Origin of the sequence: Hyphomonas sp. CY54-11-8, from assembly GCF_000682735.1 — a bacterium.
GTDB lineage: Bacteria > Pseudomonadota > Alphaproteobacteria > Caulobacterales > Hyphomonadaceae > Hyphomonas.
Genome location: NZ_AWFD01000005.1, coordinates 1 through 55,634, shown reverse-complemented (window position 1 = coordinate 55,634; position 55,634 = coordinate 1). Strand labels below are relative to the sequence as shown.

55 protein-coding genes and 2 tRNA genes (1 of these 57 running past the window's edge) are annotated in these 55,634 nt (G+C 61.8%); 34 read left to right on the top strand and 23 right to left on the bottom strand.

Annotated elements, in window-relative coordinates; all coding sequences use genetic code 11:
* Both alr and HY17_RS06050 read right to left on the bottom strand, forming a co-directional pair.
* On the bottom strand, positions 1 to 480 hold the 5' end (the start) of the coding sequence (gene alr / locus HY17_RS06055) for an alanine racemase (RefSeq protein WP_034764276.1). The gene continues 576 nt to the left of window position 1, outside the view; 480 of the gene's 1,056 nt are visible here — the first part of the coding sequence; it begins with the start codon at positions 478 to 480; its stop codon lies beyond the left edge, outside the window.
* A 57-nt stretch (positions 481 to 537) separates the two neighbouring features.
* Positions 538 to 1,989, bottom strand: coding sequence for an MFS transporter (locus tag HY17_RS06050; protein ID WP_034764273.1), 1,452 nt, complete (start codon positions 1,987 to 1,989; stop codon positions 538 to 540).
* Between the two features lie 146 nt (positions 1,990 to 2,135).
* Between HY17_RS06050 and HY17_RS06045 the strand changes: the two genes are divergently transcribed.
* From HY17_RS06045 to HY17_RS05980, 14 genes are all read left to right on the top strand, one after another.
* The gene (locus HY17_RS06045) at positions 2,136 to 2,594 is read left to right on the top strand and encodes a hypothetical protein (protein WP_034764271.1); all 459 of its coding nucleotides are present in this window, start codon (positions 2,136 to 2,138) and stop codon (positions 2,592 to 2,594) included.
* Positions 2,595 to 2,669: 75 nt separating this feature from the next.
* A complete protein-coding gene (locus tag HY17_RS06040; protein WP_034764269.1) occupies positions 2,670 to 3,872 on the top strand; it encodes a DUF2336 domain-containing protein in 1,203 nt (400 codons plus the stop codon).
* 98 nt (positions 3,873 to 3,970) lie between these two features.
* Positions 3,971 to 4,459, top strand: a complete 489-nt coding sequence (locus tag HY17_RS06035; protein WP_034764452.1) for a Na+/H+ antiporter subunit E — start codon at positions 3,971 to 3,973, stop codon at positions 4,457 to 4,459.
* A complete protein-coding gene (locus HY17_RS06030) occupies positions 4,456 to 4,752 on the top strand; it encodes a monovalent cation/H+ antiporter complex subunit F (protein ID WP_034764268.1) in 297 nt (98 codons plus the stop codon). The genes HY17_RS06035 and HY17_RS06030 overlap by 4 nt, the downstream gene beginning before the upstream one ends.
* Positions 4,745 to 5,116: a monovalent cation/H(+) antiporter subunit G gene (gene mnhG, locus HY17_RS06025; protein WP_051599750.1), complete on the top strand. Its 372-nt coding sequence runs from the start codon at positions 4,745 to 4,747 to the stop codon at positions 5,114 to 5,116. Before HY17_RS06030 ends, mnhG begins: the two co-directional genes overlap by 8 nt.
* Positions 5,116 to 5,757 (top strand): DUF4040 domain-containing protein, encoded by a 642-nt coding sequence (locus tag HY17_RS06020; protein ID WP_065382749.1) that lies wholly within the window; start codon positions 5,116 to 5,118, stop codon positions 5,755 to 5,757. Before mnhG ends, HY17_RS06020 begins: the two co-directional genes overlap by 1 nt.
* Positions 5,754 to 6,206 carry a Na(+)/H(+) antiporter subunit B gene (locus HY17_RS06015; protein ID WP_034764266.1) on the top strand — a complete coding sequence of 151 codons (453 nt, stop codon included), beginning with the start codon at positions 5,754 to 5,756 and terminating at the stop codon, positions 6,204 to 6,206. Before HY17_RS06020 ends, HY17_RS06015 begins: the two co-directional genes overlap by 4 nt.
* A gap of 3 nt (positions 6,207 to 6,209) precedes the next feature.
* Entirely contained in the window at positions 6,210 to 6,734 is a 525-nt protein-coding gene (locus HY17_RS06010) for a cation:proton antiporter subunit C (protein WP_034764260.1), read from the top strand.
* Positions 6,731 to 8,263: a monovalent cation/H+ antiporter subunit D family protein gene (locus HY17_RS06005; RefSeq protein ID WP_034764255.1), complete on the top strand. Its 1,533-nt coding sequence runs from the start codon at positions 6,731 to 6,733 to the stop codon at positions 8,261 to 8,263. Before HY17_RS06010 ends, HY17_RS06005 begins: the two co-directional genes overlap by 4 nt.
* Positions 8,260 to 9,768, top strand: coding sequence for a proton-conducting transporter membrane subunit (locus HY17_RS06000; protein WP_034764250.1), 1,509 nt, complete (start codon positions 8,260 to 8,262; stop codon positions 9,766 to 9,768). Before HY17_RS06005 ends, HY17_RS06000 begins: the two co-directional genes overlap by 4 nt.
* Entirely contained in the window at positions 9,765 to 10,208 is a 444-nt protein-coding gene (locus tag HY17_RS05995; protein ID WP_051599749.1) for a hypothetical protein, read from the top strand. The genes HY17_RS06000 and HY17_RS05995 overlap by 4 nt, the downstream gene beginning before the upstream one ends.
* The gene (locus HY17_RS05990; RefSeq protein ID WP_034764246.1) at positions 10,208 to 11,968 is read left to right on the top strand and encodes a Na(+)/H(+) antiporter subunit D; all 1,761 of its coding nucleotides are present in this window, start codon (positions 10,208 to 10,210) and stop codon (positions 11,966 to 11,968) included. Before HY17_RS05995 ends, HY17_RS05990 begins: the two co-directional genes overlap by 1 nt.
* Before the next feature lie 135 nt (positions 11,969 to 12,103).
* Positions 12,104 to 12,517, top strand: a complete 414-nt coding sequence (locus HY17_RS05985) for a MucR family transcriptional regulator (protein ID WP_233348667.1) — start codon at positions 12,104 to 12,106, stop codon at positions 12,515 to 12,517.
* Positions 12,518 to 12,666: 149 nt separating this feature from the next.
* Positions 12,667 to 13,164, top strand: coding sequence for a PAS domain-containing protein (locus HY17_RS05980; RefSeq protein WP_034764242.1), 498 nt, complete (start codon positions 12,667 to 12,669; stop codon positions 13,162 to 13,164).
* Positions 13,165 to 13,244: 80 nt separating this feature from the next.
* Here HY17_RS05980 and HY17_RS05975 read toward each other — a convergent pair whose 3' ends face one another.
* Both HY17_RS05975 and HY17_RS05970 read right to left on the bottom strand, forming a co-directional pair.
* Positions 13,245 to 13,676 (bottom strand): SufE family protein, encoded by a 432-nt coding sequence (locus HY17_RS05975; protein WP_233348665.1) that lies wholly within the window; start codon positions 13,674 to 13,676, stop codon positions 13,245 to 13,247.
* A 74-nt stretch (positions 13,677 to 13,750) separates the two neighbouring features.
* Positions 13,751 to 14,749, bottom strand: coding sequence for a hypothetical protein (locus HY17_RS05970; protein WP_139068771.1), 999 nt, complete (start codon positions 14,747 to 14,749; stop codon positions 13,751 to 13,753).
* Positions 14,750 to 14,899: 150 nt separating this feature from the next.
* Here HY17_RS05970 and HY17_RS19250 point away from each other — a divergent pair, with 150 nt between their 5' ends.
* Positions 14,900 to 16,516: a sensor histidine kinase KdpD gene (locus HY17_RS19250; RefSeq protein WP_155843538.1), complete on the top strand. Its 1,617-nt coding sequence runs from the start codon at positions 14,900 to 14,902 to the stop codon at positions 16,514 to 16,516.
* 15 nt (positions 16,517 to 16,531) lie between these two features.
* Here HY17_RS19250 and HY17_RS05960 read toward each other — a convergent pair whose 3' ends face one another.
* Complete coding sequence (locus tag HY17_RS05960) at positions 16,532 to 16,732, bottom strand: hypothetical protein (protein ID WP_034764234.1); 201 nt, start codon at positions 16,730 to 16,732, stop codon at positions 16,532 to 16,534.
* An 87-nt stretch (positions 16,733 to 16,819) separates the two neighbouring features.
* Here HY17_RS05960 and HY17_RS05955 point away from each other — a divergent pair, with 87 nt between their 5' ends.
* The 3 genes from HY17_RS05955 (at position 16,820) to HY17_RS05945 (ending at position 19,362) form a co-directional block, all read left to right on the top strand.
* Positions 16,820 to 17,167 carry a DUF1491 family protein gene (locus HY17_RS05955; protein ID WP_233348663.1) on the top strand — a complete coding sequence of 116 codons (348 nt, stop codon included), beginning with the start codon at positions 16,820 to 16,822 and terminating at the stop codon, positions 17,165 to 17,167.
* Between the two features lie 128 nt (positions 17,168 to 17,295).
* A complete protein-coding gene (locus tag HY17_RS05950) occupies positions 17,296 to 17,670 on the top strand; it encodes a hypothetical protein (RefSeq protein WP_034764229.1) in 375 nt (124 codons plus the stop codon).
* A gap of 93 nt (positions 17,671 to 17,763) precedes the next feature.
* Positions 17,764 to 19,362 (top strand): peptide chain release factor 3, encoded by a 1,599-nt coding sequence (locus tag HY17_RS05945; protein ID WP_034764225.1) that lies wholly within the window; start codon positions 17,764 to 17,766, stop codon positions 19,360 to 19,362.
* 5 nt (positions 19,363 to 19,367) lie between these two features.
* On the opposite strand, the gene HY17_RS05940 is transcribed toward HY17_RS05945, so the two are convergent.
* The gene (locus HY17_RS05940; protein ID WP_034764222.1) at positions 19,368 to 19,754 is read right to left on the bottom strand and encodes a PAN domain-containing protein; all 387 of its coding nucleotides are present in this window, start codon (positions 19,752 to 19,754) and stop codon (positions 19,368 to 19,370) included.
* A gap of 84 nt (positions 19,755 to 19,838) precedes the next feature.
* Positions 19,839 to 21,668, bottom strand: a complete 1,830-nt coding sequence (locus HY17_RS05935; protein WP_369802178.1) for an ABC-F family ATP-binding cassette domain-containing protein — start codon at positions 21,666 to 21,668, stop codon at positions 19,839 to 19,841.
* A 124-nt stretch (positions 21,669 to 21,792) separates the two neighbouring features.
* Between HY17_RS05935 and HY17_RS05930 the strand changes: the two genes are divergently transcribed.
* Entirely contained in the window at positions 21,793 to 23,268 is a 1,476-nt protein-coding gene (locus tag HY17_RS05930; protein ID WP_034764216.1) for a lipopolysaccharide biosynthesis protein, read from the top strand.
* Here HY17_RS05930 and HY17_RS05925 read toward each other — a convergent pair.
* Positions 23,174 to 24,151, bottom strand: a complete 978-nt coding sequence (locus HY17_RS05925) for a hypothetical protein (protein WP_139068929.1) — start codon at positions 24,149 to 24,151, stop codon at positions 23,174 to 23,176. The genes HY17_RS05930 and HY17_RS05925 overlap by 95 nt on opposite strands.
* Positions 24,152 to 24,429: 278 nt before the next feature.
* Between HY17_RS05925 and HY17_RS05920 the strand changes: the two genes are divergently transcribed.
* Positions 24,430 to 25,284 carry a TauD/TfdA family dioxygenase gene (locus HY17_RS05920; protein WP_034764210.1) on the top strand — a complete coding sequence of 285 codons (855 nt, stop codon included), beginning with the start codon at positions 24,430 to 24,432 and terminating at the stop codon, positions 25,282 to 25,284.
* On the opposite strand, the gene HY17_RS05915 is transcribed toward HY17_RS05920, so the two are convergent.
* The 3 genes from HY17_RS05915 to HY17_RS05905 are packed head-to-tail and all read right to left on the bottom strand — an operon-like array spanning position 25,281 to position 29,055.
* The gene (locus HY17_RS05915; RefSeq protein WP_034764207.1) at positions 25,281 to 25,952 is read right to left on the bottom strand and encodes a pseudouridine synthase; all 672 of its coding nucleotides are present in this window, start codon (positions 25,950 to 25,952) and stop codon (positions 25,281 to 25,283) included. The genes HY17_RS05920 and HY17_RS05915 overlap by 4 nt on opposite strands.
* Before the next feature lie 10 nt (positions 25,953 to 25,962).
* Positions 25,963 to 27,000, bottom strand: coding sequence for a class I SAM-dependent methyltransferase (locus HY17_RS05910; protein WP_034764203.1), 1,038 nt, complete (start codon positions 26,998 to 27,000; stop codon positions 25,963 to 25,965).
* A 51-nt stretch (positions 27,001 to 27,051) separates the two neighbouring features.
* Positions 27,052 to 29,055 (bottom strand): transglycosylase domain-containing protein, encoded by a 2,004-nt coding sequence (locus HY17_RS05905; protein ID WP_051599747.1) that lies wholly within the window; start codon positions 29,053 to 29,055, stop codon positions 27,052 to 27,054.
* A 274-nt stretch (positions 29,056 to 29,329) separates the two neighbouring features.
* On the opposite strand from HY17_RS05905, the gene HY17_RS05900 reads away from it, so the two are divergent.
* The 4 genes from HY17_RS05900 to HY17_RS05885 all read left to right on the top strand — a co-directional run bounded on the left by HY17_RS05900 (position 29,330) and on the right by HY17_RS05885 (position 33,841).
* Complete coding sequence (locus tag HY17_RS05900; RefSeq protein ID WP_034764199.1) at positions 29,330 to 30,868, top strand: NAD(P)/FAD-dependent oxidoreductase; 1,539 nt, start codon at positions 29,330 to 29,332, stop codon at positions 30,866 to 30,868.
* 217 nt (positions 30,869 to 31,085) lie between these two features.
* Positions 31,086 to 31,715 carry a TetR/AcrR family transcriptional regulator gene (locus HY17_RS05895; RefSeq protein WP_175354475.1) on the top strand — a complete coding sequence of 210 codons (630 nt, stop codon included), beginning with the start codon at positions 31,086 to 31,088 and terminating at the stop codon, positions 31,713 to 31,715.
* Positions 31,716 to 31,885: 170 nt separating this feature from the next.
* On the top strand, positions 31,886 to 32,545 hold the full coding sequence (locus tag HY17_RS05890) for a TetR/AcrR family transcriptional regulator (protein ID WP_034764192.1): 660 nt from the start codon (positions 31,886 to 31,888) through the stop codon (positions 32,543 to 32,545).
* A gap of 69 nt (positions 32,546 to 32,614) precedes the next feature.
* Entirely contained in the window at positions 32,615 to 33,841 is a 1,227-nt protein-coding gene (locus HY17_RS05885) for a hypothetical protein (protein WP_034764189.1), read from the top strand.
* On the opposite strand, the gene HY17_RS05880 is transcribed toward HY17_RS05885, so the two are convergent.
* From HY17_RS05880 to HY17_RS05870, 3 genes are all read right to left on the bottom strand, one after another.
* Complete coding sequence (locus HY17_RS05880; protein ID WP_081813003.1) at positions 33,825 to 34,973, bottom strand: acyl-CoA dehydrogenase family protein; 1,149 nt, start codon at positions 34,971 to 34,973, stop codon at positions 33,825 to 33,827. The two genes, HY17_RS05885 and HY17_RS05880, sit on opposite strands and share 17 nt — an antisense overlap.
* A 141-nt stretch (positions 34,974 to 35,114) precedes the next feature.
* Entirely contained in the window at positions 35,115 to 36,188 is a 1,074-nt protein-coding gene (locus HY17_RS05875) for a GGDEF domain-containing protein (protein WP_034764186.1), read from the bottom strand.
* Between the two features lie 218 nt (positions 36,189 to 36,406).
* The gene (locus HY17_RS05870; RefSeq protein WP_233348662.1) at positions 36,407 to 36,661 is read right to left on the bottom strand and encodes a YraN family protein; all 255 of its coding nucleotides are present in this window, start codon (positions 36,659 to 36,661) and stop codon (positions 36,407 to 36,409) included.
* A 214-nt stretch (positions 36,662 to 36,875) separates the two neighbouring features.
* Between HY17_RS05870 and HY17_RS05865 the strand changes: the two genes are divergently transcribed.
* Positions 36,876 to 37,370, top strand: coding sequence for a GNAT family N-acetyltransferase (locus tag HY17_RS05865; RefSeq protein ID WP_034764183.1), 495 nt, complete (start codon positions 36,876 to 36,878; stop codon positions 37,368 to 37,370).
* Positions 37,371 to 37,376: 6 nt separating this feature from the next.
* On the opposite strand, the gene rsmI is transcribed toward HY17_RS05865, so the two are convergent.
* The gene (rsmI, locus tag HY17_RS05860) at positions 37,377 to 38,312 is read right to left on the bottom strand and encodes a 16S rRNA (cytidine(1402)-2'-O)-methyltransferase (protein WP_197020234.1); all 936 of its coding nucleotides are present in this window, start codon (positions 38,310 to 38,312) and stop codon (positions 37,377 to 37,379) included.
* Here rsmI and HY17_RS05855 point away from each other — a divergent pair.
* From HY17_RS05855 to HY17_RS05845, 3 genes are all read left to right on the top strand, one after another.
* Positions 38,306 to 39,616, top strand: coding sequence for a penicillin-binding protein activator (locus tag HY17_RS05855; RefSeq protein ID WP_158531537.1), 1,311 nt, complete (start codon positions 38,306 to 38,308; stop codon positions 39,614 to 39,616). The genes rsmI and HY17_RS05855 overlap by 7 nt on opposite strands.
* A 136-nt stretch (positions 39,617 to 39,752) precedes the next feature.
* Positions 39,753 to 40,910, top strand: coding sequence for a molecular chaperone DnaJ (gene dnaJ, locus HY17_RS05850; protein ID WP_034764180.1), 1,158 nt, complete (start codon positions 39,753 to 39,755; stop codon positions 40,908 to 40,910).
* A 72-nt stretch (positions 40,911 to 40,982) separates the two neighbouring features.
* Positions 40,983 to 41,345: an STAS/SEC14 domain-containing protein gene (locus HY17_RS05845; protein WP_051599744.1), complete on the top strand. Its 363-nt coding sequence runs from the start codon at positions 40,983 to 40,985 to the stop codon at positions 41,343 to 41,345.
* On the opposite strand, the gene HY17_RS05840 is transcribed toward HY17_RS05845, so the two are convergent.
* From HY17_RS05840 to HY17_RS05825, 4 genes are all read right to left on the bottom strand, one after another.
* Positions 41,342 to 42,238, bottom strand: coding sequence for a S9 family peptidase (locus HY17_RS05840; RefSeq protein WP_081813002.1), 897 nt, complete (start codon positions 42,236 to 42,238; stop codon positions 41,342 to 41,344). The genes HY17_RS05845 and HY17_RS05840 overlap by 4 nt on opposite strands.
* Before the next feature lie 396 nt (positions 42,239 to 42,634).
* Positions 42,635 to 43,321 (bottom strand): Fe2+-dependent dioxygenase, encoded by a 687-nt coding sequence (locus HY17_RS05835; RefSeq protein ID WP_034764178.1) that lies wholly within the window; start codon positions 43,319 to 43,321, stop codon positions 42,635 to 42,637.
* Between the two features lie 62 nt (positions 43,322 to 43,383).
* Positions 43,384 to 45,603, bottom strand: a complete 2,220-nt coding sequence (locus HY17_RS05830) for a TonB-dependent siderophore receptor (RefSeq protein WP_081813001.1) — start codon at positions 45,601 to 45,603, stop codon at positions 43,384 to 43,386.
* A 191-nt stretch (positions 45,604 to 45,794) separates the two neighbouring features.
* Positions 45,795 to 47,045 carry an acetyl-CoA C-acetyltransferase gene (locus HY17_RS05825; protein ID WP_034764175.1) on the bottom strand — a complete coding sequence of 417 codons (1,251 nt, stop codon included), beginning with the start codon at positions 47,043 to 47,045 and terminating at the stop codon, positions 45,795 to 45,797.
* A gap of 143 nt (positions 47,046 to 47,188) precedes the next feature.
* On the opposite strand from HY17_RS05825, the gene HY17_RS05820 reads away from it, so the two are divergent.
* Positions 47,189 to 48,178 (top strand): aspartyl protease family protein, encoded by a 990-nt coding sequence (locus HY17_RS05820; RefSeq protein ID WP_158531504.1) that lies wholly within the window; start codon positions 47,189 to 47,191, stop codon positions 48,176 to 48,178.
* 8 nt (positions 48,179 to 48,186) lie between these two features.
* On the opposite strand, the gene HY17_RS05815 is transcribed toward HY17_RS05820, so the two are convergent.
* From HY17_RS05815 to HY17_RS05805, 3 genes are all read right to left on the bottom strand, one after another.
* Positions 48,187 to 51,021, bottom strand: coding sequence for a phosphoenolpyruvate carboxylase (locus tag HY17_RS05815; protein ID WP_034764158.1), 2,835 nt, complete (start codon positions 51,019 to 51,021; stop codon positions 48,187 to 48,189).
* Positions 51,022 to 51,128: 107 nt separating this feature from the next.
* Complete coding sequence (locus tag HY17_RS05810; protein ID WP_034764155.1) at positions 51,129 to 52,013, bottom strand: hypothetical protein; 885 nt, start codon at positions 52,011 to 52,013, stop codon at positions 51,129 to 51,131.
* A gap of 50 nt (positions 52,014 to 52,063) precedes the next feature.
* Positions 52,064 to 52,900, bottom strand: coding sequence for an RNA methyltransferase (locus tag HY17_RS05805; RefSeq protein WP_034764152.1), 837 nt, complete (start codon positions 52,898 to 52,900; stop codon positions 52,064 to 52,066).
* Between the two features lie 108 nt (positions 52,901 to 53,008).
* Between HY17_RS05805 and HY17_RS05800 the strand changes: the two genes are divergently transcribed.
* Together HY17_RS05800 and HY17_RS05795 are read left to right on the top strand one after the other, a co-directional pair.
* Positions 53,009 to 53,092: transfer RNA gene (locus HY17_RS05800), tRNA-Tyr, on the top strand.
* A gap of 25 nt (positions 53,093 to 53,117) precedes the next feature.
* Positions 53,118 to 53,191: transfer RNA gene (locus tag HY17_RS05795), tRNA-Gly, on the top strand.
* A gap of 193 nt (positions 53,192 to 53,384) precedes the next feature.
* Here the strand turns inward: HY17_RS05795 and HY17_RS19870 are convergent.
* A complete protein-coding gene (locus HY17_RS19870) occupies positions 53,385 to 53,558 on the bottom strand; it encodes a DUF1328 domain-containing protein (RefSeq protein WP_034764149.1) in 174 nt (57 codons plus the stop codon).
* A 145-nt stretch (positions 53,559 to 53,703) separates the two neighbouring features.
* Between HY17_RS19870 and HY17_RS05785 the strand changes: the two genes are divergently transcribed.
* The 3 genes from HY17_RS05785 to HY17_RS05775 form a co-directional block, all read left to right on the top strand.
* Positions 53,704 to 53,865 (top strand): entericidin A/B family lipoprotein, encoded by a 162-nt coding sequence (locus tag HY17_RS05785; protein WP_081813015.1) that lies wholly within the window; start codon positions 53,704 to 53,706, stop codon positions 53,863 to 53,865.
* A gap of 408 nt (positions 53,866 to 54,273) precedes the next feature.
* Entirely contained in the window at positions 54,274 to 55,140 is an 867-nt protein-coding gene (locus HY17_RS19245; RefSeq protein ID WP_051599742.1) for a diacylglycerol kinase family protein, read from the top strand.
* Between the two features lie 5 nt (positions 55,141 to 55,145).
* The coding region (locus tag HY17_RS05775) for a metallophosphoesterase (RefSeq protein WP_233348673.1) at positions 55,146 to 55,634 on the top strand (489 nt) is incomplete at its 3' end.

The following is a 55,634-nucleotide window of genomic DNA, read 5'->3' as shown; positions in this document are numbered from 1 at the left end:
ATCGGCGCAGGCGAGGTGACTCATTACCAGGACCGGCTGCAGGGCGCGCAGCGCGTCCCCATTGGATTCCAGCACACTCACCGGCAGGCCCAGCCGGTTCATGCCGGTGTCGAAGTGAAGCGCGCAGGGCAGGCCCGCCATATCGGCCCAGAGACTGACTTGCGCTTCGCTGTTCAGGACTGCGGTGAGAGCGTGTGCATGGAACAGGTGCATCGTGGCGCGAGCAGGCCCGCTCAGAATGAATATGGCAGGGGCTGGCCCGACGGTCTTCCGAACGGCCGCGCCTTCTTCCGGATAGGCGACAAAGAAGGTGTTGCACCCGGCGGCTGCCAGTGCGCGGGCCACAGGTTCCGCACCAAGGCCGTAGGCATTGGCCTTAACGACTGCGGCGGTTGTCGACTTCGGCTGCAGGCCTGCCATCGTGCGCCAATTGGCGACGATATGGTCCAGGTGGATGGTGGCGCGTGGCAGGGACGACATGTCTGCACGGGTTAATTGGCTTCTGGCCAATTGTCAGCCCGGCAATGGCGGCACTTTTCAGGCCTTTTCGCGATGGGCAAGCCAAGCGGAGCCTTTCATGTTCCAGACCGGTGTGAAGAAAACCATCCAGAGGATCAGGATGATCATGCCGCCTGCCGGCACGATGGCGATCTTCGCCGGACCGAACAGGTCGACCAGGGCCCCCATCAGGAACGCGCCGAACGGCGCGCCTGCCATGAAGCCGAGCTGGTAGATGGACAGTACGCGGGCCAGTTTTTCCTTCGGCGCGGCGTCCTGAACGATGGAACGGCTCATGGCGATGGAAATACCGGCGGCGAGCCCCCAGACGAACACGATGGTGAGGAAGCCCCAATGCGGGATCGGCCACATCATCAGGAGGATGCTGAGCGAGGCCAGGAATTGTGCGATGAGCAAAAGGCGGCCCTGCCGTTTGATGCGCTTGAAGACCGACAGTACCACGGACGAGACGAACGCGCCCATCCAGAAAGTCACGAACATGTCCCGGATGCCATCGGGGCCGAAGCCATAGACATCCCGGTTCACGATGGGCAGCACGACGAGGAAGGCGCCGATCACGAAAATGCCGACGCCGAACATCAGGGCCGTCATCGCCCAGAGCTTGCCGTCAGAGCGTACGGCGTGGAAACCATCGGCGATATCGGCCAGCGCGCCCTTTACACCCCGGCCGCTGCTGAGCAACTGGCGGCCCTTGCCCAGCCAGAGCGCGAAGATGGCGCCCAGTGCCAGGACGGTGCCTTGAATGAAAAGGAGTTGCTGTGCCGGGATCGGACCGATCCCGAAGCCGCCCATCCAGTCAGGCATCTTGGTCAGCTTGTCGGCATAGCCGCCAATGATCAGTCCGCCGATCTGGGCGACAAACTGTGCCATCGTGGCCAGCGTCACGCCGAGTTGCAGCGTTACGCCCGATCCGACCCGGGCGCGGCGTTCAACGACTTCGTTCACGATCGAGTCCCGGGCGGGCATCATGAAGGCACCGACGGTGCCGATGGTGAGGCCATAGGCGATCATGGCGGGATAGGTGAGGGTGCCTTTCCAGACGAACGCTGCCAGCGCGAGCGCCGGCGCGGCTGCCAGAAGGTGCAGCAGGATCAGCAGGCGTTTGCCGTCTGCGCGTTCGGCCACCACACCGCCCAGCAGCAGGAAAATCACGGAGGGACCGGACAAGGCCATGTTGGCGAGGCCGAGTGCGAGGCCGTCCCGGTGCAGGTGATTGGCGTCCGTAATCAGGTAGGGGAACAGAACCATCTGGAGGCCGAACGCCATGAACCAGCTGCACTGGACAAGAAGGTAGGCCGGCAGCTCGATCTTCACGACCCGGCGGATGCGCCGGGCACGCCAATGGCTGGCGGTCGACAGAAGCGAGGCGCCTGCTGTCAGCGCTTCGCTGACACCGCTGACCGGAGAAGTGACGTCGCCCGCCGCTTCTTCCGTAATCTCGTCGGCAATGGATTCGACCTGTTCGTCCATTCGACCTCCCGCTCGAGGCGGGACATTAGGTAGCCCGGGCAGGGATGGAAAGCCCGCTTCGCCACAGAAACGCCGGGTTTCAACCAGTTGCGCTGCTGCGCTGCGACCGGTAGCCTTAACAAACCTGCCGGTATCCAGGGTGGACCATGCGTATATTCAGACATCTTATCAGTTGGGCGCTGGCACTGTTCCTGATCGCCATGTTCATCCAGTCCGCAATTGCGCCTTTGCCGGACCCGTCCGAAGGCTCTGTGAAACTGTTTGATGCGCCAGGTCAGAATATCGTGTTCCAGACCATTGCCGAGCGCTCAGGCGTTTCCCTGTTCGAGCCGGCTGGACGGTTCGTGATAGCGATCATTGAACTGTTCGCAGCTTTCTTTCTGCTTCTGCCATTCTCGCGGCGCTTCGGCGCTGCGATTGCCGCACTGGTCTGCGGCGCCGCAATTGCGTTTCACCTGTCGCCGTGGCTTGGCCGGAATGTCCCGCTTTCGCTGGACCCTGCGAGCACCGCGACGGACGGGGGACAGCTGTTCATGCTTTCCATCCTGATGCTGGTCGCCAGCTTGCTGGTCATGGTGGTGCATCCGGGCCGTATCCGCGGTTAGCAGACCGCCAGACATTCCACCCCTCGTTAACTGTTTCCTGCGACCCTTTCCCGGTTCAACGGATACGAATTCGACATGGAATCGATCGAACAGGCCGAAAAGCCACGCATTGGCCGCGCGCGGAACACGCTGTTCCGCCGGTTGGTGGATATTGTTTCGATGCCGTCCGGCGGGCGCCTGACCCAGCAGGACCGCCATATGGCAGCGGATATCCTGCTCGACATGTTGTTCCACGCCGACAATGAAGATCGCGCCATGTGCGCCCGGCGACTGGCGCAAAGCAAAGAGGCGCCGCGCCGGCTGTTGCGGTACCTGGCGCAGTGCCCGTATGCGATCGCTGCGCCGCTTCTTGAAGAAAATGAAGCCTTTGATGCGTGTGACCTGCTGGACATTGCGATGACCGGGACAGCTGAACACCGTCTTGCGATCGCCAAGCGGAAATTCGTTCCGGGACCGGTCAGCAACCATCTCGCAGAAACCGGCGAGGATCATGTGCTGAAGGAACTGGTGCTCAACAAAGGTGCCGAATTGCCGGAGCAGGCGGTGGACAAGCTGGTCCGCCGTTCGCGTGACCTGCCGGTCCTGTGTTCACTGATCGCGGATCGTCTGGAAACGATCCCGTCTCACGCCCTGACGCTGTTCTGGTGGGCGGATGGCCCGACCCGGAAACGGATCCTTTTGCGCTACGCGTCCGACCGGCTTGAAATCATCGACTCCTGCAAGGACGTCTTTGAAATGATCGCGGAGGAGAACTGGGCAGACCCTGTCGCGCGCAAGGCCATCCAGCTGATCGAGCGCCGCCAGCGCAACCGCGCAGCCCTTGAGCGCAGTCCCTTCGACAGCCTCGAAAGCGCCATCAACGCCGCGGCCCTCAACGGCATGGATGCGCAGACCGAACAGGAAATCGGATACCTGTCTGGTGTGAAACCTGTAACCGCTGCCAAGATTTTGGGCGATGAGGGCGGTGAGGCGCTGGCTGTACTTTGCAAGGCGACTGGCGTGAAACGGGATTTCCTGCCGGTTCTCTGGGTCGCGCTCAAAAAGCCGCTCGAACTGGAGGAGGGGGTCATTCACCCTCAGTTCCAGCATGTCTCTGAAGTTTATGAAGTTTTGAGCGTCGCCAAGGCGCAGACGATCCTGCGTTACTGGAACTGGGCTTTGTCGTCTGCCTATTCGCCAGGAGCGGTGCAAAGCGGGCCGGCCATGCCCGTTCCAGCGAACGAGGAAGAAGAGTTCTCCACGGCACAGCGCACAGCACGTCTGGTTTTTGGCAGATAACCGCTCAAAACTGTAAAAGCGTCGGGAACGGGCTTTTCAAAACCACTTAACACCTTTAGTCCCAATCCCGGTTAAGGGCGATCGGAAGAGGGTTGCGCGTGGCGTATTTTCTGGGGCTGGTACTGGCTTTGGCGGCGTTCTGGCTCGGAATGTCCGGCCACAATACCCCGTTGATTCTTTCATTGGGCGGCATCTCGCTCATCGTGACGTGCATTCTGGCCTACAGGCTGGACATCATTGACCGTGAAGGCTCGCCCTATGTGCGCCTTGTCGGTTTCCTCCTTTACTTTCCCTGGCTGGCCAAGGAGATCGTCAAGGCGAATATCAGCGTCATCCGCGCCTGCGTGAAGGCGGACCTTGATATCGCGCCGGCGCTGGTGAAGGTGAAGACGATCTGCAAATCGGACCTCGCCAAGGTGACATTCGCCAACTCGATCACGCTGACGCCGGGCACCGTGACGGTGGAGATCGAAGGCGACAAGCTGCTGGTGCACGGACTGTACGAACAGGATTCCCAGCCGGAAGCTTTTGTTGAAATGGACCAGCGCTCTGCCCGCGCGATTGACGGAAAGGGAGCTGCTGCATGACCGCCGCCGCGCTGATCGCGATCCTGTTTGGAATGGCGCTGCTCCTGCTGCGCGCCTTTATCGGGCCGACGCTTTATGACCGCATCCTGGCGGTGAACTCCTTCGGCACGAAAACCGTGCTGGCGCTCGGCCTTCTGGGCTTTGTGATGGACCGTCCGGAATTCCTCGACATTGCCATTACCTATGCGCTGATCAACTTCGTTTCGACGATCGCGATCCTGAAGTTCTTCCGTTACCGGTCGTTCCAGGTGCCGCTGGTGCGCCGCGGGCAGGGAGGCAACGCCGATGGCTGAGTTCCTTGCTGACCTTCACGGATACTGGGAAATGATCCGCTTCCCGCTGGGCGCACTTCTGTGCCTCGGCGGATCCATCCTTTGTGTCATCGGCACAGTTGGGGTGTTGCGTTTCCCGGACATCTATACCCGCCTGCATGCCGCCTCGATCACAGACACATCGGGCGCCGCATTGGTGCTGTTCGGCATGATGCTGCTGTCGCCGGGCTGGCTGGTCATCTCCAAACTGTTCGCGATCTGCGTCTTCATCTTCCTGACCAGCCCGACCGCGTCGCATGCGCTGGCCAATGCGGCCCACACCGCCGGTGTCCAGCCGATCATCGGCCGGGTCGGAACGTCTGAAGCGGAAGGGGAGGACGCCTGATGCACAGCATGTTCAACGGCGATTTCGGTATCGTCCTCGTCAACATTTTCCTGCTCGCCATCCTGTTTGCGACCGGTGTGGCGATTGCCCGGATGCGCAGCCTGTTCGCGATCGTGATGCTGTCTGGCATTTACTCGCTCGTGTCCGCCGCCTGGTATGTCGCTGTCGACGCGGTCGACGTCGCCTTTACGGAGGCTGCCGTCGGCGCCGGCATGTCGACGGTCGTCCTGCTGGGTGCCATGCTGCTTACCTCACGCACGGCGAAACCGGAAAAGCTCTTCTTCCGCCTTGGCCCGCTGCTTGTCTGCCTCGCGACCGGCGCCGCCCTGATCTACGCAACTGTGGACCTTCCGGCCCTTGGCGATGCGTCCTCGCCGGCCAATGCGGGCGTGGGGCTCACTTATCTTCAGGTGGCCTGGTTCGAAACGGGCATCCCGAACGTCGTAACCCCGGTCCTCGGCAGCTATCGTGGCTTCGATACGCTGGGCGAAACGTGCGTTGTATTTACCGCCGGCCTTGCCGTCGCGCTGCTGCTCGGTTTTGGCGAGCGCTCGCTGGCTGAGCGTATCCGCAATGAAGGCCGTTCGGGTGATCACAGTACACGCAAGGCTTCGGCCGCAAGTGATGAGGATCCCTCATGAACACCGATCACCACGTCATCCTGCGCGTCATCGCTAAGATGCTGATCCCCGTGATCACCATGTTTGCCTTCTATGTTCAGTTCCACGGTGACTTCGGCCCCGGTGGCGGCTTCCAGGCGGGTGTCATCATTGCCGTCGCCGTCATCCTTTATGCACTCGTCTTCGGGGTGCCGGCAGCCATGCGCGCCGTGCCGCCGGTCTTCACCCGCTCACTCGCTGCAGTCGGCGTGATGATCTATGCCGGCGTCGGCTTCTGGGCGATGCTGCAAGGCGGCCACTATCTGGAATACCAGGCCCTGTTCCATGAGCCGCCCGGCGAGCACCACGGCCAGCACATCGGCATTCTCGGGATCGAACTCGGCGTGCTTTGCGGCGTGTCTGGTGCGATGCTGACGATCTTCTATGCCTTTGCCGGCCGCGTGGCCGAAATCCGCGACGAGGACTGGTAAGCCATGCTGGAATTCCTGCTCGAACGCGCGAACTACTGGGTCGTCATCGTCCTGATGATGATCGGCCTCTACATCACTTTTGCGTCCCAGAACCTGATCAAGCGGATGGTTGGCCTCGGCCTGTTCCAGACGACGATCTGTCTGTTCTATGTGACCCTCGGCAAAGTCTCCGGCGGCACCGCGCCCATCCTGTTCGGTGATGATGCCATTGAACATCATGGCGCTGGTCACGGCGCGGAGACAGAAGGCGGCCATGCGGCGCTCGATGCCGTGCTGGCCGCAGGCGGGGAACATGCCGAACGCGTGGCGCACCTGACCAATACCTATTCCAACCCGCTGCCGCACGTCCTGATGCTGACGGCCATCGTCGTCGGTGTGGCGACCTTGTCGGTCGGCCTCGCCCTCGTCGTGCGCATCCGGGAAGCCTATGGCTCGATCGAGAATGACGAAGTGAATGAAATCGATCTTGAAACCGCACTGGCCCAGCACGCCGAGGCGGAAAAAGCCGTGAGCGAGGCGACCGCATGATCGACGCTATTCTGAATGCTGCGCCAGCCTGGGCGCTGTCGCATGCCGCGCCGCTGCTCGTCATGGTGCCGCTGTTCCTGGCGCCATTGCTGGCACTTGTACCGACAGGCCGCATTGCGTGGCTGATCTCTATTGCGGCGACGGGCATCAGCTTCCTGTTCGCGCTCATCCTGCTCGGCCTGGTGCAGACGTCGCCGATCGGTGTTGTTTCGTACGAGGTCGGCCGCTGGCCTGTGCCGCTGGGCATCGAGCTGCGCGTCGATGCGCTGAACGCCATGATCCTGCTGATCGTCACGACGATTGGCCTGCTGGCCTCGGTCTTCTCCTGGCCGACCGTTGTTGCGGAAATCCCCAAGCGGAAGCGGGCACTGTTCTATTCCGCTTTCCTCGTCTGTTTCGCGGGCCTCAACGGTGTGGCGATCACGGGCGACGCGTTCAACCTCTTCGTCTTCCTCGAGATTTCCTCGATCTCGACCTATGTGCTCGTTGCGCTTGGATCGGGACGTGACCGCCGGGCCCTGCCGGCCGCCTTCAACTACCTCATCATGGGTACGCTTGGCGCCAGCTTCTACATCATCGGTATCGGCTTCCTTTATGCCGCGACCGGTACGCTGAACATGTACCAGATTTCCACGCTGCTTCCGGAACTGGCCGGGCATCGCAGCGTGCAGGCGGGCTTTGCCTTCATCCTTGTTGGCCTCGGCCTCAAAGCCGCGATGTGGCCGCTGCACCAGTGGTTGCCGAATGCCTATTCCTACAGCCCGACCTTCGTGACGATGTTCCTGTCGGCGACGGCGACCAAGGTTGCACTCTATGCGTTGATCCGGTTCCTGTTCACCGTCTTCCGTCCGGACTATGGCTTCGAGATTTCCGCCTTCAGCGCGATCCTCATGCCGCTTGGCATTGCGGCCATGGTGGTCTGCAGCTTCCAGGCGGTGTTCCAGACCGATGTGCGCAGGATCCTCGCATATTCCTCAGTGGCGCAGGTCGGTTACATGATCCTCGGCGTCTCGATCGGCACGACGGCGGGCCTCTCAGCTGGCCTGTTCCACCTGGTCAACCATGCCATGATGAAAGGCGCGCTGTTCATGGCGGTCGCCGGCGTGGTCCTGACCTACCAGGGCACGACGATACGGGACTTTGCCGGACTTGGCCGGTCAGCACCGTGGACCATGACGGCATTTGCCATTGCTGCGCTGTCGCTGATCGGCGTGCCGCTGACGGCGGGCTTCCAGTCGAAGCTCCAGCTCGGCTTCGCCCTGTTCGACCAGGGCCTCTGGTGGGCCGTCGGCCTTGTCGTGTTCTCGTCCTTCCTGGCGGTGATCTATATGGGCCGCGTTCTGGAGGCGGTGTTCTTCCAGCCTCCGGTTAATCCGCGAAAGACACGCAAGGAGGCACCGGTCCTCCTGCTTGTTCCGCTCTGGATCCTGGCGCTGGCCAATCTGTATTTCGGCATCGCGGCGGACTTCCCGCTCGGCCTCGCGCGTGACGCGGCCGCTGCAGCCTTCGGTGTGGAGGCGTTCCGATGAGCCCTGAGACCCTGATCCTCGCCGCGCTTGTCCTGCCGCTGCTGATTGCGGCCGGCATTGCCGTGATGGGTTGGTCACCGAACCTGCGGGAAGGGGTGACCTTCACCGGCGCAGGCATCCTGTTTGTCGTGATCATCCTGCTGACCATGCACGTGGCAGGCGGGGAGCGCCCGGAACTGAACCTTGGTCAGGCGGCGCCGGGCCTCAGCCTCGCCTTCAAGCTGGAACCGCTGGGCATGTTGTTCGCTCTTGTGGCCAGCGGCCTGTGGATCGTGAACTCGTTCTATTCGGTCGGTTACATGCGCGGGAACCGAGAGCGGAACCAGACGCGTTTCTACATCTGCTTCGCCATCGCCATTTTCGGCGCCCTGGGCGTCGCCATGTCGGCCAACCTGTTCACGCTGTTTGTTTTTTACGAAGTGCTGACGCTGTCGACCTTCCCGCTGGTGACCCATAAGGGCGATGCCGCGGCCAAGCGCGGCGGACGCATCTACCTGCTGACCCTGATGGGCACCTCGATCGGCTTGCTTCTGCCAGCTGTGATGTGGACCTGGGTCCTTGCCGGGCAGAACCTCGATTTCGTGCCGGGCGGTCTCCTCGCCGGTGTGGACATCAGCCCGGCGGTCGCCAGCGCGCTGCTGATCCTGTTTGCCTTCGGTGTCGGCAAGGCGGCGCTGATGCCGGTCCATTTCTGGCTGCCCAATGCCATGGTTGCGCCGACGCCGGTCTCGGCCCTGCTGCACGCCGTGGCCGTCGTGAAGGCCGGTGTGTTCACGATCATGAAGATCGCCATCTTCATCTTCGGGACCGACCTGCTGGAGGCGACGCCCGCGCGCGAGTTCGTGCTCTGGGTGGCCTGTTTCACCATGGTGGTCGGCTCGCTGGTCGCCATGACAAAGGACAATCTGAAGGCGCGGCTTGCTTATTCGACGATTGCGCAGCTCTCCTATGTCGTCGCTGGTGCGATGCTGGCGGATCCAGCCGGTTGGCTCGGCGGCAGCCTTCAGATCGCTGCCCACGCCGCCGGCAAGATGACGCTGTTCATGTGCGCGGGCGCCATCTACGTCGCCACGGGCCTGACCAATATTTCCGACATGCGCGGCCTCGGCCGGAAGATGCCGCTGGTCTTCATTGCCTTCATGATCGGCTCCATGTCTATCATCGGCCTGCCGCCGTTCGCCGGTGCCTGGCCGAAGTATGAGCTGATGCAGGGCGCCATCGACCACGGCAATGTCTACCTGTCTCTGGTCCTGATCGCCTCGTCGCTGCTGAACATCGCCTACCTGCTGCCGATCCCGCTGCTGGCGCTGTTGCCGCCGCCCGGCACGAAGGAACCGAAGCCGTTCAAACGTCCGGACGGCGCCCCGATGCCCACTGTTGTCGCGCCGCTGATCACGGCCACGCTGTGTATCATCCTGTTCTTCGCGGTCGGCCCGATTTCGAAATTCCTGTCCCCGACCGTTGGGGATCGCGTCGAATACATCGCGGATGGAGGCCAGCCATGAGCGACCCGACCGAAAATGGCCGCGACAATTCCGGCCGCTTCGTGAAGCGTGCGGCAGAGTCCGTGCACAATCTGAACACACCGTCGGAAGACGGCATTCATCCGCTGTCGAAGATCCTGTTCGGCTGGACGCACCGCAAGGGCATCGGCAACATCATCTTCTATGTGTTGATGGTTCTGGCGCTGGCCGTCATTTCTGTCGACTTCTTCCATGCGCGGCATGAGTACCTGAACTTTGCCAATTATGCCGGTTTCTATGGCGTCTGGGGCTTTGTCTGTTTCGCGTTCGCCGTGATCATGGGCTGGCCGCTGGGCCACCTGCTGCGCCGGGACGAAAACTATTACGGCGATGCAGGTGGACCGCCTGAAGGCATCGATCCGGATGCGCCGATGGCAGATGACCTGCCGGCGCCGCACCACACTTCCGAGGGAGACGCGTGATGCCGTCCATGCTGGCAGGTCTCAATCCCGGATGGGTGCTGATCATCGCAGGCGTCGCGAGCCTGTTCATCACCATGCGCCAGGCGCGCCAGGTGGTGACCATTGCTGCGCCGCTTCTGGCGCTGTTGCTGCTGGTCTTCGCCCCGCAGAACATGGATCTCGTGACGACGCAGGTGCTCGGCCTGAAAATGGTGCTCTACCGCGTTGATGCGCTGAACTTCATCTTCAGCCTGGCGTTCCTGATCGCTGCCGTGCTGAATGGCATCTACGCCCTGCATTCCGATGACCGGATCCAGGATGGGGCCGCGCTGTTCTACGCCGGCGCTGCCGTCGCCGCGACGCTGGCCGGCGACCTGATGACCCTGTTCGTGTTCTGGGAACTGACGGCGATCAGCTCGGTCTTCCTGATCCTGCGGGCGCAGACGCGGGCAGCCTATTTCGCCGCTATGCGGTATCTGGGCGTGCAGGTCCTGTCCGGCGTCCTGCTGCTGAATGGTCTCGCTTACGTCCTGAAGTCCCGCGGCGACCTTTCGCTGGAAGCCTTCACCGATCTTTCCGATCCGGGCGTGCTGTTCATCTTCATCGCCTTCGGCATCAAGGCGGCGTTCCCGCTGCTGCACAACTGGCTGCAGGATGCGTATCCGAAGGCGACCGTGGTCGGCTCGGTCGTCCTGTCGGTCTACACGACCAAACTGGCCGTTTATGCGCTGGCCCGCATGTTCCCGGGGCAGGAGCACCTGGTCTGGATCGGCGCCATCATGACCGTGTTCCCGGTCTTCTTTGCCGTGATCGAAAACGATCTGCGCCGCGTGCTGTCCTATTCGATCAACAACCAGGTCGGCTTCATGGTCTGCGGTGTCGGCATCGGTACGCCGTTGGCGATCAATGGCGTCGCAGCCCACGCCTTTGCGGATATCTTCTTTAAAGGCCTGCTGATGATGTCGATGGGCGCCGTGCTTTATCGTACCGGTACCGTGAAGGCGAGCCAGCTGGGCGGTCTGCACCGGTCCATGCCGTGGACGACCCTGTTCTGCATCATCGGTGCAATGGCGATTTCTGCCTTCCCGCTGTTCTCCGCCTTTGTGACCAAGTCGATGATCATCTCGGAAGTGGCCACCGCCGGCTATGCGGTGATCTTCCTGATGCTCATGTTCGCCTCGGCTGGTGTGCTTGAGCATTCGGGCATCAAGATCCCGTATTACGCCTTTTTCGGCCATGACAGTGGCCTGCGCGTGAAGGAAGCACCGTTCAACATGCTGCTGGCGATGGGCATCGCGGCGTTCCTGTGCATCTTCCTCGGCCTGCCGGCGCTGTTCCCGGGCTTCGGCCATGAATGGCTTTACGGCCTGCTGCCTTACAGAGAGGAGGCGATGGGCTATTCCCATCACCACCTGTTCTCGTTCGATCACATCATCACGCAGTTCCAGCTGCTGATCTTCGCCATCTTTGCCTTCGTCCTGCTGAAGCGTTTCCACGTTTACCCGCCGGAGAAACGTGGCGTGATCCTCGACAGCGACTGGTCCTACCGCAAAGTGGGCTACAGTCTGGTCACCTGGGCCGGAACGGTGTGGGGCAAGGCAGGTCCGGCGATGACGGCGGCCTTCTTCCGGATCACAAGCCGTGCCTACAACTGGATCGAAGCGGCGTTCAGTCCGCGCGGTGAACTGGCCCGCGGCGGAGTGCTGAACGGTGCGATGACGATCTGGACGGCGGCCCTGCTTGGCATTGTCCTGCTCCTGTCCTTCATGGCTGTTGGTTAGACAAGCCTGCCTGAAACCAAGGCACTGACGCGGCCCCTGCTGGTATGGCAGGGGCCGCGTCTGCTTTTTGGGGATTTACGTTTGTCGGGCCGTGACTAGTTGCTGATGGTTAGCTGGGTTGCAGGGGGCAAGCAGGTGTCAGACGCAAAAACGGGTGAACGGGGCGAACAGGCCCTGGTCGAATATGCTTCAAAGATCGTGGCGGCGTATGTCGGCAACAACACGGTCGCTTCAGAAGACCTGCCGGACCTGATCCGTCTGGTTCACAAGTCGCTGTCTTCCGTTGCGGGCAATGAAGCCCAGCCCCAGCAGCCCAAACCTGCTGTACCTGTTGCGAAATCCGTGTCCGACAATTTCCTGATCTGCCTGGAGGACGGGAAGAAGTTCAAATCCCTGAAGCGCCATCTACGCACCTCGTACGACATGTCGCCGGAAGAATACCGCGCCAAATGGGGCTTGCCGGCAGACTATCCGATGGTCGCGCCGGGCTATTCCCGCCAACGCTCAAAGCTTGCCAAGAAGATGGGGCTTGGCCGCGCAGACAAGTGAAAGAACTCGGCCACGAATACTTGTTGTTCCGGAAGCGAAACAAAATATTTGGGTAATCTTGGTTAACAAAACATCACAAAGACTCTTGATTCGGACCTGCAACTCGCGCGATAGGTGATTCTATCGAATCACCACGGGGGTGGCTGAAGATGACCAAACAGAATGTTTTCAGAGGCGTAACTGCTGTCCAGCGCAGCCTTGTCGACTATTGGTGCCGCTTGGGCGAATCGGACGGTGTCCCGCGCCGCGAATCGATTGACCCGGGACACCTGCGGTCCGTGCTGGCCAGCATTTCCATCGTAGAGTTCGACGAATCGGGGGCAGGGCGCTTCCGAATCGCCGGGTCCCGCCTGCGCGACCTGCTGGGATTTGAAGCCCGCGGCCGCCGGATCGAGGATGTCGCTGGTACCGCAGCCGAAACCTACGCGCTCGGCCTGTCCGCTGCGATTGACCGGGGGGTGCCGGTTGGCGGTGTGATCGAAGCCGGGGAACGGCTGCACGCCTGGCTCCGCCTGCCGCTGGCCGGGGCGGATGGCCGGATCAACCAGGTGCTGTGCCATGATGAAGAGCTGGCCAGCCGCCGTCTGCTGCTCACGCCGCCCGGTGGCGCAGCTATCCACCAGAAAACCAACTTGTACGCCGCCTGAATCCCCTGCGGAGCCGGGCACGGCGAGGCGAGGGATCTGAAGATGCGGCTTGCCGGCGCTGATGGCCTGCTGCGATCGGATCAGGACGCAGGCATGGCTTTCGCGTCGTCCTGAATGCGCGCCAGCATGGAGGCAAGGCCGTTCGAACGCTGGGCCGTCAATGCGCCGCTGACACCGATCTCATCCAGAAAAGCCTTCGCGTCGAAGGACAGGATCTCGTCGCGAGTGGCGCCATTGTACAGCGCCACGAGCAGGGCGATCAGGCCTGAAACGATCATCGCGTCAGACTCGGCCCGCAGCACCAGCTTGCCATCTTCCCAGCCCGTGACGAGCCAGACCTGGCTGGCACAGCCGCGCACCCGGGTATCTTCCGTCCGCTCATGCGGCTCCAGCGGCGGGTTCGCCTTGCCCAGGTCGATGATGTGGGCGTAGCGCGCTTCCCAGTCTTCGAGCCAGGAGAAGTCTTCGCGAATGTCTGCGGCGGTTTCAGCAATGCTCATGGCCCGTGACATGGGGCATCCTGCCAAAAAAGAAAACCCCCGGCGGCCATGGGCCCCGGGGGTGAAGGTTGAGAGATGGTAGGGGCTTACTGGTAGACCCCACCGATGCACTTACCCACATCGGCAAGCGCGTGCTCTCCGATACAGAAAGGTACTTCGTACTGCTGGTTCGCAGCGGCAACACACTGCTGCAGGTTCAGGTTGGCCATGTTCAGGCAGCCGCGGGTCTCGCGTTCCGACATGGCGCTGGACATCTGGGCCGGGGTGGCGGCTTCAGAGCCCATGACGCGGAAAGCGGCGAGCGTGGCGATCTGGTCGGCGATCGGTTCCTTGCCATATTTCACGCGCTTGCGATTGAGTTTGAGGCCCGACGTCATGGCTGCCGGGAACCGCACGGCGCTGGCGGCGCCGGAGACATTGTCCCACAGCGACGGGGCGCCGGGGACACCAGCCTGCACCAGCACGCCATCGATATCAGACGCGCTGAAAGCGTTGACCAGCGGCTGGCTGGCCGGGATGCCGGCCTTCTGGATCTTGTCGAGGGTCGTGGCCTTTGCGCCCGAATTGCCGATCTTCGCCTTGGCCCAGCCGGAGGCCTGCAGCGAGTAGGCCTGTTCCTTCACGAAGGCGGCAGCGCTGGAGAGGCGACGGCTGTCGGCCTCGGTTGCGGCGAGCGCGGCGCTGACGGCCGTGTCGCCACCATTCAGCGTACGGGCATAGCGCACATCATTGGCCAGACCGTTCATCATGGCATCACGGCCATAGAAATCCGCGATGTCGCGGACTGCGGCGCGATATTCAGGGTCCTGAGAGGCGATGAGCGCGGAATAGGAAATCCAGCCCTGCGAAAGCTGGTCCGGATTGTGTCCGCCGAGCGAGTTCAGGGCGTGGTCGATATCGCTGGCAGAACCAAGCGGTTTCGTTTTTACGTCCGTCACTTCGGATTGGTAGGTAGCGTAAACGGCAGCGGATTCAGAGATCGCATCACCGGATTTCTTCTCTTTGGGCTGGCCTTCCTGTGCGGAGGCTCCAAGAGCCATCCCCATAGCGATAACAATAGCCCCGATCGTTCTGATGGAATTCATGTTCGCTCACTCCCTCACGCGACACACGATACTTTCTGCCCGAACTTCCCCAAGGGGGGAACAGCAGCTTGCCCGCTTCTTGCATTACAAATACAGCAAGAAACCGCCGACACCGTTACAATGCCTAATGAATCTCACCGGGGTATTAATATGTTGCCCCAAAAGCAGCGTCAGAGATTACGGATTATACACCTTGGCTGGCTGGCCATGGTGGTTGCGGTTGCCTGTTCCATTCTCGTCTCGCGCGAAAGAGAGGCATTGTCGTTCGCCTGGCTGGGGCTGGCGGCCCTGCCCGGACTGACTGGGTATCTGCTGCTGGGGCCAGATCGGCTTCTGAACCAATTTGCCCCGTCTTTTCTGGTGATTGCGTGGACTGTGTTTGCCGCTTTCGCTCTCGCATTGAGCGGCGCAGCGATGTCTCCGTTGGCGGTTCTTTTCGTGATTGCACCGCTCGTGGCGCTCAGCCTCAATAATTCCAGCATGGCGGCGGAAGCGTCGATCTTCGGCGCAGGGGCCTATTTCGTGGCGATCCTGTTGTCCGAAATCGGGATTCTGCCGATGGGAGAGGCCGTTCCGGGCTTCTCCAGCGTCGCCCGGCTGCTGGCTTTTGCAGCGCTTGTCACCTGCGCGCTGCTGGTCTGGTATCTCGCTCGCGGGCAGGAACAACTCGTGGCTGCAGCGGCAGACCAGCCGCCGCTTGCCGAAGTCTCTCATCCGGCCAAGGCGACCATTCCTGTTCCGGCCGATTCCGGTGTCCTCCTGCTGGACGTGACGCCGGACGGCATGATCCGCGGGGCGGACGGCGACCGGCTCGGCCTGCCGGCCATCGGTGCGGGCACGCTATTGCGCGACATTCTGGACGCCTCGACTCCGCCCGCCAAACTGCTGACCGCATCTGCGATGGCAGGGGAGGCGGTCCTCGCCAACGGCCGCAAGATCGCGTTTTGCGCCACGCCTTACGAGGGCGGCACGCATATCGTGCTGGTCGACCGTCAGGCGCAGGAGGGCAAGGTGCCTCCTGTCGATGCCGAAACGCGTGCGCGTGATGCCGTCCGCCAGCGCACGGCTTTCTTCGCCTCGCTGGGCCATGACCTGAAAACGCCGCTGAATGCCATCATCGGCTATGCCGACATGATGCGCCATGGTGTGCGCGGCCCGCTACCGGAAGCCTATCAGGACTATCCGGCCATCATTCATGACAGCGGACAGGAACTGCTCCTCATGGTCGAGGACATGCTGGACCTCGCCAAGGCCGATGCCGATCGATATCGCCTTGAGCCGGAGCCAGTCGACCTGTCTGCTTCTGCACTGTCCGTGATCCGCCAGCTGGAGAACCAGGCCGAACGGGCCGGGGTGAAATTGCGCCTGAAAGCGGATGGGGAAGTCTGGGCACAGGCCGATGCGCGCGCCGTGCGCCAGATCTGGCAGAACCTTGTGTCCAATGCGATCAAATACTCGGACAGCGGCAGCGCTATCGTGCTGGATGCGGAAATCAGCGGCAATGCCGCCATCCTGTCCGTCGCGGACAAGGGCGCCGGCATGAGTGAGGAAGATGTGCGCCTCGCGCTGGAGCCGTTCGCACAGGGCGGCAATGCCCGCGGCGTGAAGGGGACGGGACTCGGCCTCGCCGTCGTCAAACGTTTTGCGGAGCTGCATGGCGGGCAGATCGACATCCGCTCGACCCTCGGCAAAGGCACACGCGTGTCCGTGACCTTGCCGCGGGCGCACGACGCCGATGTCGAACCCGTGGACGATGCGGCGCAATAAAGGGGGCGTCAGCCTCTAGACGTCCTCGTCTTCCGGCAGGCTCGACCGCAACAGGAGGAACAGTCCGCCAAATATCGCGGCGCCCATCGCAAACAGGATGATGGACGTGGCGAGGAACAGGACGTCGCCCGGATGGTTTGAATGCTGTATGAGTCCGGTCAGGCCACCGGCAAAGGCGATGGCGGGTGCCAGCAGGATCAGATCGCTGCTTTTCATGCTCTGGCCCCTTCCGTCAGTCGTTACCAGTGCGTTAACACTGAACCTGAAACTGCAAGCATCATGCCGTTTCGAAGGAGACACCCGATGATGGAGCGCCTGCCCACACGCCTCTGGATCGAGGCCCTGATCCGCCGGGCGGAAGTCGCGGGCGCGTCGGGCTTTATCGTCCAGCATGGCGACGATGACCGCGGCGATGTCCTGGTGAAGGTTGCGCGCCTGGACGGAACGGCGGCGGCCTACATCCCGTCCATGGGTATGGATGGCGACCGCATCTTCATGAATCTCACCGCGCAGGGCGTCGGGCCGGACGAGCATTTGGTGGATGACTACGTCGCACGGGCGCGCAAACGCGACAGCGATCTCTGGGTCGTCGAAATCGAAGACAAGGAGGGGCGCCATTTCCTGACCGAGCATGTCGAGGAAGGCGCCTGAACAAGAAGCCTGAATCCTGTAGTGGGATCCGGCAAATTCCTTTGTGAAGGACAAGCCTCTGTTAACTCCCCGCTAACCCCGTGCGGGCAGCTTGAAATTCGAATCAGGATACTGGGCAAGGCGGGGTTATGCTGTTTCTCTTGAACGAACAGATCGTCGACGTGGCGATCCCGGAAATTCATCTGTCCAAGCGCTGGAAAGTGCTTGGCTGCGGGGATCCTGCCAGCATGCGGGCGCGTGAGGCGCTGGAATTCGTTGCGCGGGTCGTGTCGGCCCATGTCGATGAAGGCGTCGTGATGGAAGTGAACCTTGTCGAAGACCTGGCGGCCCTGATCATCGCCAAGACTGGCGCCAATGCCGCCCTGTTCCCGGTGAAGGAGAAGCGCGTTGGCGAAGCCCGCCTGACGATCCTGCCGGAAACGATCCTCGCCAGCCTGCGTGAACGCCATGAGCATGAAGGCCAGGCACCGGACCTTGAACAGATCTGGCCGAAGGCTGCCTGAAGCACTGTCAGCACACTCCGCCTGACACCAGCCCTTCAATCCGTGGCCTAAATCGGCTAGGGGCTCGGCCTGGAAAATACGAGCCGTTTCAACATGTCCCACGCTGCAGAAGCCGCCCGCCGGCGGACCTTCGCCATCATCTCACACCCTGACGCGGGCAAGACCACGCTGACGGAGAACCTGCTGCTGGCCGGCGGGGCCATCCGTGCGGCCGGGGAAGTGGCTGCGCGCGGCGAGGCGCGGCGCACTACGTCCGACTGGATGAAGATCGAGCGCGACCGCGGCATCTCCGTGTCGGCCTCCGTGATGACCTTCGAGTTCGAGGATCTCATCTTCAATCTGCTCGACACGCCGGGCCACGAAGACTTCTCCGAAGACACCTACCGCACGCTGACCGCAGCGGACTGCGCTGTCATGGTTCTGGACGCTGCAAAAGGCATCGAGCCACAGACGCTGAAACTGTTTGAAGTTTGTCGCCTGCGTGACATCCCGATCGTGACCTTCATCAACAAGATGGACCGCGAGGCACAGGACCCGATCGCGCTTCTGGACGAAGTGCAGGAAAAGCTGCAGCTGGATACCGCGCCGCTCTACTGGCCTGCGGCCAGCGGTCAGCGTTTTTCCGGCATGATCGATCTGGCTACGAAGGAACTGATCCAGTTCGAACGCCGCCCCGGTGAAGCGCCGAAGATCGGCGCCGCACCGCGCATTGCCGCCGATGAGGCGACCCTTCAGGCGAACCTCGACGAGAGCGTCTATGGCGAACTCTCCGAAGGCATGGAAATGGCCACTGGTCTGTTGCCGGAGTTCGACAAGGAAGCCTTCCTCGGTGGCCACATGACGCCGGTCGTGTTCGGTTCGGCTCTGCGCCATTTCGGCGTTCTGGAGCTGCTCCGTACGCTGCATGCCTATGCGCCGCCGCCGCGTGACCAGAAAGCCGAGAAGAAGGGCGAGCCGGTTATCATCCATGCCGACGACAACACGGTGTCGGGTTTCGTCTTCAAGATCCAGGCGAACATGGATCCGAACCACCGCGACCGCGTGGCGTTCCTTCGTCTGTGTTCGGGCGAGTTCAAGCGCGGGATGCGCCTGAAGACGGCGGGCGGCAAGCAGCTGAATATCCACAATCCGATGATGTTCCTCGCGCAGGACCGCGAGATCGCCGAAACCGCCTATGCGGGTGACGTGATCGGTGTGCCGAACCATGGCCAACTGCGCGTCGGCGACAGTCTTTCGGAGAATGGTGACATCAAGTTTGCCGGTATTCCGAACTTTGCGCCGGAACTTCTGCGCCGGGCGCGCGTGAAAGACCCAATGAAAGCAAAGCACTTGCGCAAGGCCCTCGAAAGCCTCGCGGAAGAGGGCGTGACCCAACTGTTCAAGCCGACCATCGGTTCCGACATGATCGTCGGCGCCGTCGGCCAGCTGCAGTTCGAGGTGATGATCGAGCGCGTGGCAGCAGAGTACAATCTGGAAGTCGTGTTCGAACCGGCGCCCTATAATGTCGCGCGCTGGCTCTCCTGTGACGATCCGAAAGTGCTGGAAGCCTTCCTTGAGAAGAACAAGTCCTCGTCAGGCACAGACCTCGACGATGCGCCGGTCTATCTCGCCAAGAATGCGTGGGATGTCGGTTACGCCCAGGAAAAGAACCCGGACATCCGCTTCACGGCTACGAAAGAGCGGGCGCTCTAGAGCGCTTATTCACTTTCTGGTCCGCCTTCGAGTTCGGGCTTCGGTTCCGGGATGAACTTTGCCGCAAGCGTCGGCGAGACGCCAGAGGTGGCCAGCGGGTTCGGACGGGCCTTGCCGCCGCCGCGCTTCAGTTCACAGCGCGCATCGGCGCCTTCGAATGTGGCCACATAGCTCCAGGCAACGCACTGCGCATCTTCCGCGCAGCTCGACTGGCAGGCGGAGGCGGTATCGCCCGGCGTCACGGAATAAGTGGCCCCGAAGCGATAGACCCCGGTTTCCTGTCCTTTTGCGGGTTCAGGCTTGTCAGGTTTCATGCTGGGGGTTTCCGCGAAGGCCGGCGCAGCCAGCAGGGCAATCGCGCTCGAGGCGGCAAGAAGGGGTACCAGGCGCATGGGCGTCGTCTCCATCTGTCAGGCCCAAGTCTAGTAAGGCCTGCTTAACGAAGTGTTCGCCGCCACCATTTCAATTTGGACAGGTTACTTCGCCAGCGCTTCGCGCTTTTCCTCGATCTCCAGCCATTCCATTTCGGCCATGTCGAGCTCTTCGCGCGCTGCGCCGACGCGGGCGGACTTCTTGTTGAAGGCATCCGCATCGCGGGCATAGAGACCCGGATCGGACATGTCCTGCTCCAGCTTGGCGATTTCGGCCTGCAGCTTCGGGATCAACGCGTCCAGTTCCTTCTGACGATGCTCATCCTTGAAGGAGAGCTTCGTCTGAGGTTTCGGACGCTGTGCATTGTCTGTCTTCGGTTTTTCCGCCTTCGGAGCATCTGCTTCGCCCCTCTGCCGGAAACCTTTCAGCTGTTCCTGCGCGTCGCTCCAGCCGCCGGCCGTGACGATCCATTCGCCATTGCCGACAGGGCAGAGGCAACTGGTCACGGTGGCATCGAGGAAGGCCCGGTCGTGGCTGACCAGGATCAGCGTGCCTTCATATCCGAGCAGCATGTCCTCCAGCAGGTCCAGCGTCTGCATGTCGAGATCGTTGGTCGGTTCGTCCATCACGAGCAGGTTGGACGGTTGGGCAAGACCAATGGCAAGGGCGAGCCGGTTGCGTTCCCCGCCGGAGAGGGCGCCGACCGGCTGGCGCAGCTGGTCCGGCGCAAACAGGAAGTCCTTCGCATAGGCTGCGACATGCCGCTGTCGGCCCTGCACCATGATGGAGTCGCCGCCATTCGGGGCGAGGGCTTCCCAGATCGTGTCCTTCGGGTTCAGCGTTTCGCGCGTCTGGTCCTGATAGGTCACCTGCAGCGTTTTGGAGTGCTTTACGCTGCCACTGTCCGGTTCGATCCGGCCGAGGAGGAGTTTGACCAGTGTCGTCTTGCCGACGCCATTGGGCCCTATGATGCCGATCCGGTCGCCGCGCAGGATCCTGATGGAGAGATCGTTGACCAGGGTGAACGGTCCATCCGGGCCTTCATAAGTCTTGGTCAGGTGCCGGGTCTCGATCACCTTCTTGCTCATCGAATCCCCGGCGTCGACGCTGAGGTCGGCGGTGGCTTTGCGGTCCTGAAGGGCGGACCGCATCTCGGCATGTTCGGCGCGCAGGTCTCTCAGTTTTGCGAGACGGCCCTGGTTGCGCTTGCGCCGGCCGGTGACGCCGCGGGCCAGCCAGTGCTGCTCGTCCTTCAGGTGCGTCGTCATCCGGCGCAGCTGGCGTTCTTCCTCGATCTCGATCTGTTCGGCCCATTCGTCGAACTTCACATAGCCGTCCGGGCTCTTCAGCACCTTGCCCTGGCGCAGCCAGAGCGTGTTGGTCGAGATGTTCTCCAGGAAGCGGCGGTCGTGGCTGACGACCAGCACGACGCCGTTGAAGTTCTTCAGGCGTGCTTCCAGTTGCTCGATCATAGGTACGTCGAGATGGTTGGTCGGCTCGTCCAGCAGCAGCACGTCCGGATCGGCGGCAAAGGCTTTGGCGAGCGCGGCGCGGCGCAGCTGGCCGCCGGAGAGCGTGGCCGGGTCTGCATCTGCCTCGACGCCGAATTCCGACAATTCGGCCTCGGCCATATAGGCGCCGTCGAGCCCTTCGCTGGCATAGGCGAGTACGGATTCGAAGCCGGCAAGGTCCGGCTCCTGCGCGACGCTGGCGAAGGTGATGCCCGGCTGACGCCAGACGTCTCCGCTGTCGGCTTCCACGCGCTCTGAAATGATCTTCATCAGCGTCGACTTGCCCGCGCCGTTGCGACCGACCAGCGCCACGCGCTCGCCCTTGGACAGCGAGAAGCTGACCCCCGTGAACAGGGGCTTGCCCCCGAAGGAGAGGCGAACATCGGTAAGCGTGATCAGTGGGGGTGCGGCCATGGCGGCGATGTAGCGTGCGCACGGGCAGGGCGCTAGAGGGAGGAACCAGACAAAGGGTTCCTTAAACTTGCCGGGTTATATGCCATGAAGCTCCGCCCATCCGGGCGGGAGGGATCTGGCAGCAGGGAGCTCCATGTTAAAGCGGCAGATCCTGCAGGGCACGTCCTGGCTGCTCGCCGGACGGATTTTCAGCAACGTCGTCGGCCTCGCCAGCACACTGATTGCGGCGCGCTTCCTGATGCCGGAAGATTTCGGCGTGGTCGCGATCGCGATGGGCGTATTCGGGATTGCGGCGGCGCTGGTGGAGCTGCCAGTCGGCACGGCCCTCGTGCAGCTGAAGACCGCAACCAGGGACGATTTCAACACAGCGTGGACGATCAATTTCCTGCGCGGTCTCATTGTTGCGGGCATGATGGCCGCATCCGCCTGGCCGATCGCGATTGTGTTCGACGATCCGCGCCTCCTGGCGATTGTGCTCGCGCTCGCCTCCTATCCGGTCCTGCTGGGCCTCAGGAATGCGTGGTTCGAACAATATACCCGCGACATGGATTTCCGCTGGGAAGCGCTGGTGGAGACACTGACCAAGCTGGTGTCCTTTGCCGTCGTGCTCGGCATAAGCGTCGCGACCCGCAGCTATTGGGCGTTGCCGCTCAGCCTGATCGCGTCTGGCGTTGCAGCGGTGATCCTGTCCTATGTGCTATGTCCGCGTCTGCCGGCCTTTTGCCTGTCGGAGTTCCGGAAGTTCTTCGGTTTTTCTGTCTGGCTGGGCCTCGGCCAGATTGCCGATAGCGTGCGCGACACAGCGGGCACATTCCTGATCGGCAAGTTTGTCGGCACCTCGCGCCTTGGCGCCTGGTCCGTCGGCTCGCAATTCGCGGACAGGCTGGAACTTGTGCTTTATGCGCCTATGGAACGCACCCTTTTTGCCGCATTCAGCTCAATCCGCCACGATGCCGAACATCTTCGCGGAACCTTTCTGAAGGCCATGCACACGGGCTTCGCCTTTATCGCACCTGTGTGCGTTGGCATGGGGCTGCTGTCGCCTGAAGTCATCGCCATCGCGCTCGGACCGAAATGGTCTGTCGCGGCGCTCGTCCTGGGCTTCATCGCCCCTGCCATGGCATTCCACCTTCTGGCAGGGCTCTGCACGTCGCTGACAACTGCGCTGGGCTATACGCGCGCCGTGTTCAAGGTGAAGGTGATTTCAGCGCTGGTGCATCTGCCGATGATCCTGGCTGGCGTCTATTTCGCGGGGCTTCAAGGCGCTCTCTGGGCCACAGTGGTAACGGCGGTCATCTGGTGGGGATTGTGTGCCAGTCTGGTTTCACGAATTGCCGGGGTCAGCCTTGCAAGCCAGGCCGGTGCGATCGTCCGCTCTGCCGGAGCAGCCCTTGCCATGGCCAGCGTGGTGATCACGGCGAGGGCCATGCTGTTTGCAGAAGGGGACGATGCCCTTGTGTCCGTGCTGGTTCGGGCCGTGAGCCTGTCAGGCCTTGGCGCGTTGACCTATGTGGTCAGCCATTTTGTACTTTGGCAGCTGGCTGGACGCTCGGCTGGCGTCGAGACCGCCGCACTGGGATTGGTGTCCGGGCGCCGTGCAGGCGGCTGATATCGTAGGTGCGGAACTCCTGATCGTTGACGATCCGAACGATTTCAAGCGCGAACGCATGCAGCATACTGATATATTCGGTGCTGGCTGAGTTGGTATCGACAAACTCGCCCAGGCCCAGCGTCTTGTTCGCATCGAAGATGAACGGCTCACCATCGATCATCGTGTAGTCGAGCTTGCCATAGTCGAGATGCAGCTTCTCGCGCATCTCCAGGAGGCGCGGATGCGGAACGAATGGCCGGCAGGACACGTTCTCGTCTTCAGTAATGATCAGGTCCGATGAGCGTTCGATATTCTCGAAATGAATATCGCCGAAGAAGATATACTCTCTCAGCACATTCTTTTCGCCATCCCATTCCGGCAACAGTTTCTGTACCACATGATGCTGTGAGAAATATGGCGCAGGTACGTCAGACAGCCGCTCGAAGATCTGGTAGTCCTGTTTGGAATGGATCAGCGGCGTGTCTTGCAGGCCCGCGAGGCGGCTGGCCTTCTGGCGGATGCGCGTCAGAAGGGACCGGGAATTGATTTCCGGTTGGCCACCATAATTCAGCGTCGATTTGACGATGACCCGGCCGTCATAGGTGCTGTGTCGAGTCAGCAGGCCATCGGCATAGGTGTGCTTCCGGATATCGCGGGCATCTGCGTTGATCCGGCGGCGGTACTTTTTGGCAAAGCGCGCAATGTGCGGGGGGACGACGGACCGGTCATAATGAACGAACAGGAGGTCAGCGGGAACGAATTCGTCCGTTCCGTACAGGTGCACGACATCCACGCCCAGTCGTTTCAGTGCGTCCTCAATAATGCAGACCAGATGGATGCGCGCGCCTCGCGGCATGTCCGGGGTGTGAAGTATCGCGACGCGGTGATGCCTTAAAGACAATCTGACTCCCTGGCCTTCCTGGCCAAATCTGATGCGCAGACCCTGAATTCCGGCCCTGAATTCCGGTCTGGGGCGCAATTGAGCCTTGGTTACGGAAAGTAGTTGAAATTTCCATTAAAGAGAGCGCTGGAATTTGAGCGAAAGGCTGGTTCAGAGGCACGGCAATGCCGTGTGAGAAACTTCCCAATTTCCACCCGCGCCGCCCGACTTTCTGTCTGGCTTTCCCAGACCCGGATCTGGCTGCTACACTCACTGAAAATATAAATCGGAGGAACAACGTGGCTTATTCGGACAATGAGACCGCTTTCACGCAATTCGAGGCACGCCGCCTGTCGCCAGCGATAGGAGCGGAGCTGATCGGGGCGGACCTGCGAAACCCGACCGATGCGCTTGTTTCCGAAGTGCGCGCGGCGCTTCTGCGCTATCAGGTCGTGTTCTTCCGCGATCAGGACATCACCCGCCAGCAGCACATCGCCTTCGCCAGAAAGTTCGGGGAGCTTGAAATCCATCCCGCCACGCCGCTGGAACAGCCGGACCGCGAAGTCCTCCGTATTGCCCATGGGCCGAATTCACGCGGTACCGAAAACTCCTGGCATTCGGACGTCACCTGGCGGGAAGCCCCGTCGCTCGGTTCCATCCTGCGTGCGATCGAGCTGCCGGAGGTCGGCGGCGACACGCTCTTCTCCAACATGGTGATGGCATATGAGGACCTGGACGATGGACTGAAGGAGCGGCTCTGCCAGATGACGGCCGTGCACGATATCGCCCGCGTCTTCGCCAAGCGCCTGAAGAAGGATGCAACCGAACTCCATGCGAAATACCCGCCCATGGAGCATCCCGTGATCCGGACCCATCCTGAGACGGGCCAGCGCGGGCTCTATGTCAACACAGCGTTCACGGATCATATCAAGGGCATGGACCGCAAGGAGAGCGACGACCTGCTGAAGTATCTCTACTCCCGCGCCGCCATTCCGGAATACCAGTGCCGCTTCCGCTGGGCGCCGGGCTCGCTCGCCTTCTGGGACAATCGCGCCTGCCAGCACTATGCGGCCAGCGACTATTTCCCGAATGTGCGCATCATGGAACGCGTTACCATCGCGGGCGACCGGCCATATTTCAACGCCGCGGCCTAAGCGAGAGAAGCGACTTCTTCGCCAGACAGCAGGCGCCACTCGCCTTCCGGCAATTCGCCGAGGGTGAGGGGGCCGAAGGCGGCGCGGTGGAGGCTTTCGACATGATTGCCCGCGGCGGCGAACATGCGGCGCACCTGGTGGTAGCGGCCTTCGGTGAGGGTCAGGCTGGCGGTGCGCTCACCGGTCACTTCCAGCTGCGCCGGCAGCAGCGGCTTCTCTTCACCGCGCAGCATCAGTGTGCCGCTGGCGAAGAGGTCTGCCTCATGGCCATTGAGCGGGCGGGCAAGGGTGGCTTCATAGGTCTTCGGCATCTCTGACTTGGGTGAGATCAGCCGGTGAAGCAGTTTCCCGTCATCCGTAAACAGAAGGAGGCCGGTTGTCTCCGCGTCGAGGCGCCCGACGCTTGAGAGCGGCGGCGTGCGGAGCAGAAAACGTGGCGGCAGTAATTCGTAGACCAGCCGGCCCTGATCGGCGCGGGAACAGGTAAAGCCCGCCGGTTTGTTCATCAGGATGACCATGCCGGGCGCCGGGTCCAGCGCTTCGCCATCGAAGCGGAGGTCATCCCCTTCGCCGGTCACGCGACCGCGCCGGATGGCGGCCTCCATCTCCTTGCGGCTGCCATAGCCGAGATGGGCAAGGTATTTCGCGAGCTGTCGCGCTTCCTTCATGGCGTGGGCTTCATCGCTTCCGCTTCGGCTTCTCGGCCTTGATGATCTTGTAGCCGCCCTCGTCTTCCAGCATTTCGTGGCTCTTGAAGCACTCGCTCAGCACGCTCTCATAGGGCAGGTGGCGATTGGCGACGAGCCAGAGCGTGCCGCCGGTTTTCAGCGCGTCAGCGGCAGCGCGGATGAAGTCCTGACCGAGAGATGTGCTGTCGGCCCGGCCAGCATGGAAGGGCGGGTTCATGACGGCGAAGTCGAATTCGGCCTTAGGTGCGTTCTTCGTCACATCCGCCCAATGGGCGGTCCAGTTGCTGAAGCCTTCGAGGTTTTTCTGCTGGCAGGCCAGCGCGCGATACTCGGCTTCGAACAGGGTCATGCTATCGACATGCGGGCAGTTGGTCAGCACTTCTCGCGCGAGGTAGCCTTGGCCGGCACCAAAGTCTGCGCCGCGCCCTCGGATCCATTCCGGGATGCTGTCAGCCAGCAGTTCACTGCCCGCGTCGACACGATCCCAGCTGAAAAGGCCCGGCCGGCTCCACAGGGCGCCGTCATCGACTTCCTGAGGGGCGTCGAAGGCGATCCACTCTTCCGCCAGCTGAACGTTCCAGTCTTCGGTCTTCACCGCCCAGAAGGCCCGGCATTTGTGTTTCGAGAGGCTCTGCGTTTCGCCAGCCAGTTCCGCCAGGATCTTCTCACCTGTCTTGGCGCCCAGCGTGTTCGGCAGGCTGGCGACGATCACGCCGCCCATGGGGGCATCGCGCATGGCGCGCGCGAACAGGGCGCGCGTCTCATCGCGCTGGCGCGGCGGCAGGACAATGGTCAGCGCCGGGGAAGGAAAGCTCTCAGCCTCTGGCGGCAGGACCGTGAACCCCGCGGCCTTCAGGGCGTCATGATCCGGCTTGAAACTGTTCTGGCAGGTCAGCCGCTCCTTCGGCATGCGCATCAGGAAGGGCACAGCCTCCGCGCGCAGGCAGAGGATGCTGCCCGTTTCCGGCAACAGGTCAGCCTCTTCAAAGGCGAGGGAAAGCGTATCGAAAACAACGGCGTCAAACATGGGCGCTCTCTACGCGCATGACGGGGCGGGTGCAATCGGGCGATGCGGTGCCTAGCGTTCGACGCGGTAGCCGCTGCGCCCGGCCAGTGGCTGGCCGGCCGCGATGGAGAATGCCTGGCTGAGGCCGCGATAGAAGGCGATGCGCGCTTCGGCTTCCTCGCTGATCATCAGGCCGCTCTCGGCGCCGATCAGGCGCTCCGGCGTCTTTCCGGCATGGGCGAGTTCCATCATGTCCGACCAGAGGTCTGCCGGCAGGCCGCCGCCGGTTACCTTCTTCATCGGCTTGTCGTCATCATTGCCGACCCAGATGCCGCCGACATATTCTGCCGAATATCCAATGAACCAGGCGTCCCGCCAGTCCTGGCTGGTGCCTGTCTTGCCCGCGACGGTCCAGCCCGCAATGCGGGCCCGGCCGCCGGTGCCGATGTCGGAATTCACGACGCGGTAGAGCATGGCGTTCATGTCCCGGGAGAGGCCTTCCGAGTACACACGGTCACGCTCATAGTCCGGGCGTTCGTAGAGCACTGTGCCGCGCGAATCCTCGATCTTCTCGATCAGCCACGGGTCCAGCCTCAGGCCGCCTGACTGGAACACGCCATAGGCGCGGGTCAGTTCCCACAGGGAGACTTCCTGGCTGCCTAGGGCGATAGAGGGGTAGGCTTCCAGTTTCGTGGTGATGCCGAAACGCCGGGCCGTTTCCGCCACACGCGCCGGGCCGGACAGTTGCGTCAGCTCCACCGCGACCGTGTTGATGGACCGCGCGATCGCTTCGCTCATCGTCATGGGGCCGAGATAGGCGCCGGTATAGTTCGACGGGCTCCACTTGCCGATTGTGATGGGGGCATCCTCGAACACGTCATAAGGCGAGTAGCCATCTTCCAGCGCCGTGGCGTAGACAAACGGCTTGAAGCTGGATCCCGGCTGGCGCAGGGCCTGTGTGACTCGGTTGAACTCGGTCGTCGCATAATCCGTGCCGCCGACAAGGGCGGCGACGCGGCCGTCTTTCCCGATCAGGACAGCCGCCATCTGGCTTGCGCCTTCTTCGGCGCCATCGCTTTCCATCCGCTTGACCAGTTGAGCCTGGATCTTCTCCTGCAGGTCGATGTCCAGCGAGACCGTGACGACCAGGTCTCCCGGAATGCGGGGCAGCATTGCCTTCACCCGTTCCGACACTGCGTCCAGTGCATAGCCGAGCTGAGGATCATATATTGGCGGATCGATGATCGTGATGGCTTCGGCTTTGGCCGCTTCTGCCTCGGCAGGGCGGATGAAACCGAGGTCGACCATCTGGGCGAGGACATAGGCCTGGCGCTCTTTGGCGCCTTCCAGGTTTTCCCGCAGGTTCAGCTTGGAGGGAGCCTTGGGCAAGGCGGCCAGAATAGCGGCCTCCGCCACGGTCAGCTTCTGGGGTTCCTTGCCGAAATAGTAGCGCGCCGCCGCGTCGATGCCGTAGAGGCCGGCGCCGAAATACACCCGGTTCAGATAGAGCGAGAGGATCTCGTCCTTGCTCATCCTGGTTTCGAGTTCACGGGCGAGCTTCACTTCCTGTGCCTTGCGTTTCACCGTCTGGTGAGAGGTGAGCACGAGGTTCTTGATCAGCTGCTGGGTGATGGTGGAGGCGCCGGAGACGGTCTCGCCGGCCCGCAGGTTCGACCAGGCCGCGCGGGCGATGGCGGCATCGTCGGCCCCGTCATGCTCGTAAAAGCGCTTGTCCTCGGCGGCGATGAAGGCCTGTGGCACATATTCCGGCAGCTGGTCCACCGAGGTGGCCCGGCCATAGCGCGGGCCTCGCACGTCAAGCGTGTTGCCGTCATGGTCGATGAATTCGATGGCCGCTTCACGCTTCACAGTCCACAGGTCTGCCACTTCGGGCAGTTTCGGCATGCCGGCATAAAGGGAGCGCCATTTCCAGAAGCCCCAGCCGCCGACCACCAGAAAGATGACCAGAAAGACGATCAGCGTGTAGCGCACCAGACGGGGATGACGGGAGGCAAAGCCACCGCCGGGCACCTTTATCGTCCGTTGGGCCGGGGTCTTGTTACCCTTCTGCGCCATGTCTGCCTGTCAGTAGAATCGATAATCTCTGAGGGTAAATGCGAGAGGATTACGGCAGTGTGAAGGCACATGCCGCCTGGGGTGCAGGCTGGGTGAGGGGATTTCGCCGCCATAGCCGCAATCCGGCCTTTCAAACGGGCGCAAACTTGCCCCACTGCCGCGACGTCATACGGGGTGTCCCGTAGTGCGGGGGCGATTTTTCTGGTTTCAATGAAACGTGTAGAAATGCGCCTTCGGGTGGTCCGTTGGTGCGGGATCAGGTGGACGGAGAGCCATGACAGGGACGGAAACGAAAGCAAAGCCCGCTGAGGGCAAGGTGGAACATTTCGATGTGCTGATTGCGGGGGCCGGCATTTCCGGTGTCGGCGCGGCGTATCACATGAAAACGCAATGCCCCGGCAAGAGCTATGCCGTGCTGGAAAAGCTCGAAAGCTTTGGCGGCACCTGGCTGTGGCACAAATATCCGGGCATCCGCTCCGATTCCGACCTCTATACCTTCGGCTACCGCTTCAAGCCGTGGACCGGGACGCCGATCGCGACGGCGGAAGAGATCCGCACTTATATGGGCGAAGTGATTGAGGAGAATGACCTCGGCAAGCACATCCGCTACGGCCACCAGATCCTGTCGGCCGAATGGTCCTCGAAGGACAGCTTGTGGACCTTGAAAGTGCGCCGGATCGAAACGGATGAAGTGCTGACCTTTACCTGCAACTTCCTTTGGATGTGCCAGGGTTATTACAACTACACCAAGCCCTACACGCCGGACTGGCCGGACATGGACAAGTTCAAGGGCCAGATCATCCACCCGCAGCTGTGGCCGGATGACATCGACCTCAAGGGCAAGAAAGTTGTCTGCATCGGCTCCGGCGCAACGACGGCAACTGTTGTGCCCGCAATTGCAGGCGAAGTGGAGCACGTCACCGTGCTGCAGCGCTCGCCGACATATTTCATCCCGGGCCGGAATGAAAACGAGATGGTCACCGAACTTGAAAAGATCGGCATCGACTGGGATACGATCCACCGGGTCGCCCGCCAGAAAGTCCTGTTCGACCAGCACGATTTTACCCGCCGCTGCCTGGAAGAGACCGACGTGGTCACCCAGGAACTTCTGGAAGGCGTAAAGGCGTTCCTTGGCGAAGACTATCCAATCGACAAGCACTTCACGCCGAGCTACCGCCCGTGGCGCCAGCGTATCGCCTTCGTGCCGGATGGGGACCTGTTCCAGGGCATCGCTTCCGGCAAGGCCGATGTCGTGACCGACGAGATCGAGCGCTTCACCGAGAAGGGCATCCTGACCAAGGGCGGGCAGGAGCTGGAAGCCGACATCATCATCACGGCGACGGGCTTCAATCTCTCAGTCCTCGGCGATATTCCGTTTACGGTGGATAACAAGCCGGTCGACTTCTCCGAGACGGTCACCTATCGCGGCATGATGTTCACCGGCGTGCCCAACATGGCCTGGGTGTTCGGATACTTCCGCGCGTCCTGGACGCTTCGTGTTGACCTGATGGGAGACTTCATCACCCGCCTCTTGAAGCACATGGACGAGAAGGGCGTCACGCAGGTTCGTGTGAAGCTGCGCGAGGAAGACAAGGACATGGAGATCCTGCCCTGGATCGACCCGGAAGACTTCAACCCCGGCTATCTCATGCGCTCCATGCACCTCCTGCCGAAGCGCGGCTCCAAATATATCTGGCAGCACACGCAGGACTACTGGAACGAGAAAGAAGAAATCCCGAACATCGACCTCGATGCAGAGGAATTCGACTATTCCGGACAGAAGGCCAAGACGCCAGAAACCGCCGACGCCTGATTAGCGGCGTGCAAACAAAGAGCCTCTCCTGCAACCCACAGGAGGGGCTTTTTTTATGGGCGAAACGTCATTCCGGATCGAGGACTGTTACGGCTGTTGCAGATCAGGTGCGCGCCGGGTCTTGCGCCACTTTCATAAATGACTAACGGTTACTTACAGGCTTTTCAATTCTTGAGATTCAATCTAAAGGGGTGAGATGAATATCAGAGAAGATTTCATGCGCCCCCGGTCCGACCGGGAGAACGCCGCCCGCCGGGTCGCGATCCTGGACGTCGCCGAAGCGCTGGTATTGGAAACCCACAATCAGAGGTTCTCCATCAATAATGTGGCCAGCCGCCTCGGTGTGTCACAAAGCACGATCTTCCTGCATTTCCGGAACCGGGAAGAATTATTGACCACGCTGTATACACGCGTCGGCAAAAACTTCTTCGAGACCTTCCTCAGCCGGGTCCATGAAGGCATGTCGGACAAGGCGTTCTGCGAAGCCTTCATCGACACTGCTGTGGAGTTTCCGGGCTTCCGCCTGATGCGCCCGATGATCATGCGTGTCGTGGAAGAAAGCCTCAACCAGGATTACATCCACGATGCCGTAAAGGAGATATATCTCTACCGGACGGCGGCGGCGGACAAGGTCGAGGAATTGCTGAAGTTGGAGCCGGGGCAGGGCCGCCGCCTGGTGAAGAGCTTCGTCAATCTGATGTGTGGCGCTGTCCAGGCCGACATCGGCAAGCTGCTGGCGACGGAGAAACTGGATGAAGATGTGACCGATGGCGTTCGGTCATTCGATTTTCGCGATGCGTTTCTTAGCGGCGCAGAGCTCCTGATGATCGGTATCCGGCATTCGTGATCTGTAAGTAATGCAGTTGGTTGCGGATGTGACGTTGCTGTCACCGATTCCGCCTATAAAGTGCCCCCAGAGAATGAGTCGTCTGCTCTGGGTGGAATGCATGCGATTCGAGGCAGGCGTTCGCGTTTCGCGGGCCTTCATTCCATCCGGGCAATTGGTAGAGGTGCCTGATGGCAATCCGCGAAGATTTCCAGCGCGCGCGTACGGACCGGGAAAAGGAAACCCGCCGTGTAGAGATTCTCGATGCGGCTGAGGCGCTGCTCCTCCAATCGGGGAATGAAAGGTTCGCGGTTTCAGCGATTGCCGCCAATGTCGGCGTGTCAAAGAGCACGGTCTTTCTCTATTTCGGCAACAAGGAGGAAATGCTCCTCGCCATTTATGAGCGGGCTTTCATCCGGGCATTTACGCAGCTGGGTGAAACGCTGACGCCCGGCATGTCGGGCAGGGCCTTTTGCGAAGCGTTTATCGACAGCATGATCAACTTCCCCGCGATGCTCATGCTGCGGGCACAGCTCGCCCGGACGATCGAGCGGAATGTTGCCCTGGAGTCGATGGTCTCCACCAAGCAGCGTATTTTCTCCACCGGCCAGGCTGTTGCTGAGAAAATGGACCGGGATATGGATCTGGAAAGCGGTAGCGGCATGCGCATGCTGATGGCGCTGGTGAACCTGACGGCGGGCGCCGTGCAGGCAGACTCCTTGCCCTATGTCGACGCGAACGCCTTGCCGGAAGACATCGCCGATCTCCTGCATACGGTTTCGATCCGAAACATTTTCATGAGCGGGGCAGAGCTCATCTTCTGCGGCGCGACAGGCCGTCCATTTGATTGAAGCTATCCCTCTGGAGTTGTGGGCAGAACGCCTTTAACTTGCGACTTGGGGGTGAACCGGAGGGATCTCATGTGGCGAAAAGTAAAGGCTGGTGCGCTTGGATTTGTCATGGCGGTGATCATTGCCGCCCCGACGAGCGCGGAAGGTCAGCCCGACCTGGATTGCGACGGCGGTCTGGTCGCGTCATTGCTCCAGGCGGTCGAGGATGTCCGCTATAGGCGCTCTCGTCTCGAAGACGTTTTGCCAGCGTTCGACGGTGCGGCGACCCGGTGCCCCGAAAACCCCTATGCGCTGCACTATGCGGTGGTTGCCCACCTCACCAGGGCCCAAGACCTCAATGCTGCGAAGGCTGGCGCCGACGCGATCATGCCGGAGATCGAGAAAGCGTTCAGCTACAGCCAGGCCTTCTGGGCGCTGCCGGATCGCAACCGTAAATACACGGTGGCGAAGGGCGATTTCCCGGTAGAGATGGGTTTGTCCTATTCGGAACAGAGCGATCTGCGCACAAACCTGATCTCGTCCCTGCTGGATATGCATGTGCGCGCCGGGAAGACCCACCCCTATCTGTCCGCTGAGGAAGGTCCAGAAACCTGTGGAGATGTTCAGTATCAGGACGTGTCAGCTGCCGGTAGCTGGTTCACCCGGAACGGACGGTTCGGACATGTCGCCGTGCCGTTTGCGGAACGCATGGCCAGCGCCTGCGAGATGACCGAACAGTTGAGCAGTACGCCAAACCTCGCTCGCAAATCGCTCGCCAACTCACAACTGAGCTGGGCGCGCGACATTGTCGAGGAAGATCCGGACACGGCCCGCGAGCTGGTCGATAAAGTGAAGGCCTACCGGGATGCCATTCTGAAGTCGGGGGAATCCACCAATTACAGCTGGCGTGACTTCAATGCCAGAACGCTGGCAATTGTCGAAGACGCCCTGCCGCAGCCGGTCGTCGTTCCGACTGACACTCTGGACCCGCTTGTGTCAGCCGGGCCAGTCCCCGCAGAAGACTGGTTCAGCGCAACAGCGGACGATGCGCAGGTGATGGAATCCATGGGCCGCACCATGGACGCCTATGCCGCTGCGCGTGGAAGTTCAGGATTTTATTCCGTCCTCGGAAAAATGTTTGGTGCCACGGTACATGTGTCGGACAGGAAGGCAGCCTGCAATCTCATCTATCGCACCGCCGCCGCCTATCAGCAGGGTAGTTGGCGGTCTGCAGAGACAGCGGATATGGAGGTACCCATCTCTACGATTGCGTGGCTGGAAAACTGGGAACCGGCACCCGCTACGGACAGCCAATAGCCTTGGCGAGAATGTTCCGGTGCACTTCGCTGGTGCCGGAATAGATCGTCGCGGCGCGGGTGGCCAGGTATTTGGCCTGTGCGAAATCGCTGTCCGGGGCTGCTTCGAGCGCGGCTTCCGTGATCGCCTGGTGCAGTTCTGTCGCCAGTAGTTTCAGCTGCGAGGAAGCCGGTCCGCCCACCAGTGTGCCGACCCCGTTGAACGTCCGCTCATCCAGCGCTTCGAGCGTGTCGATCCGCATCTCCAGTTCGGCAAAGTGCATCTGGAGCGAGGCGGAAAGGGCGCCGCCCGTCGCAGCGTTCCGCCGCGCGGCGCGCATCGCCCGGCGCAGCAGGCCGGTCGTCGTATTGTTGCCGCGTGCGATGGACATCAACTGCTTGGCCGTTTTCCAGCCTTCGCCGATCTCGCCGATGCGGTCCGCCATAGGCGTGCGTACGCTGTTGAAGAACACTTCGTTCGTTTCGTACTCACCATCAATGAACTTGATCGGGCGAACTTCAATACCCGGACGGTCCATCTCCACCAGCAGGAAGACGACGCCTTTGCCGCCATGTTCGCCCGGATCGCAGCGGGCCAGCAGGAACATGTGTGTCGCGTACTGTGCAAAGCTCGTCCAGATCTTGCTGCCGGTCAGGATGAAATCGTCGCCGTCGCGCGCCGCTTTCATTGACAGGGCCGACAGGTCAGATCCTGCCTGCGGCTCGGAGAAGCCCTGGCACCATTCATGCTCGCCGTTCAGGATGGCCGGCAGGTAGCGGGCTTTCTGTTCCGGCGTGCCAGCTTCGATGATCAGGGGACCAATCGTCCGCACCCCGGAATTCATCAGGATTGGCGCATCGCGGGCCGCGCACGCATTTTCGAAATAGATGCGCTGTTCCGCACTCCACCCTGCGCCGCCATGTTCCACCGGCCAGGTCGGCGCGTACCAGCCGCGGGTGTTCAGTTTTTCACGCCAGATCCGGCACGATTCCGCATCCGATTTCATCCCCGTCGTCCGCCGTCCAGCTTCGCGCAGGTCTTCGGTCAGTTCGCGGTCCAGAAATTCGTCTACTCCGGCGCAGAATTCGTCCCACTCACGCCCATCCTCACGAGTATGAGCCGACAATTCTCCCGAGTAAAAGCTGCCATCCATGATGCACTCCCTCCACCGGAGTAGACACACCATTACCGCGCAGCACGGCAGAATCAGCAATCAGGGAAACTACGTGGGTGACGGAGGGGGAAGGCTGGCGGAATCCGGTAGATTCCGCTGGTGAGACCTGAAGCAGGGGCGTTAGAAGCCCTTTGCTTTCACGCGGTCACGTCCGGCATTCTTGGCCTCGTAGAGGAAGTGATCGGCCTGTTCGATCATGTCGCGCGGCGTCATGCCGGGTTCGAAGCGCACAAGGCCGAAGGAGGCGGTCACGTCCTTGATCGTCTTCAGTGTGCCGTCGATCGGCGTTTCAGAGCTCTTGAAGTTGTACTTGATCTTCACGAGCAGGTTGTAGGCCGAGAACAGGTCCGTTTCCGGAAGGATGATCGCGAACTCCTCACCGCCATAGCGGGCGACCATGTCCTGTCCTTTGATGTTCTGCGTCACGACAGCAGCGAACTGCTGCAGCACGGCATCGCCGACCTGGTGACCATAGGTGTCGTTGACCGCCTTGAAATGGTCGATATCGGCGAGGGCAAAGCACAGCTTTTCCCCGGTTTCGGCAGCGGCGCGGACTTCGCGCTCAAGCCGCTCGTCAAAGGCGCGGCGGTTCGCGATCGCGGTCAGCGGGTCGCGCATACACTGGGTCTGGACTTCCTCCAGCTCCTGGTTGAGTGTTGCGATCTGCTTTTGCGACTCCATCAGGCCCTGGTTCAGCTCACGCGTGGTTTGGGCCATGCGCTGATTGTCTTCCATCAGGTTGGATAGCAACGAGGCCAGATTGTCGGCAGACACGGCCTTGGGCAGGGCGCTGTTGGCCTTGTCCAGCGAGGCGCCGAATTCGTCGCTGTTCTGAACACCCTGCTGGATTATCTTCATGACTTCATCGATTTCCTTTTCGATGGCCATGCCAATCGTATGACGCGCGGAAACGGCGGCAGGTTCCTCGGTCAGCAATTCCCGGAAAATTGAGTTGATGTCAAAGGGCGTCAGAGTGCCATGTTCGGCAACTGCGCTGTCCACCCGTTCGATCACGCGCGGGTCAACGGCCTCCACATAGGCATACCAGACGGCATAGGTCTTGGGATCCGGCGGGGTGCGGTGCTTCTGGATCAGGTCGAACGCGCGCTGTGCGTTCCGGAATACCTGCTTCAGATCAGAGGCTGGCGCAGATTTTAGCACAGCCTCTTTTTGCATCGCAATAGCAGCATCCATGACTGATGGCCTCCCTTAAAACTCAACTCTCCAACCGGGTCGGTAATTAGAGGATTTGGTTTGATCGAGGGTTAACAGGAGGTGGCCGCAAAGCCTTAATTTCTGGAGGAATTCTATTGTCAGTGGTCTGAAACAACCCGGGTTGATCTCATCCGCCTACCTATGAGTTTCTTTGAGTTGTTAACGTGACTGCAGTCCCGGTTAATCTCCGGCTCGCATCATGCCATGCCCGGCCGCGATGCATCCTGTAGATGTTGCGGCAGTTTCCGGGGCGCGAGCTCGATCAGGTCATGATGCCAGCCGTAATCTGAATGGGCCGGGTGACGGGCCAGCCAGCAATCTGCCGCCCGCGCGATACGCTGCCAGACGGATGGTGTGACGGCACCTGCGGCAATTTGAACATCTGCCCGGAATTTCACTTCAATGAAGGCGACGAGGTTGCCGCGTTTGGCAATCAGGTCGATCTCTCCCATGGGCGCGCAACCGCCGCTCAGGTATGCGGTAGCCTTTGGCCTGCAGTTAAAGCGCCGCCAGCCGCTCGCCCTAGCGCTTCTCCGCGGCCTGCCGCCTGGCTTCCGCCAGCGGCTGCTCGCTCCCTTCGCCCGGTGCCTATCGGAAGCTCTGGTTGTCGTCTGTCAACCAGATGTTACGATCCCGGCAGGTGCACCTCTGTGGGAGGAGGCGGACATGAGCATCGATATTGTCTATATGCGGAAGGACCTGATCCGTCCCTGGCGCGCGGCGGTGGAGGAGGTTGCCGCCGAGAAGCGGTATCTCGGCCGCGTCACGCTTCCGCCTTTCGATCCGGAACGCGCCTTCCCGAACCATATGATCGACAATGACCTGCCGATGTATTGTGCACTGGATGAGGGACGGCTGGTCGGCTGGATCGATATTGTCCCTGTCGAGATTCCCGAGTGCCGCCATCGGGGTATTCTGGGCATGGGCCTTCTCACCTCGCATCGCGGGGCGGGTACGGGCAGCCGGCTGATATCGGCAGCGCTCGCCCATGCGCCGCGCTGCGGGATTTCAAAGGTCGAGCTGGTCGTGTTCGACAGCAATCAGCGCGCGGCGGACCTGTTCCGGAAGTTCGGTTTCAGCCAGATCGGAATTTCCCGCGATTACAGGCGTGTAGATGAGGTTACCTATAATGGCATACTGATGGAGCGTTTCCTCAGTTGAGCCGGATCAGCCATTGGCCTTGATCTGAAGGGCGCGCTGGTAGACGTCCCGCTTCGGCAAGCCGAGGGCGTCGGCCACGGCATTGGCGGCGGCCTTGGTCGGCTGATCGGCGAGGGCTTCGCGGAGTGCTGCGTCGAGATGTTCCGGCGTGACCGCCTCTTCCAGGGGCGGGCCGGTCAGCACGACGATCTCGCCTTTCGGGCCGCCGGCTTCGGCATAGTGCGCGGCGAGGTCAGCCAGCGTGCCGCGCCGGGTTTCCTCGAACAGCTTCGTCAGTTCGCGCGTGACGGCGCCCGCCCGGCCGGGGCCCAGCACGGCGGCCATGTCCGCCAGCGTATCGGCGAGGCGCGGCCCACTCTCATAGAAGATCAGCGTGGCCGGTACGGCCTTCAGGCTTTCGAGGCTTTGCTTTCGCGCGCCTTGTTTTGGCGGCAGAAATCCCGCGAAGCAGAACCGGTCGCTCGGCAGGCCGCTGGCCACCAGGCCCGCCAGCATGGCCGAAGCGCCCGGCACCGGGAACACGCGGTGGCCGGCTTCCAGCGCTTCATGCGCCAGCTTCCAGCCGGGATCGGATACCAGCGGCGTGCCCGCATCCGAGACGAGCGCGATCCGTGCGCCTTCGCTCAGCTTGCGCAGGAGTTCGGGTCTCCGTTCCGCCCCATTGTGGTCATGATAGGGGCTGAGGCGAGCCTTAACCCCATAGGCGGACAGGAGTTTCCCCGCCACGCGTGTGTCCTCGGCCAGCACTTCATCGGCTGCGGCCAGCACGTCCAGCGCGCGGAGCGTAATGTCCCGCAGGTTGCCGATCGGCGTGGAGACAACATACAGACCCGGGGACAATGCCTGCGACGGTTGCCCGTCCGGCCCGGCCCCCCTAGAGTCGCGCCAGCCGGGAATCGTCTGTGCGCCGGATGCTTCAGGAGATGTTTCAGGAGATGACATTGCTGCAACCATTGCTCAGGACGATCAAAGCGCCAAGCTTTCTTCTCATCGGTTTCCTGTTCGCCACCGCCTGTGCCAGCGCGCCAGCCCGTCCGCCAGTCCAGATCGGCACGGGAAGCCCGCGGGTAGAGCCGGTGACCGGCCCGACGGAAGGGCCGGAAGAGGGCGTCGACGTCACGGATCTGGGCGAGCCGGAAGACCTGACCCAGGTCGTCGGCGATGGCGGCCTGACGCCAGCCTTCATGGAAGGGCGCGAGATCAAGCGCGCCGCCGTGCTGCTGCCGTTCTCCCATCCGAATGCCCAGGTCCGCAATGAAGCGGAAAGCATGCTGGCCGGGATCGAGCTGGCCCTGTTCCAGTATGCCGGTGACAATTTCCTGATCATCCCGAAGGACACGGCCGGCAAGACCTCCATCACCGAAGCGCGCATCGACGAGGCCATTCAGGAGAAGGCCAATGTCGTGCTGGGCCCGCTGTTCGGCGCCAATGTGAAGGCCATCCGCGAGCGCGCGCAGGACAAGAAGATCCCCGTCATTGCCTTCTCGACCGACCGCTCAGCCGCAGGCGGCGGCTCATATCTGGCCTCCGTCTCGCCGGAAGAGGAAGTGCGCCGCATGGTCGAATACGCGGCCGGGCAGGGCATTTTCAGCTATGTCTTCCTCGGGCCGCAGACCGCCTATGGCCGCCAGATCGAGAACGCCCTTCGCACCGAGGCCTTCAATAATGGCGGTGTGGTGCTGACCTCCGCCTTCTACATGCCGGAGACCGGCGCCACCGAAGCGGCCCGGTCCGTTTCCGAAATCCTCAAATCCGAGATCGAGGTCCGCCCGAGAAACAAGATTGCCGTGATGATCCCGGAGCGCGGCGTGCAGCTGCTCTCCATCGCGCCGCTGCTGCCTTACAATGGCGTCGACATGACTCATGTCACCCTGATGGGCACGAGCCTCTGGAGCGATGAATCCATCTGGCGGGAGCCGACGCTGGACGGCGCCGTCTATCCCACGCCCGATCCGGAAAACCTCACCACATTCCGCGAAGCCTATCGCCGCATCTATGGCAAGGCACCGACAGACCTCGCCGCCGTTGCCTATGACGCGGCCGCCGTCGCCGTGCGCCTCGCGGCGGAAGACAACCTCAAATACAATGGCGTGACAGATCCCGACGGCTTCTTCGGCGTTAACGGCCTGTTCCGCTTCCGCCTCGACGGCACCAGCCAGCGCGGCCTCGCCGTGATGCAGATCCGCCCTACCGGCGCAGAGCTGATCGAGAAGGGCGCGAGCCAGTTTGGCCCGGGGCCGAGCTGATCCAGTCAATCCGTCAGGCAATTTGACGGGGAACCCCACGTAAACTGCCTGCATCCCTCCCTTGCACGTGTGTAATCCGCGCCCCACATGACGCGACAGGGCAAAGGACTAGAGAGAAACGGCGAGCCATTCATCCATGAGCAAGCGCGATTATTACGAGGTTCTTGGCGTCTCACGCGATGTCGATGAGAAGGCGCTGAAATCCGCCTACCGCAAGCTGGCCATGAAATACCACCCGGACCAGAATCCGGGCGATCACGAAGCCGAAGAGAAGTTCAAGGAAGTCGGCGAGGCCTATGCGATCCTCTCCGATTCGCAGAAGCGCGCGGCCTATGACCAGTTCGGCCATGGCGCCTTCGAAAACGGCATGGGCGGTGGCGGCAATCCGTTCGGCGCGGGCGTCCACCCCGAAGACATTTTCCAGGACCTATTCAGCCAGGTCTTCGGCGCAGGCGGGTTCGGCGGCGGCCGTCGCCGTGCAGGCCCTCAGCGCGGGGCCGACCTGCGCTACGATCTCGAGATCACGCTTGCCGAGGCCTTCTCCGGCAAGGACGAAACCATTCACGTGCCCCAGGCCGTCGACTGCAAGACCTGCGAAGGGTCGGGCGCCGCGCCGGGCACCGAGCCTGAAACCTGCGACACGTGCGGCGGCGCAGGCCGCGTGCGCGCCCAGCAGGGCTTCTTCACGATGGAACGCACCTGCCCGCGCTGCAGCGGCAAGGGCAAGACCATCAAGAAGCCGTGCAAGGATTGCGGCGGCGCCGGCCAGGTGCGCGAAGAGCGCACGCTGAACGTGAAGATCCCCGCCGGCGTCGAAAGCGGCATGCGTATCCGTCTCGCCGGCGAAGGCGAAGCCGGGGCCAATGGCGGCGGCAAGGGCGACCTCTACATCTTCGTCGATGTCGTCGAGCATGACATTTTCGAACGCGACGGGCCGAACCTCTACTGCCGCGCGCCGGTGCCGATGGTGACGGCGGCCCTTGGCGGCGAGATCGAGATCCCGACCATCGATGGTGGCCGCGCCCGCGTCGTCGTGCCGGAAGGCGCCCAGACCGGCCGCAAGCTGCGCCTGCGCGGCAAGGGCATGCCGTCTGTGCGCCAGTCCGGTCATACCGGCGACCTGTTCGTCGAAATGTTTGTCGAAACGCCGCGCAACCTGACGCCCCGCCAGAAAGACATCCTGCGCGAATTCTGCGACTGCTCCGGCGCCGACTGCCACCCCGAAAGCGAGGGCTTCCTTGGCCGCATCAAGCGCTTCTGGAACGGCGACCACGAAGAAGACCGCCCGAACTAGGCTTTCTCGAACCAGGCCGACATGGCCGCAAGTTCATTTGCCTGACGGGCAGGGTGGGCCCATCTGAAGGCCATGTTCAAGCGCATCCCTTCCGCCCCGCCCGGGATTGTTGCCTTCGATGCCGAGGGCAAGATCACCGACTCTGATTACAAGACGATCCTTGTTCCTGCCGTCGACGCCGCCATCCAGGAACACGGCAAAGCGCGCATCCTGATCCGCTTCGGTCCGGAATTCGAAACCTACACCGCCCATGCCATGCTGGACGATGCGGTCTTCGGCACGGCGCACTACACCGCGTTCAAGCGTATCGCGATGGTCACCGACATTGGCTGGCTCGCCAATTCCATGCGCTTCTTTGCGCCGCTCATTCCGGGCAAGATGCGGGTGTACCCGCTCGCTTCCCTGGATGAAGCCATGGCCTGGACGGCGGCCTAGCGGCAGGCCTCCGCCCAGTTGATCACGGTAGAGATCAATTCACCCCGCGACCATGAGAACGAGTGGTCGCCGGAGAGCATCACGCCGGTCGTGTCGATGGCCGGGTCTGCCTCATAAGCGGCAATGAGCGGGCGGATCACCAGCTCTTCCGAAACGGAACCATCCTTGTCGCCGCCAACGATGAGGATGCGCTTGCCTTCCAGCTTTGGCGCCAGGCCCTGCAGGCTGAACGCGTCCTTGTTCGCCTCCACCTCGGCGATGATCTTTTCGCCGGTCAGGCCGTGCAGCATCTGCAAACTGTCGCTGTAGGCCATGAAGCCGGCCTTGGCCTCCGGGTTCGTCTCGAACACTTTTGCTGACACGCCGATGTCTGCCGGGGCGATGCCCGCGGCACAGGCAATGGCCTCGTCACGCGCGGCGGCCTGAAGCGAGGCAAAGCCCCCCATGGAGTGCCCCACAAGCACGATATGATCCGGATTGGTCCGGTACTGGTCCGCATGGGTGCGCAGCCAGTCCGTTGCCACGCCGACATCCTCGATCACATGGGTGAGGGTGTAGTCGCCTTCGCTGCCCCAGGCGCCGCGATAGTGGAAGAAGAGCACATTCCATCCCGCCGCGCGCATGTCCTGCGCAAGATCCAGATTCTTTTCATTGCCCGGAAAGCCGTGCAGCAGCACCGCCGCCGGGTGCGGCCCCGGCCCGTCCGCCACATAGACCAGGCCGTTCAGGCGGTCGCCATGGCTGTCGAAGGAGACCTCTTCGATCGCAGGCGGGAAGGCTTCATCATAGGCAGGCGCGGCGGCTGTTTCAGCCGGCGCCTCAACGGGCGCGGTCGTGCAGGCGGCAAGCAGGGCGGCGCCTGTCAGCGCGGCGAAAAGCGATGCGTGTTTCATGAAGCTCCTCCAATGGGCGGACCTTAAGGGGGAACGAGGGGCGGGGAAAGAGCAGGCGCTATCCCCCTTGCCTCTGCCCCGTCCCGGTTGGGAAAGTGGCGCGGAAATGCGGGCTCAATCCCACAGGGTCGCGCGCGGGCCATCCTCCCGCGCATGCATCCTGATCTCCAACCTTTCTTCAACCATGTCTGGCCGGTGTTCTGGCCATGGCTGGCGTGGAACCTGCTGCGTGTTGCCCGCTGGCACATGCGCACCGGGCGGGACGCACTGATGGCGGTCGACTGTTTTGGTAACATCGAACCGACTTTTGTGGCCGATGCCCCGCCGCCCTATGATCTCTATACATATGAAGCACCGCGTGTTGCGGCCTGTCCGGCCGCTGGTGCTGGCGGAAACCTAAGCGCCCTCGGCCCAGCGGCGAATGAGGTTGTGATAGATGCCTGTCAGGCGGATGACTTCCGGGTCCTTGTGGCCCTTCTCCGCCACCAATGCCTGGATCGACTGGTCGAGATCGAACAGCAGGGTCCGCTCACCATCGTCGCGCACCATGCTCTGCAGCCAGAAGAAGGAGGAAATCCGCGCGCCGCGCGTGATCTCGCTGACGGAGTGCAGGCTGGAGGCCGGATAGAGGACGAGGTCTCCGGCTTCCAGCTTCACTTCCTGCGCCCCGAACAGCGTCTCGATCACCAGTTCGCCGCCGTCATAATCTTCCGGCTCGGTCAGGAACAGGGTGCAGGACAAGTCGGTCCGGATCCGCTCCGGCGAGTTCTTGACCGAACGGATCGCATTGTCGACATGGGCGCCGAAACTGTCGCCGACGACATAGCGGTTGAACAGGGGCGGAAACACTTTCTGCGGCAGCGCCGCCGCCAGGAAGACCGGATTGTTGCCAATGGCGACGCTCACCATGGCTTGCGCCTTGCGGGCCGCCTCGCTGTCTTCCGGCAGCTGCGTATTGCGCTTGGCTTCGGCGGACTGGACGCCCGCCGTGACGCGGCCATCCACCCACTCGGCAGCATCGATCAGCTGGCGGATGTCTTTCACCTGCGCCTTGGTCAGGACTTGGGGGATACAGATCAGCATGGGCGGACTCTACAAAAAGAATGAAAGGCGGCCCCCGAAAGGGCCGCCCCTCTTTCGGATGATCAGAAGTCGATGTCCAGTGTCACAAAGGCCGAGCGGCCCGGCGCAACATAGGAGAACGGCGTGCCGGAGCGGTAGAGCGCGTCATAGTAGAGCTCGTCCGTGGCGTTCAGAATATTGAAGGTCACCTCCATATTGTCGGTCAGCTGGTAGCCGCCGAAGACATCGAAGCGCCAATAGTCCGGCACGAAGGTCGAGCCCGCCGCGACGGTGCCGCCATATTTCTCGCTATTGTAGCCAGCCGTGCCGCCAAGGTGCAGGCGGTCGGTGAACTGGTAGCGGGAGGTCAGCGTGAAGCTCTCTTCCGAGACGTTCGGGAACATCTCGCCGATCTGCGAGGCGATGGTGCTGTCGGTCACTTCGGTCTCGAAAATTGTGAGACCGCCGAACAGGCTCCACTTCTCGGTGATGTTGCCGGCCACGCCGAACTCCACGCCGGTTACTTCCTGGTCCTGAGACCCGGCCGTCGTGGCGCCCCGGCCATTGGAAATCGGAACCCCGTCGCGGGTGATCTGGAACACAGCCGCGGTCAGGTCGAGGTGACCGCCGAGATTGTACTTCGCGCCAAGCTCGAAGGAATTGTTCTCGACCGGATCCATCGCCGCGACCAGCGCATCGCAACCGCCATAGTCGAGGGCGAAAGCGTCAAGCTGTTCGCAGGGCGGGTTCGAAGCGGAGGAGTAGCTTGCATAGATCGAGGCATTCTCGACAGGCTTGTAGACAAGACCGGCATGCCAGTTGATGAAGTCGCTGTCGGCGCTGCGATCTGGTGTCGGTGTGCCGTCCCGATTGGTCAGGCCGGTCACATCAGCAGAGTAGGTATCTGCCCGCACGCCGATAAAGGCTTCCCATTGCGGGCTGAAGGTCAGCGTGTCGAGCGCGTAGAGCGCGGCCGTTTCGGTCTCGATCGTCGGCCGGCCGGTGACTTCGGTATCGCTGCCCCACGGAATGGAATTGTCCGGATTGTCCAGGTTCAGGAGCGGATTGGAAGCCGCGCCGGTACAGGGCAGTTCGGCGCATTCCGTGAAGGCGCGCTGGCGGTTCAGCGTTTCCTCGCGCGACAGCTCGATGCCGGTGACCAGCGTGTGGCCGATCGTGCCGGTGTCGAAGCGGAAGGTGAAGCGGCTCTGGTTCGTCCAGTAGTCCGTGATCGCATCCCGGCGCTTGGCATTGGCGCTCACCGTCCGGGCGACGGGGTCCGGACGTTCCGGGGCCGAGGCTGTGTAGGCGTTCTTGCTCTGGCCATAACGGAGAGTGGAGGCAAACTCGACCTTGTCTGAGATCACCCAGTTTGTGTTGGCTGTGTAGACGTCTGCGAAGGTTTCGCCGAAGTCGCGGGAGAGGACGCCGTAGAAATTGTCCCGGTCCACGGCGAACGGACGGTTGTTTTCCGTGTCGTAGGGATGGCCCCAGTCTGGCAGGTAGTCGGTAGACAGATGGTAGTAATCGAAACCGAAAGTCAGCGCATCGGTCGGCGTCCACTCTGCGGCGGCGGCGAGGCCCCAACGGTCGTTGAACACTTCATCGCGCCCGGCGACTTCGGAATCGTGCGTCATGGCATTCAGGCGGACGGTCAGCGTGTCGGTGACTTCATGGTTCACGTCCAGGGTGGCCCGGCGGGTTGCGTCGGAGCCGAGCGTGAACTCGACATCACCCCAGTCGCCCTGGCCCGGCTTCTTGGAGACGAGACTGACAGCGCCGCCGGTCGTGCCGCGGCCGCCGAAAGCAGACGACGGGCCTTTCAGCACTTCGATCTGCTGGACCGCAAAGGTCTCGCGGGAGCCGACGCCGGGGTCGCGGACGCCATCGACATAGACATCATTGCGGGCATCGAAGCCACGGATGAAGATCCGGTCGCCGAACGCGTTGCCGCCCTCGCCGGTACCGAGCGTGATGCCCGGCTGGGACCGGAAGAGGTCACGGAAGGATTTGGCGCCGAGGTCGTGCAGCGTCTCGTCGGTGATGACCGTGATGGTCTTCGGCGTGTCGAGCAGGTCTTCCGTGAAGAGGCCGCTGGCCGAGCGGATCGCTCGATAGGGCGCATTCGGGTCGCCATAGGGGTTGGTGTCTGCCGTCACGTCGGTGACGGTGATCGTCTCGTTACGCAGTTCCGGCTCGTCGGACTCGTCTGCGAAAGCGGGGGCGGCGGCGGCGACGGCAACCGCCGCATACATACCAACCTGTGTGCGGAGGCTCCGCGGCTTGCGAATGGCTCTATTCATTTCGTTCTCCCTGAGGACCGCTTATGCAGTCGGTGGAGACGGCCTAATGAAAGTGAGAATGAATCGCAAGTAATATTGCAAATAATTCTCATACGCATTCGCATTTGTGGTTTTTGCGCAACCAGAACGGAAAACGCCCGGTCCGTTACCAGGACCGGGCGCTTGTCTGTGTGCCTGCTTCAGGCAGGCGATCAGGCGTCGAGACGCTCGATGATGATCGCAGGCGCCATGCCGCCAGCGGCGCACATGGTGACCAGACCATAACGGCCGCCGGAGCGCTCAAGCTCGTCCAGCGCGGTGCCGATCAGGATCGAACCGGTTGCGCCGATCGGGTGGCCGAGGGCCATGGCGCCGCCATTGATGTTGACTTTGTTGCGGTCGAGATCGAGGTCGCGGATGAACTTCTCGGCGACGACCGAGAAAGCTTCGTTGATTTCGTAGACATCGATGTCGCCGGTGGTCAGGCCAGCCTTGGCCAGGACTTTCTGTGCCGCAGGAACCGGAGCGTTCAGCATCAGTGTCGGGCAGTCGCCCATGTTCGCCGTGGCAACAACGCGGCCGCGCGGCTTCAGGCCATGCTTCTTCATATAGCCTTCGGACGTCATGAGTACAGCGCCGGAGCCGTCGACGACGCCGGAGGAGTTACCGGCATGATGCACGTGCTGGATCTTGCCTTTCAGTTGCGGATAGACTTTCTCGATCAGACCGCCATAGGTCATGCCCTTGTCGTCGACCGGCACGTCCCAGAACATGTTGAACACGGTCTTCAGGCCAGCGAGGCTTTCCATCGAGGTGCCTGGACGCGGGAACTCGTCCTTGTCGAGGGCGAGTGTGCCGTCGCGATTGTAAACCGGCACGACCGACTTGTTGAAACGGCCTTCCTTCAGGGCGCGGTCGGCGCGTTCCTGACTGACCACGGCCAGCTGGTCGACGGCTTCACGGGTGATGCCTTCGAGCGTGGCGATGGCGTCGGCGCAGCAGCCCTGCTGGGACTGCGGGTGCAGTTCGCGCAGGTGGAGGTTGCCGGCGTCCATCATCGGCGGGTTTTTCGGGTCTGCCGTGGCTGCCGTGTAGCTCATCATCTCGCAGCCGCCGGCCACAATGCAATCTTCCATGCCGGACATGATCTGCGCCGCAGCGAGGTTCACCGTGGTGATGCCGGAACCGCAGAAACGGTCGAGTGTCACGCCGGAGGCCTTGATGTCATAGCCGGCATCGAGGGCGGCCATGCGGCCCATGTCGGCACCTTGGGCGCCGCGCTGACTGGAGCAGCCCCAGATCACGTCGTCGACAGTGGCAGTGTCGAGCTTGTTGCGCTCGGCGATCTGGCCCAGCACGGTCGCGGCCAGGTGCTGTGGGTGCAGGTGGGCAAGCGAGCCCTTGCCGACTTTGCCGATACCGCGCGGTGTGCGGCAGGCGTCGATGATGAAGGCGTCAGCCATGATCAGTCTCCGGTTTCCTCAGTTTGTGTCACGCAGGTTTACGCGAACGTAAGGGGCAGCGGAAGTCGTGACGCCGGGGCAGAGTACCTAACGTCAATACAGTGTGATTTTGTTTATCCTATCGGATGTGGGATATTGAGCAAATGACGAGGGAGTCGAAACGCCGGACGACCAAAATGGCGTCCGGGTGGCACATCAAAGGTGCCTTCTTGAGTGTTCTGGCCCTGTTGGGCTTTTTCCCGGCGCTGGCCAGTGAGCGCCAGGTGATCCCGTTCGAGGTGAATGAATACGATCACATGGTCGTCCGTCTCGAGGTGAACGGGAATGACCGGGCGACCGGTATCATCGATACGGCCGCAACATTTCCCATGATCAACCGCCGCACGGCGCGCCTGGCTCAGCTTCCGGAACTGGATGACAATGTGCCCATGATCAGCGTGCTGGGGCTGACCGGGGAAGAAATCTATCCGGTTGTCGAACTGGATACGCTTCTCGTCGGGAACGTGGCAAAGAAGGATGTACAGGTAGCGCTGAACGTCGACCTGAATGTCACCGGGACGCAGAATGTGCTGCCGGCAAATGCCTTCGAAGGGGATGTTATCGACTTCGACTTCGAGAATTTGCGTGTCATGGTCTATGATGGACGCCCCGACCGGTCTGCCCGGCTGGTGCCAAGCTCAATGAAATACACTGACGAGAACGGCCTGATTTTCGTGGATGTCCGGATCAATGGCCGCAAAGGCCGCGCACTGGTCGATACCGGTTCCAGCGTGACCTTTATCAACAGTCGGTTTGCAGAACAGTCCCACACCAGAACCAATGAAGAGAAGACGAAGATCCTGCAGGGTGCCACAGGTGGCGACCAGTCCCTGCGGATCGCCTCTGTCCGGATGCTGGCCATCGGGGATTACCGGATGTCGGGTGTCGACATACTGGTGAGCGACCCGCCGCTGTTCAAATACCTCGGACTTGAGGAGGAGCCCGCGATGGTGCTGGGGCTGGACCTTCTTTCGTCTTTCAGACTGCAGATCGATCGCCGGCGCCAAAGGGTCGTCCTCAGCATGCCGGACAGTGGCCGTTATTCCAGCCGCGTCAATCTCAACGCCCGGGACACCCGCATTCCGGTATACTGATTACGGTCCTAGCCGAATGCGCCATAGGCGTGTGTGATGGCGAGGCTGATGCCATGCAGTGTGCGCCCGATCTCATCCAATGGATCGATGATGTCCTTATGGATCCGTTCGTAGCCATAGGAAGCGCTGCGCATCTGGCTGCCGGGTTCGGTCAGCGCCTGCAGGGGCGTGTCCTCGCTCCGGGCGCAGGGGAAGATTTCACCCAGCAGCTCCACGACCTCGGCAAAGCGCATTTCCGAGATCATGTTGACGACATCCCGGGCGCTGGCGTCATGGCGCTCTGAAAGGCGCGGCAGGCTGCCTGCGAGCGCGAAAGCCCGCATCATCAAGGCCTGGCGCACGGCATGGAGTACGTGCAGGGCGAGGCGATTCTCATGACGCTCTTCCGTCGACGGGGCATCCTCCAGCTGGGCGGTCAGGCGGTCGAACCGACGCAGGTCTACCGATAGCAGATTGGCGATCCGGTCGATTGAGACAGCGGTCTCATCTGCGCGTAGAGCATAATAGACTGCGCGATAGGCGGCAGCGCCGCTTTCGGTCTTCATCATGCGGGCATGGGCGATCCACACTCCGGGGTCGTAGACGCGGGCATAACCGCGGAGCGCAGGCAGACTGGTCAGGCCGCGGGCTTTTGCGGCGAGGAAAACGAGGTGCCGCATGCGGGGGCTGGTATCGATCAGGTTCACCAGCCGCTCGGTTTCGCGTTGCAGGGAGGAGCCGATCCCGGCGGCGGTATTCGCCGGAACACCCAGCTGCTGCAGGGTCGCATTATGGGAAATCGCGCGCAGCGAGCGTGGGCCGGAAGGGCCGGCCGCACGGCGCTTCGGACGTGACCCGGCCTTGACCGTCAGCCCACTGGAAAAGGCGCCGAGCAGGCGGCCATAATCCGGGTTCACGAACAGGCGCTCATGCCAGGCGCGCAGGGCGCGGTAGAAATCCCAGACGAGATCCGTGCGCGTATAGAACGGGTCTGTCTTCGAGGTCTCGTCCACAGGCTGGAAAGTGTGCACGCCCCAGGCCGCCATGGTTGCGTCTGCAAGGACCGGAGTAGCGAAATGGAGATAGCCATCCCCGCCCTGAAAGCTGACCTCGTGGCGCAGCTTCAGCCCGCGCATTTCTGCGCCGGCGCGGGTCCATGGTGTCAGCAGGTGATCGAAGCGTTGTTCGAATGTGCCGGGCCAGGCACCCCGCCCCATGGATTCGCCATGCGTGTTGAAGATCAGCAGGTCCACGCCGGCATTCCTGGCGGCCAGCGCCCGGGAGATGAGGTTGTGGATGCGCTCGATCGCCATGTCGGCGGCGACCTGCCCGATGAACCGTCCGGCATCGGAAAAGCCAAGCTGGATGGAGAGGTATCCACGCTGCTTCACATAGGCGAGGAATTCCGGCTCCTCCAGCAGGCGTTCGATAAAGCGCCCGCCCGTTTCAAGCGCTTCGGGGGTTTCGAACAGAGGTGAGATATCCAGCATCTCATCGACGCCATATTGGCGCGCGAGGTACAGGGCCCCCATCACCGTAGCCGGGTTCTCGCTCTCGGCGATCAGGAAGCGGATGACGGATCCGGCATCAATATGTTTCAGGATCTGGGCGCACATCATGAACTGACGCCGGGCGGTCGACTGTTCCATGAACAGATCGCCGAAATTCACTTTCACGGGTTTTGACTTGCGGGCCTTCTGAGCAAGCTCCGCCAGCGCGACCCGGCCGAGCTCCCGGTCTTCGGTCTCGAGGCCGAGATCGCGATTGATCACCGTACGAACCTGAGCGGCGTTGACGCGCAAGTGAATGCGCGCGGTTCCCAATTGCTGGGCTTCGACTTCGGCACGGAAGGCGATCAGTTCGGCGGCAAGATCGTCGCTGGCATTGCGCACGCCCTCATCGAGGCTATCCAAAACCTCCTCGGCGTCCAGAATGGTGTGCGGCGCGTGTTCAGTGATCGCGTTGGCTGCTGTGACAAGATTGTCTGCATTGGTCAGGTCCGCTGCAAATAGGGCGGCATGTTTGCGCGTCAGCGCCGCTGCCTGGCGCAAATGCCCGGCCAGCCCATCCAGCCACGCCGACTTCCCGGTTCTGGAGAGTATGTCCTGCGCGCGTGCCGCATAGCGCTCCAGCTGCATGGCTTTTTCGGTCAGGCGGAAGGTCAGGGACTGCGACCAGTGAATATCAGCCCGGCCGTCGAGGTCGTAGCCGACCCAGCACGCCAGGGTTGGCAAGGCAGGGCGAAGCGCCCGCCAGCGGTCGGGGAATCTCTTCCTCGCAATCTTGAGGATGGTCTCCGCCATCCTTCGTTGGGCGTGCGCGGCGTTTTCGAGGGCCGCCTGCACTTCCTCATGCTCTCCATGGAGGCTGATCGACTGGTTCCAGGCGCGGTTGTCGGTCTTGATCAGTTTGGCGAGACGGGTGCGGCTGGTTTTGGTAGGCTTGCTGACATGGGCGGCGAAGGCGGCGCGCAGCTCCGTCGACAGCGCAAAAGTCGGGTGGCCGGTAAAAACGAGCCCGCCACGTTCCTGCGCGATCGCGGCGGCGAAAGCTTCAAACCCCTCCTTCGCAATCTCCTCCAGGCGGGCGACCAGCGGCGCCCAGGCGGCAGTCTCATCTGCTCCGGCATGCTGGGCGCGGAAACGTTCGGCGCGCTCATTGATGAGTTCAAAGTGAACTTCATTAGCCAGTGCTGCGAGGTCGGTCTGGGTGATTTTCCCATCTTCGAGATCCCGGAACAGCGTCTGGGTCAGCGCGAAGACCGAATTGGTCATCGGGTCGATATCGATCCGCTGGGCCTGTTCCCGCAGAAATTCCTGCGCAGCATCAAGGGTCAAAGGCGGCGTGGCAGTCGTCTTGGTCATAGCCGCCAGTCAAACCGGCCTTTGAACGCAAAGTCAAAGCGGCCGCTATCTTGGCGAAACGGAAGCCTGAACCCGGTCAGGCAAACCGGGCAGGCTTGCCGGATATTCTAGCGGCGGCGGACGAACTTGATGGCGCCGAACAGGCCGGCGAGCACGGAGCCGACCCCGCCAAGGAACACCGCCAGTGGATTTGCCTGGTCTGCAAAGGCGATCGCGCGATTGAGGCCTGTCACCTTCACCGTCACCGTATTGTGGAATGTCCGCAGCGGCACGGCCGGACCGTCATCAATGGCATAGATGTCGAAAGTGAGTTCCTGATTGCCGGCGGTCAGTGGGGTGACCGACCAGCGCCAGGTGTTCTCGGTCAGCGGCGAGATGGTCTGTTGCTCAGGCGTCATTGCCTTGATAGCGAAGCCTGACCCTGACAGGCGCGCTTCCACGGTCTTGGACACCTGAGCGGTGCCCTCGGAAATATTGCCATGGCCCGGCAGGGCGTCGACCGCTGTGGAATCGCCGGTTGCATCAATGGCGAGCACCGCTTCAAAGGGGCGCTTGTACTCTGCGGTGGTGGGCGTCTCATGGGCGACCGGCACCGTCTTCAGGTTTTCGAGGAAAGCGTCGGACGGGGCGGGCGCCATGACATCCGGGGCCACTTCGATACTGGCCATGGCGCCGGCATCCGCTGCGCCGCTACCGGATACGCCTTCTGTGCCGAACATGGGCTCGTCCAGCGTCGGAGCCGGCAGTGACCGGGAAATAGACGGAACCGATGCCGTCTCGGCCAGAATTTCTTCGTCTGGGATCGGCGGCAGGGCTTCTGCTTCAGGCAGTGCTTCGACGGTCACATCATCCATCATGATCGGTTCCTCGGAGGGCATCGCCTCGACCGTCATTCCGGATTTCGGGGCATACACCTCCATCAGGCGCGAACCGCCATAACCCGCCACGAGCAGGCCAGCGAGAAGGACGAGGATGGAGAGGAATCTCAACATGGCGGTCACGTGCTCCGTACGGTGAATCCGGGGCAGACCCTAGCAGAGGTTCAGCCCCCGGGAAAACTGTTCCGAGCTGCTTCGTAGAACGCAATTGCGGCAGCATTGGACACGTTGAGGCTTTCCATGGCGGCGCTGATCGGGATGCGGGCAAGTTCGGCGCAGGCCTTGGCGACCCCGGGGCGGAGGCCCGGGCCTTCTGCGCCCAGTACGATGGCCAGTTTGCCTGCGCCTTTGACGGCCTGCGCGATGTCCGCCTCGCCCTCGCCGGCGAGGCCAACCGTGTGGTACCCCGCCTCGCCCAGCTGTTCGAGGGCACGGGAAATGTTCACGACCCGGGCCTCGGCCACGGTTTCGATGGCACCGACTGCACTCTTGGCGACGATTCCGGTGATCGGCGGGGCATTCCGGGTCTGAAGCACCAGGGCCCCGAAGCCGAAGGCAGCGGCCGAGCGGTAGATCGCGCCCAGATTGTGGGGGTCGGACACCTGGTCCAGCACGACGATCCGCTCAACGCCTTCATGGATCAGGTCTTCCAGCGCGACCGGATCCAGCGGCTCTGCACGCAGGGCGAGGCCCTGATGGACCGAACCGGGCGGCAGCCGCGGGTCGATGTCCTTGGCTGTCACAATTTGCGGCTTCGGCGCGTCGGCAGGCAGGCGGGCCGCGGCATTTTCGGTCGCGAGGAGCTCGATCAGCTTGCGTTCCGGGTTGGCCAGGGCGGCTTCGACGGCATGGACACCCCAGATCCAGACGCCAGAATCGCTGGTTGTGTGGCCCTTGTTGGGATGCCGGGGACCGGGTCGGTGACTTTGCGGCGGGGTGCCGTCCTGTGGGCGTCCCGGGCGGCCTTGTGCATTTCGCCGTCTTCCATGGTTGCGCGCCATTTGGTGTTTCCTTATAAGGCCGCTTCCGGTGTGGATCGGCGGTGCTGCGGCGCCTATGTGAAGCCCCGGTCGGACGGCGTCAACGCCGTGCAGCCCGTGAGGTCCCGTGGAGGGATGGGTGAGTGGTTAAAACCGCCAGACTGTAAATCTGGTCCGCAAGGTACGCTGGTTCGAATCCAGCTCCCTCCACCACCTCAGGCGGCTGCATGATTGCGACGCGGGTATAGCACAATGGTAGTGCAGCAGCCTTCCAAGCTGAGTATGTCGGTTCGATTCCGTCTACCCGCTCCATCCTTCATCTAATCCAGGGACTCGATCACTTCCTTTTCGTGGTGAAGTAGCGCATCTTGTTGGCCTCGATGCCCCATCCAGTTTTCGAGGTTCATGCCATCGTGGCGCAAACGGGTCGGAAAATCCCAATTGAGCCAAACAAAAAGGGGCGCCCTCAGGCACCCCTTGTCTTTTTGCTTTCTATGACCGCAGGTCAGGTCACGCTTCGCCCGTTCACCGCTCGCACCACGAAGGTCAGCACAAGAAGGGCGAGAAAGACGAAGAACAGGATCTGCGCGATACCGGCAGAAGCGCCAGCGATACCACCAAAGCCAAGAGCAGCAGCGACAATGGCGAGAATGAAAAATGCAATGGCCCAGCCAAGCATGATAGTCTCCTTTGTTGTTTCTCTTCGGCGTTGGTGCCGATGATCAGATAACGGATCCGACCAGGAAGTGTTCCGGGAAAAGATTCTGGAACCATGCCGCCTGCTGAACGTTTCTGGTGCATGGTTCGACAGAAAGGAAATATTCATGAACACCGCTAAGAATACACTGAAGTTTGCTGGTCTTGGACTGATCACGCTTATGGCTGCGGCCTGCAATACGGTTGCTGGCGCTGGTGAAGATATCCAGGCTGGCGGTGACGTGATTGAAGACTCGGCCGATAAGGTCAAAGAAGAGATGTCGAACTAAACTTTCGACATCGGGGAGGAGAGAGCGCGCCAGCCGGTGCGCTCTTTCTTTATGCAGAGTATAAAATGAATTCAGACCTTGCTGTAGGCAAGCAACAAGACAGTGCCTTTTCTTGTTTGGGTAACAGAATTCGCTTTTCCAGCTTTAAGGCACGTGAAGAGCGACAGGATGCCTGCCAGCATGAGAGACGCCAGGGCACCAAAAGCGCGCGGCCCGCGAATGCGGCCCAATGATAGTATTGTCGCCTTCCAGGTTGAGCGTACGGGAAGGTGGCAGATCGGGCTCAGGCGGGTGGTAGATGAATTAGCCATGGCTTGGAAACGCCCATAAGCCTCTCAGGTTCCGGTGTCGTGTCATGGAACATGCGTTTGGCTGGTGCGTTGGAACTCTGTTGAAGGAGATTCCGACATGAAACTCGCAGTGGTCATCAATCCCCTGTCCCGAACCGTGCCGAAAGGCGCGGCGGATGAGCTGGAAGCGGCGATCAAGGCGTCTGGCCATGATATCAAGCAATTGCATTGCGGATCCGACGAACTCGAGAATCATGTGCGCGCGGCTGCGGGCAGTGATGCGGATGCCGTGGTCGTCTGGGGCGGAGACGGCACATTGGCCTGTGCTCTGACGGCCTGCGGCATGTCCGGTCCTCCGGTGCTCGCGCTGCCTGGCGGGACAATGAACATGTTGCCGAAACGCCTGTACGGTGATGGCGCCTGGTATCAGATTCTTGATCACGTATTGTCGAAGCCAGATGTGGAAACAATCGCTGCAGGCAAGATTGAAAACAGACGATTCTATATCGCTACGCTGCTCGGCAGGCTGACGGGATTGGCAGAAACGCGAGAGGCTGTCCGCAAGGGAGAGCTTCGTGATGCTGCGCAGGCACTTGTCGAGGGAAACGTATTGGACATTGAGACCCGATTGCGCCTCGCCTGGAAGACAAGGGACGGCCAGTCTGGCTTGTCTGAACAAACAATCAGCGCGGTTGCCGCCGCCGTCGCGATTACCAGCGGTCCGTCCCCGGCATTTGAAGTTGCGGCAATTGATCCAGGCAGCACGATGGAGCTGTTTTCCACCGCGCTGGATGCCATGATTCATGGCTGGAAAGATGCCGGTCCGGTACAGCATGATGTGACCAACAGTGTCACGGTGCATGATCTTGGCGGCGCGGAGATCCCGGCAACACTGGACGGCGAACAAGTGAGTTTCACCTCGCCGGTCCATGTCGAATTAATCGGCCAGGCGGCCCGTGTGTTATGTGCGGAGACGAGCCATTGAGGCTTGTGCATCTCGCAGACATTCACTTCGGCGCCGCTGATCCCCGCATACTCGATGCCGCCGCCCGATATATCAAACAGATTGCGCCACACGCGGTCGTTGTGTCAGGCGACCTGACGCAAAGCGGGAAACGCCGGGAGTTCGACGCGGCCCGGCACTGGTTGCGGGGGCTCGGCCTGCCGTGTGCCTGTACGCCCGGCAATCACGACACGCCGATGTTCCAGTTGCATCACCGCGTGCTCAACCCCTTCGGGCGGTATGAGAAGTATCTATCCGAGTTTTCCTTCCCATTGCGTATGGGAAATATCCGAATCGATGGCTTGAATACGGCCCGCGGCTGGCAGGCGCGACGAAACTGGGCTGAAGGGTCCGTGGATCTTGAAGACCTGGACGGCATTCTGCAGCGGGATGCTGCCGAAGACATCCGCCTGCTCAGCTGCCACCATCCATTTATCCCGCCGACCGACACCCCGTTGCAAACAGCCACCCGGCGA

Bases quoted from the DNA above. Each gene is read 5' to 3' on its own strand.
- HY17_RS05950 (WP_034764229.1), top strand. From the start codon at position 17,296: ATGCTGTTTCTCTTGAACGAACAGATCGTCGACGTGGCGATCCCGGAA.
- HY17_RS05815 (WP_034764158.1), bottom strand. From the start codon at position 51,021: ATGACCAAGACGACTGCCACGCCGCCTTTGACCCTTGATGCTGCGCAG.
- HY17_RS05905 (WP_051599747.1), bottom strand. From the start codon at position 29,055: ATGGCGCAGAAGGGTAACAAGACCCCGGCCCAACGGACGATAAAGGTG.
- HY17_RS05895 (WP_175354475.1), top strand. From the start codon at position 31,086: ATGCGCCCCCGGTCCGACCGGGAGAACGCCGCCCGCCGGGTCGCGATC.
- HY17_RS05825 (WP_034764175.1), bottom strand. From the start codon at position 47,045: ATGGCTGACGCCTTCATCATCGACGCCTGCCGCACACCGCGCGGTATC.
- HY17_RS05870 (WP_233348662.1), bottom strand. From the start codon at position 36,661: ATGGGAGAGATCGACCTGATTGCCAAACGCGGCAACCTCGTCGCCTTC.
- HY17_RS06040 (WP_034764269.1), top strand. From the start codon at position 2,670: ATGGAATCGATCGAACAGGCCGAAAAGCCACGCATTGGCCGCGCGCGG.
- HY17_RS05805 (WP_034764152.1), bottom strand. From the start codon at position 52,900: ATGGCGCGCAACCATGGAAGACGGCGAAATGCACAAGGCCGCCCGGGA.
- HY17_RS05960 (WP_034764234.1), bottom strand. From the start codon at position 16,732: ATGAAAAGCAGCGATCTGATCCTGCTGGCACCCGCCATCGCCTTTGCC.
- HY17_RS05970 (WP_139068771.1), bottom strand. From the start codon at position 14,749: ATGAATTCCATCAGAACGATCGGGGCTATTGTTATCGCTATGGGGATG.
- HY17_RS05990 (WP_034764246.1), top strand. From the start codon at position 10,208: ATGCCGTCCATGCTGGCAGGTCTCAATCCCGGATGGGTGCTGATCATC.
- HY17_RS05845 (WP_051599744.1), top strand. From the start codon at position 40,983: ATGTTCAAGCGCATCCCTTCCGCCCCGCCCGGGATTGTTGCCTTCGAT.
- HY17_RS05875 (WP_034764186.1), bottom strand. From the start codon at position 36,188: ATGGATGCTGCTATTGCGATGCAAAAAGAGGCTGTGCTAAAATCTGCG.
- HY17_RS05820 (WP_158531504.1), top strand. From the start codon at position 47,189: ATGACGAGGGAGTCGAAACGCCGGACGACCAAAATGGCGTCCGGGTGG.
- HY17_RS05880 (WP_081813003.1), bottom strand. From the start codon at position 34,973: ATGGATGGCAGCTTTTACTCGGGAGAATTGTCGGCTCATACTCGTGAG.
- HY17_RS05785 (WP_081813015.1), top strand. From the start codon at position 53,704: ATGAACACCGCTAAGAATACACTGAAGTTTGCTGGTCTTGGACTGATC.
- HY17_RS06050 (WP_034764273.1), bottom strand. From the start codon at position 1,989: ATGGACGAACAGGTCGAATCCATTGCCGACGAGATTACGGAAGAAGCG.
- HY17_RS19870 (WP_034764149.1), bottom strand. From the start codon at position 53,558: ATGCTTGGCTGGGCCATTGCATTTTTCATTCTCGCCATTGTCGCTGCT.
- HY17_RS06015 (WP_034764266.1), top strand. From the start codon at position 5,754: ATGAACACCGATCACCACGTCATCCTGCGCGTCATCGCTAAGATGCTG.
- HY17_RS19250 (WP_155843538.1), top strand. From the start codon at position 14,900: ATGTTGCCCCAAAAGCAGCGTCAGAGATTACGGATTATACACCTTGGC.
- HY17_RS05915 (WP_034764207.1), bottom strand. From the start codon at position 25,952: ATGAAGGAAGCGCGACAGCTCGCGAAATACCTTGCCCATCTCGGCTAT.
- HY17_RS05810 (WP_034764155.1), bottom strand. From the start codon at position 52,013: ATGTTGAGATTCCTCTCCATCCTCGTCCTTCTCGCTGGCCTGCTCGTG.
- HY17_RS05885 (WP_034764189.1), top strand. From the start codon at position 32,615: ATGTGGCGAAAAGTAAAGGCTGGTGCGCTTGGATTTGTCATGGCGGTG.
- dnaJ (WP_034764180.1), top strand. From the start codon at position 39,753: ATGAGCAAGCGCGATTATTACGAGGTTCTTGGCGTCTCACGCGATGTC.
- HY17_RS05900 (WP_034764199.1), top strand. From the start codon at position 29,330: ATGACAGGGACGGAAACGAAAGCAAAGCCCGCTGAGGGCAAGGTGGAA.
- HY17_RS05855 (WP_158531537.1), top strand. From the start codon at position 38,306: ATGACATTGCTGCAACCATTGCTCAGGACGATCAAAGCGCCAAGCTTT.
- HY17_RS05830 (WP_081813001.1), bottom strand. From the start codon at position 45,603: ATGAATAGAGCCATTCGCAAGCCGCGGAGCCTCCGCACACAGGTTGGT.
- HY17_RS05980 (WP_034764242.1), top strand. From the start codon at position 12,667: ATGACCAAACAGAATGTTTTCAGAGGCGTAACTGCTGTCCAGCGCAGC.
- HY17_RS05865 (WP_034764183.1), top strand. From the start codon at position 36,876: ATGAGCATCGATATTGTCTATATGCGGAAGGACCTGATCCGTCCCTGG.
- HY17_RS05840 (WP_081813002.1), bottom strand. From the start codon at position 42,238: ATGAAACACGCATCGCTTTTCGCCGCGCTGACAGGCGCCGCCCTGCTT.
- HY17_RS05910 (WP_034764203.1), bottom strand. From the start codon at position 27,000: ATGTTTGACGCCGTTGTTTTCGATACGCTTTCCCTCGCCTTTGAAGAG.
- rsmI (WP_197020234.1), bottom strand. From the start codon at position 38,312: ATGTCATCTCCTGAAACATCTCCTGAAGCATCCGGCGCACAGACGATT.
- HY17_RS05945 (WP_034764225.1), top strand. From the start codon at position 17,764: ATGTCCCACGCTGCAGAAGCCGCCCGCCGGCGGACCTTCGCCATCATC.
- HY17_RS19245 (WP_051599742.1), top strand. From the start codon at position 54,274: ATGAAACTCGCAGTGGTCATCAATCCCCTGTCCCGAACCGTGCCGAAA.
- HY17_RS06020 (WP_065382749.1), top strand. From the start codon at position 5,116: ATGCACAGCATGTTCAACGGCGATTTCGGTATCGTCCTCGTCAACATT.
- HY17_RS05835 (WP_034764178.1), bottom strand. From the start codon at position 43,321: ATGCTGATCTGTATCCCCCAAGTCCTGACCAAGGCGCAGGTGAAAGAC.
- HY17_RS05940 (WP_034764222.1), bottom strand. From the start codon at position 19,754: ATGCGCCTGGTACCCCTTCTTGCCGCCTCGAGCGCGATTGCCCTGCTG.
- HY17_RS05955 (WP_233348663.1), top strand. From the start codon at position 16,820: ATGATGGAGCGCCTGCCCACACGCCTCTGGATCGAGGCCCTGATCCGC.
- HY17_RS05890 (WP_034764192.1), top strand. From the start codon at position 31,886: ATGGCAATCCGCGAAGATTTCCAGCGCGCGCGTACGGACCGGGAAAAG.
- HY17_RS06000 (WP_034764250.1), top strand. From the start codon at position 8,260: ATGAGCCCTGAGACCCTGATCCTCGCCGCGCTTGTCCTGCCGCTGCTG.
- HY17_RS06045 (WP_034764271.1), top strand. From the start codon at position 2,136: ATGCGTATATTCAGACATCTTATCAGTTGGGCGCTGGCACTGTTCCTG.
- mnhG (WP_051599750.1), top strand. From the start codon at position 4,745: ATGGCTGAGTTCCTTGCTGACCTTCACGGATACTGGGAAATGATCCGC.
- HY17_RS06010 (WP_034764260.1), top strand. From the start codon at position 6,210: ATGCTGGAATTCCTGCTCGAACGCGCGAACTACTGGGTCGTCATCGTC.
- HY17_RS06005 (WP_034764255.1), top strand. From the start codon at position 6,731: ATGATCGACGCTATTCTGAATGCTGCGCCAGCCTGGGCGCTGTCGCAT.
- HY17_RS06030 (WP_034764268.1), top strand. From the start codon at position 4,456: ATGACCGCCGCCGCGCTGATCGCGATCCTGTTTGGAATGGCGCTGCTC.
- HY17_RS05975 (WP_233348665.1), bottom strand. From the start codon at position 13,676: ATGTCACGGGCCATGAGCATTGCTGAAACCGCCGCAGACATTCGCGAA.
- HY17_RS05930 (WP_034764216.1), top strand. From the start codon at position 21,793: ATGTTAAAGCGGCAGATCCTGCAGGGCACGTCCTGGCTGCTCGCCGGA.
- HY17_RS05995 (WP_051599749.1), top strand. From the start codon at position 9,765: ATGAGCGACCCGACCGAAAATGGCCGCGACAATTCCGGCCGCTTCGTG.